Source organism: Aeromonas sp. 601039, from assembly GCF_049174415.1.
GTDB classification, from domain to species: domain Bacteria; phylum Pseudomonadota; class Gammaproteobacteria; order Enterobacterales; family Aeromonadaceae; genus Aeromonas; species Aeromonas veronii_A.
Window position 1 is genome coordinate 115,343 of the sequence record NZ_JAAKTL010000003.1, and the last position, 57,671, is coordinate 173,013.

Below are 57,671 nucleotides of genomic sequence, written 5' to 3' on the forward strand. Positions count from 1 at the left end.
ATGGAGGAGTAACCCAGCATCCGTTTGACGTTGGTCTGCACCAGGGCCAGCAGGTTGCCGACCAGGATGGATATGACCGCCATGGCTGCCAGCAGCCAGTGGATCATGGGATCGCTCGCCGCCGGTACCGCCAGATAGAAGCGCAGCAGCACGGCAAAGACCGCCACCTTGCTGACGGTGGCGAGGAAGGTGGCGACCGGTGCCGGGGCTCCTTCGTAGACATCCGGGGTCCAGAGGTGGAAGGGGGCCAGGGAGAGTTTAAAGGCAAAGCCGACCAGCATTAACCCCAAACCCCCCATCAGCAGCGGATGGTGAGCCGGGCTCTCGGCCAGGGACTGCCCCAGGGCAGCAAAGCTCAGGCTGCCTGCCTGCGCGTAGAGCAGCGCCATGCCAAACAGCAGGAAGGCGGTAGCGGCGGCAGAGAGCACCATGTATTTCACCGCCGCTTCCAGCGAGTGGCGCTCGCGGTAGGCGTAACCCACCAGACCGAACATCGGCAGGGTCAGCATCTCGATCCCGATAAAGAGAGAGGCGAGGTGACGGGAGCAGGCCAGCACCAGACCACCAGCGGTGGCGATCAGCAGCAGCAGGAAGAACTCTTCCCGGTTGTCCGGGTAGGTTTTCAGCCAAGATTGACCGAAGGTACAGGTAGCCAGCGCGCCGATGAGTACCAGTCCCATGTAGAAGACGGCGTAACTGTCCACTTGCAGCAGCGGGGTGACCCCCTGATCCCCTTGCGCCATCACGATGGGCAGTGAGAACAGTGCCAGGTTGAGGCCAACAATGGTCACGGTAAAGGCGGTGGTGACACAGCGGCGCCAGGCGATGGCCAGCATCAGGGCCGCCATGGCCCCGGTGGTCAACAGCAGGGGAAGCAGTGCCAGCAGTTGGGAAGCGGAGAAAGTCATTGCAGGGCTCCAGCAGTCGGCAGCAGATACCAGTGCAGCACGTTGATAAGGCTGCTGCTGGCGGTGTCAATCACGGGTTGGGGATAGAGGCCAAGCAGAACCAGCAGGCCCGCGATCACCATCATCATGGTCAGCTCGCGGCGATCCAGCCCCTTGAGCATGCTCTCATCCTTGGCGGGGCCAAAGCAGGCGCGCTGCAACATGATGAGGGAGTAGACAGAGGCCAGTACCAGACCGAAGGTGGCGACTGCCGTGATGACAGGGGCAACCTGGAAGCTGCCGACCAGGATCAGGAACTCGCCGACAAAGTTGCCGGTGCCCGGCATGCCAAGCGACGCCACCGAGAAGAAGAGCATCACGCCGGGCAGATAGCGCAGGCGTCCCCACAGGCCGCCCATCTGGCGCAGATCCCGGGTGTGCAACCGCTCGTAGAGCTGACCGCAGAGGATAAAGAGGCCGGCAGCGGAGAGACCGTGGGCGATCATCTGCACCACGGCGCCCTGCAGGGCCAGCTCGCTACCCGAGTAGATGGCGATCATCACAAAACCCATGTGGGAGATGCTGGTGTAGGCCACCAGCCGCTTGATGTCGGTTTGGGCGAACGCCACGATGGCGCCATAGACGATGCCGATAAGGCCCAGCACCATGGCGTAGGGGGCAAATTCGGCGGAGGCTTCTGGGAACAGCGGCAGGGCGAAGCGCAGCAGACCGTAGGCGGCGGTTTTGAGCAAAATACCGGCTAGATCCACCGAACCTGCGGTCGGCGCCTGACTGTGGGCATCCGGCAGCCAGCCGTGCAGCGGCACCAGCGGCATCTTGACCGCGAAGGCGATGAAGAAGCCCAGCATCAGTAGCCACTGTACACCCTTGCTCATCGGGGTATTGAGCAGATCCAGATAGTTGAAGGTGAATACACCGGTAGCATGCTGGTGGGTCAGCACCAGCCCGATGATGGCCACCAGCATGATAAGGCCCGAAACCTGGGTGTAGATGAAGAACTTGGTTGCGGCGTTGATCCGTGATTTGCCGTCAGTGACTGAATGGCCCCAGAGCGCAATCAGGAAGTACATGGGGACCAGCATCATCTCCCAGAAGAAGAAGAAGAGGAACAGGTCCAGCGCCATAAAGACGCCGAGTACGCCACCCAGGATCCAGAGCAGGTTGAGGTGGAAGAAGCCGATGCGTTGCACGATCTCTTTCCACGAACAGAGGATGGCCAGCACCCCGATAAAGCAGGTGAGCATCACCATCAAGAGCGACAAGCCATCTACCGCCAGATGCAAAGAGATGCCGAAGCGGGGGACCCACGGCAGGCGCCACTCGGCGGCCCAGGCGGAGGCAGCACCGGTGACGCCCGCGCTGTCGAGACCCGTGGTGGCAAGGGAGAAGTCACCACTTAGCCAGATGGCACAGGAGAGCAGCAGGCTGGCGCTCATGGAGAGCAGGGCTACCCAGCGGACAAACTGCCCGCCGAGACGCTCCATCTGCCAGCAGAGCAAGCCGCCGATAAAAGGAATTAGCAAGATCCAGAGTAAGGTCACGGTATCAGCTCTCGTTCAAGTTCATATGAGATTGCGCTCCCTGTTCCATCAGGGAGAGCAAACAGCCTGGCTGTATGATCGTCCGGTTGTTCATCGCGTTACCCCAGCAGCAACAGCGCCAGCACCAGCACGGCGCCGATCCCCATGGAGGCGGCATACCAGCGCAACTTGCCGGTCACGGTCCAGGCCAACAGCTGGTTGCCACGCAGGGCAAACCAGGCGGGCAGGCCCATCATCCAGTCCAGCGGATCCTGCCCGACCAGACGGGTCGCCTGCAGATAGGGTTTGACCCACAGCTGGTCATAGAGCCAGTCAAAGCCCCAGGCGTTGAACCAGAGGGTGCTGAGCAGGCGGCCCGGCGCACTGTTGGCAATGGAGGTGGCCAGACGGCGCTCACCAAGGAACAGAAACGCGGCCAGCGCGATGCCCGCAATGGCGATGATGCCGGAGGCAACCTCCAGTGCATGGCGCCCCTCTTCGATATGATCTCCCGGGCCTGCCGGCAGCACACCTGCCAGCGGCGGGGTGATCAGCGCGCCTATGCCGGTGGAGAGCACCAGCAATACCAGCAGCGGCAGGTGGTGAGCCAGACCGTGGCCCGCGTGGGCTTTGGTCTGCTCTTTGCCATGGAAGGCGATAAAGATCAGCCGGAAGGTGTAGAGCGAGGTGAGGAATGCCCCTACCAGACCTGCCCACAGCAGCGCGCTTTGGCCAGAGGCTTCTACTTGCCACAGGATGGCGTCCTTACTGTAGAAACCGGAAGTGACCAGCGGCAACGCTGCCAGCGCCGAGCCACCCACCAGGAAGCAGGCATAGACCAGCGGCAGACTCTTGCGCAGGCCACCCATCTTGAAGATGTTCTGCTCATGGTGGCAGGCAACGATAACGGCACCGGCGGAGAGGAACAGCAGCGCCTTGAAAAAGGCGTGGGTCATCAGGTGGAAGATGGCCCCTTCCCATGCGCCGACACCCAGTGCCAGAAACATGTAGCCAATCTGGCTCATGGTGGAGTAGGCGAGGATCCGCTTGATATCGGTCTGAACCAGCGCGGCAAAGCCTGCCAGCACCAGGGTGATGGCGCCAACCAGCCCGACCAGATGGAGGATCTCTGGCGCAAGCAGGAACAGGCCGTGGGTACGGGCAATCAGGTAGACACCGGCGGTCACCATGGTGGCGGCGTGGATCAGCGCGGAGACAGGGGTCGGGCCTGCCATCGCATCCGCCAGCCAGGTTTGCAGCGGCAGCTGTGCCGATTTGCCGACCGCGCCGCCCAGGAGCATCAGGCAGGCCAGCGACAGGGCAGGGGAGCCCTCGGCAAACAGGGTCGGTGCGCGCACCAGCAGCTCGTGAATATTGAGAGTGCCCAGTTCGCGATAAAGGATAAACAAGCCGATGGCGAGGAAGACATCACCCACCCGGGTCACGACAAATGCCTTGAGGGCCGCCGCTCCGTTCTTGCGATCCTTGTAGTAGAAGCCGATCAGCAGATAGCTGCACAGCCCTACCCCTTCCCAGCCGAGGTAGACAAACAGCAGGTCATCGGCCAGCACCAGAAACAGCATGCTGGCGATAAAGAGGTTGGTGTAGGTAAAGAAGCGGGAGTAACCCTCTTCTCCACGCATATACCAGGAGGCGAACAGGTGGATAAAGAAACCGACTCCGGTCACCACCCCCAGCATGGTCAGCGACAGGCCATCCAGTGCCAGCGAGAAGCTCGGGGTAAAGTTGCCCACCGCCATCCATTGCCACAGGCGCTGGACATAGACGCCCCCCTCGGGCGGGTTGCCCAGAAAGTCGATGCCCACCCACAGGGTAGTGAGGGCGGACAGGCCAATGGAGCCCACCCCGATCAGCGCCGAGGTACGCTCGCCAAACCGGCCGAGGGAGAAGGCCAGCACCAGCCATCCCAGCAGCGGAAATAGAAAAGTCAGATATAAGAGGCTCATCCGCGCATCTCGCTCACAGTGTCCACGTTCAGGGTGTGGTAACGACGATAGAGCAGCAGTAACAGGGCAAGGCCGATACTGGCCTCCGCTGCCGCCAGAGAAATCACCAGGATATACATGATCTGGCCATCGGCCTGGGCCCAGCGGCTACCCGCCACCACAAACGCCAGTGCCGAGGCATTCATCATGATCTCGATACTCATCAGGATGTAGAGCAGGTTGCGGCGGATCAGCAGACCGCACAAGCCGATGCAGAAGAGCATCGCGGCCAGCAGGAGGCCGTGCTCCATAGGGATTCCATTCATTGCTGACCTCCTTCTTGTGCAGAGCGGGATGCTGTGCGGGGGACGGAGAGCACTTCACCGCTCTTCTCTTCCCGACCCAGGTGATAGGCGGTTACCAGACCCGCCAGCAGCAGGATGGAGGCAAGCTCCACCGCCAGCACATAGGGGCCAAAGAGCTCGACACCCACCTGCTTGGCGGTCACCTCGGTCACGCCGATCAGGCCCCCGGTCACCCCGAGAATGCCGTGGGCCAGAAAGCCCAGCAGGATCAGCGAGAGCAGGGCTGGGCCCCCCCAGGTCATGGGGGTGAGCCACTTTTTCTCCTGTGCCTGGGCACTCCCCAGGTTCAGCATCATCACCACGAACACGAACAGCACCATGATGGCGCCGGCGTAGACGATCACCTGCAGGGCGCCCGCAAAGGCGGCACCCAGGCAGAAGAAGATCATGGCCACGGCGATGAGGGAGATGATGAGATTGAGCAGCGCATGCATGGGATTGCTGGTGCTGATCACCCGCAGCGTGCTGTAAATGGCCACCAGGGCCGAGGCATAAAATGCCAGTTCCATGATTGACTCCTCAGGGCAGCAGGCTCTTGACATCGATGGGCTTGGCTTCGTTTTCGGCATCCCCTTTCGGCTTGCCGTCGATGGCCATCCCGCTCATGCGATAGAAGTTGTAGTCCGGGTATTTGCCGGGCCCGCTGATCAGCAGATCTTCCTTCTCGTACACCAGATCCTGGCGGCGATACTCACCCATCTCGAAATCCGGTGTCAGCTGGATGGCGGTGGTGGGGCAAGCCTCTTCACACAGGCCGCAGAAGATGCAGCGAGAGAAGTTGATGCGAAAGAACTCCGGATACCAGCGGCCATCATCCCGCTCGGATTTTTGCAGCGAGATGCAGCCGACCGGGCAGGCAACTGCGCAGAGGTTGCAGGCTACGCAACGCTCGTCCCCGTCGGGGTCACGGGTCAGCACGATGCGACCGCGGTAGCGGGGGGCGGCATAGACTGCCTGCTCCGGATAGTTGAGGGTTTCACGGGGCCGCCAGGCATGGGAGAAGACCATGGCCAGACTGCGTAACTGGGTGCCGACACCCTGAATAATGCTTACAATTTTCATATTGAGTGCCTCACTGCGTACTTATCAGTACAACTGCCGCGGTGACCAGCATATTGATCAGAGTCAGCGGCAAGCAGACTTTCCAGCCAAACGACATCACCTGGTCAAAGCGCGGGCGAGGCAGGGAGGCCCGCAGCAGGATGAAGAACACCATGAAACAGGCGGTCTTCAGGGCAAACCAGATGAAGGGGGGCAGCCAGGGGCCGTGCCAGCCACCGAAGAAGAGGGTCACGATGAGCGAGGAGATCAGCACGATGCCGATATATTCGCCCACGAAGAAGAGACCCCACTTCATCCCCGCATACTCGATGTGATAGCCGTCGGCGAGCTCCTGCTCGGCTTCCGGCTGATCGAACGGGTGACGGTGGGTGACGGCGACACCGGCAAACAGGAAGGTGACAAAGCCCAAAATCTGGGGCACCACGTTCCACAAGTCTGCCTGTGCCTCGACGATATCCCGCAGGTTGAAACTGCCGGTCTGGATCACAATCCCCATCAGGGATAGCCCGAGAAACACCTCGTAGGAGAGGGTCTGGGCCGAGGCGCGCAAGCTGCCGAGCAATGAGTATTTGTTGTTGCTCGACCAGCCGGCGAACAGTACCGCATAGACCGCCAGCCCCGCGATGGCCAGGATGTAGAGCAGCCCCACATTGAGATCCGCCACGCCCCAGGTGGGGGTGATGGGCACCACCGCAAACGCCAGAATAAAGGCAGTGAAGGCGATGATGGGGGCCAGGATAAATATCCGGCGATCGGCGAAGGGCGGGATCCAGTCCTCCTTGAAGAACATCTTGATCATGTCGGCGGCCAGCTGGAGCAGACCAAACGGCCCCACCCGGTTGGGGCCATAGCGATCCTGCCACAGGGCCAGCAGGCGACGCTCGATGAAGCTCATGAAGGCGCCAGCCCCCACGATCCCCACCAGCACGATCAGTGCTTTGCCCACCTCCAGCAACAGATCGATCAGCGACTCGCTCATGCGATCACCTCCTGCAGGTTAGTGATTGAGGCTTGTTGCAGGGCCGTCGGCAGGCCATTCAACCCAAGGGGGAGCCCCACCAGACCGGCGCTCAGCTGCTCGCTCAGGCGCAGACGCAGTTGCCAGTGGCTACCGCCCCAGGAGAAGGAGACCTGACTGCCCCCGTGGAGGGCCAGACGCTGCGCATCAAGGGGATTGAGCACCAGCTCGGGTTCGTTCATCCGGGCCTGAATGACCGGGCTGCGAGCGGAGAGCTCCTCGCCGCCAAACAGCTGGGCATAATTGACCACTTGCAGCGCATCCTCTGCCTTGAAGGGGGAGGGGATGGTAGTAAACCAGCCAAGGGTATCTTCGCTTGCTTCCAGCAGACGGCGACCCGGATCGCCAGCACGCAGTTTGCCACCCACTTCATCCTGGAACTTGTTCCAGGCGGAGGGAGAGTTCCAGCCCGGCGCCCAGGCGAACGGTACTTGCGGCAGCGGCTGACGGGCTCCGGCATACCCTTCCATGGAGAAGTTGAAGGGGGAGTCGGGATCTTGCGCTACCCGCGGTTCGCTGACATTCTGATCCGCCAGCATGGAGGTGCGACCACTGTAGCGGTGTGGTTCACGGGCCAGCCGCATGCCACGGATCCGCAAGCCTGCGTTGGGCGCCGCTTCCAGCATGGTAGCGAGCAGCGGATTGCTGGTGGCGCAGTCATGATTGACCTGGTCGAAGTTCTGCCAGCGCAGCGGCTTGCGTTCTATCGCCCCTTGCAGCGCTGCCAGCCAGCGCCACCCTTCACGCACCTGAATATCGGCGTTGTAGAAGGCGGGCGCATAGACCTGGAAAAAGCGCTGGGCGCGTCCTTCCATATTGACCAAGGTGCCATCGGCTTCGGCAAAACTGGCCGCTGGCAGCACCAGATCAGCCTTGTTGGCGGTCGGGGTCGCCTGATGGTCGATGACCAGCAGGTATTGCAGCCGTGCCAGCGCAGCATCCACCCGGTTGCGCGGCGCGCGGCGGTAGAGATCGTTCTCCAGGGTGACCAGCGCCAACCCCTCTTCTGACTCGATACGCGCAAGGGCGGCTTCGAGCGACTTGTCTGACAAGGTTTGAGCGCCCTGCATGGCCAGACCCAGCGAGTTGGCCTCCTGGCCAACCAGCGCGATGCTGGCTTCCTGTCCACGGCCTTTCAGGGCGCGGGCAATGTTGCTGGCCGCCTCAAGCAGCGCCACCTCGCGGGCAGTGGAGCCTGCAATGATAAGCGGCTTCCTGGCGTTGCCGAGCAGTTCGGCCCAGCGAGCCGCTTGTGCCTGCTGTTCGGGGTCGAGATCGGCCACGGCCGGTGCTACTGGGTCGAGCAGATTGGCGATGGCAAAACCAAGGCGCGCCTGATCAGCATAGGGGGCGTGCAGCTTGTCGGCCGCCACATCATCAAGACGGGTGGTGTCGAGACTGGTGATGAGCAGCGGGTAGCGCTCGTTCTGACCCAGGGTCTGAACGGCGGCGACTTGCCACAGATCGACCTTCATCTTGCGAGCCAGCTCGCGAGCCTTGCCCTTGACCGCTTGGCGCAGCGCCAACGCGATACGGGCGGCGCTCATGGTGACATCTTCGCCGAGCAGCAGAATGGCATCAGCCTCTTCCATGTCCCGCAGGCTCGGAGTCGGCACGCCGCCCTGTTGCAGGATCTGCAGCATCTTCAGCTGACAGGCCCATTCGGCCTGCTCGACGCCTGCGTAGAAGTTGGCTTCACCCACCAACTCGCGCAGGGCAAAGTTGCTCTCCAGCGAGGCGCGGGGCGAGCCGATGCCGATGAGGTCGCGGGCCGTGCGCAGGGCATCGGCGGCTCGGTTGAGGGCGCCATCGACCGTGATGGTAAGCTGGTCGTTGCCATCTTTGAGCAGCGGTTGGCGCGGGCGGTCGGCCAGATTGACATAGCCATAGCCAAAGCGGCCACGGTCACAAAGGAAGTAGTGGTTGACGCTGCCGTGGAAGCGGTTTTCGATGCGGCGCAGTTCGCCATAACGCTCGCCCGGGCTGATGTTGCAACCCACGGAGCATTGCTGGCAGATGCTGGGGGCAAACTGCATGTCCCACTTGCGGTTGTAACGTTCGGAGTGGGTCTTGTCGGTGAAGACGCCGGTGGGGCAGACCTCCACCAGGTTGCCGGAAAATTCACTCTCCAGGGTGCCATCCTCGACCCGCCCGAAATAGACGTTGTCGTGGGCACCATAGACCCCGAGATCCTCGCCACCGGCATAATCCTTGTAGTAACGGACGCAGCGGTAGCAGGCGATGCAGCGGTTCATCTCGTGACCGATGAAGGGGCCCAGCTCCTGATTCTGGTGGGTGCGTTTGGTGAAGCGGTAGCGACGGCTGTTGTGGCCAGTCATCACCGTCATGTCCTGCAGGTGGCAGGCGCCGCCCTCTTCACACACCGGGCAGTCGTGAGGGTGGTTGGTCATCAGCCACTCCACCACGCTCTTGCGAAATTCTTTAGCCTCTTCATCCTCGATGGCGATGTAGCTGCCATCGGTGGCCGGGGTCATGCAAGACATGACCAGACGACCGCGTTTGTCATCGGCATTCTGATACTGTTTGACTGCACACTGGCGGCAGGCGCCAACGCTACCCAGCGCCGGATGCCAGCAGAAATAGGGGACGTCCAGACCCAGCGACAGACAGGCTTGCAGCAGGTTATCTGCTCCGTCTACCTCGTACTCTTTGCCGTCTACATAAATGGTTGCCATACAACTTCCCTGAAACCTGTTTTGTGAAATCTGTGGTGTCGTTACCAGCGCTCGCCCAGCAGATTGGGCTGGATCCCTTTGACCGGCTTGCGGTTATCACCGCTGCCTTTGATCCCGGCCTCGAATTCGGAGCGGAAATATTTGATGGCGCTGGCCAGCGGCTCGACGGCGCCCGGTGCGTGGGCGCAGAAGGTCTTGCCCGGGCCAAGGAAACCGCAGAGTTGTTCCAGAGTCGCCAGATCGCCGGATTGCCCTTCGCCACGTTCCAGTGCCCGTAGCAGCTTGACGCTCCAGGGCAGGCCATCGCGACAGGGCGTGCACCAGCCACACGACTCGCGGGCGAAGAACTCCTCCATGTTGCGCAGCAGGGAGACCATGCTGATGGAGTCATCCACCGCCATGGCGAGGCCAGTCCCCATCCGGGTACCGACCTTGCCGATACCGGCGGTATACATCTGGGCATCGAGGTGCTCCGGCAGCAGGAAGCCGGTGCCTGCGCCGCCCGGTTGCCAGGCTTTCAGGCGATAGCCGCTCTTCATGCCGCCGGCGTAATTTTCAAACAGCTCGCGGGCGGTGATGCCAAACGGCAGCTCCCAGACCCCGGGGTTGTTCACCTTGCCGGAGAAGCCCATCAGCTTGGTGCCGTGATCTTCCGAGCCCGGCAGCGCCAGCCCGTGATACCAGGCGACCCCGTTGCCGATAATGGCGGGGACGTTGCAGAGGGTCTCGACGTTGTTGACGCAGGTGGGTTTGCCCCAGACGCCGGAAACGGCGGGGAAGGGGGGTTTGGCGCGCGGGTTGGCACGGCGCCCTTCCAGCGAGTTGATCAACGCCGTCTCTTCACCACAGATGTAGCGGCCGGCGCCGGTGTGGACGAACAGCTCGAAGTCAAAACCGGATCCCAGAATGTTCTTGCCCAGCAGACCGGCGGCCTTGGCCTCTTCCACCGCACGGCGCAGGTGGATGGCGGCATCAACGTATTCGCCACGCAGGAAGATGTAGCCGCGATAGGCTTTGAGCGCCCGGGCACTGATGATCATCCCCTCGATCAGCAGATGGGGCAGTTGCTCCATCAGCAGGCGATCTTTCCAGGTGTTGGGCTCCATCTCGTCGGCGTTGCAGAGCAGGTAACGAATGTTCATGCTCTCGTCTTTGGGCATCAGCCCCCACTTCACGCCAGTGGGGAAGCCTGCACCGCCGCGCCCCTTGAGACCGGCATCCTTGACGGTACTGACAATCTCGTCCGGGCTCATCTGGCCGAGCGCCTTGCGCACCGCTTCATAGCCCTGTTTGGCCTGATACTCCTCCAGCCACACCGGCTGGCCGTCATCCCGCAGCCGCCAGGTGAGCGGGTGGGTCTCGGGGGCTCGCGGGGTGCGATTGGCGGTGCCAAGAGAGGCGAGGAGTTTGTTCTGCGGCAGGCTCATGGGTAAGCCTCCAGCGTTTTCAGCAAGGTCACCGGATCGAGGCCGCCATAGGTGTCGTCATCGATCATGATCGCTGGCCCCTTGTCGCAGTTGCCAAGGCAGCAGACCGGCAGCAGGGTGAAGCGGCCATCCGGGGTGGTTTGACCGGGGCCGAGGTTCATCACCTCCTTGAGACCGGCCAGCAGATCTTCATGGCCATTGATGTAGCAGACCATGCTGTCGCAGACGCGGATGATGTGACGCCCTACCGGCTGGCGGAAGATCTGGCTATAGAAGGTGGCAACCCCCTCCACGTCGCTGGCGGGAATGCCGAGCTCGGCCGCGATGGCGTGAATGGCGCCGTCGGGTACCCAGCCTCTGGCCTGCTGCACGATCTTGAGCGCTTCGATGCTGGCGGCGCGGGGATCTTCGTAGTGGTGTTTCTCGTGTTCGATGGCATCGCGTTCAGCCTGGCTCAGAACGAAGTCGTCCTGTTTGCTGCTGCATGCCCCTTGCCCCTGTGGGGTCTGATTATTGTGACACTGACATTGCTGGCTCATGACTTGACCTTTGGTGGCTTGTCCTTTTACTGCTCGTCCGGCGATCCCGATTCCCGGCCATGGCCGGGATGGCGGATCACTTAACGGTCCACATCCGACATAACAAAATCGATACTGCCCAGATAGACGATGAGGTCCGACACCATGCTGCCCTTGATCACCGAGGGGATCTGCTGCAGGTGAGCAAAGCTCGGGGTGCGGATCCGGGTCCGGTAGCTCATGGTGGAGCCGTCACTGGTCAGGTAGTAACTGTTGACCCCCTTGGTCGCCTCAATCATCTGGAACGACTCGGCAGCGGGCATCACCGGGCCCCAAGACACTTGCAGGAAGTGGTTGATCAGGGTCTCGATGTGCTGCAGGGTGCGCTCTTTGGGCGGCGGGGTGGTGAGGGGGTGATCCGCCTTGAAGGGGCCCTCCGGCATGTTCTTCATGCACTGTTCGATGATCGACATGCTCTGGCGGATCTCTTCGATCCGCACGGTGGCTCTGTCGTAGGCATCGCCATTGCTGCCGACCGGCACTTCAAAGTCGAACTGATCGTAACCGGAGTAGGGGCGCCACTTGCGTATGTCGAAGTTGAGGCCGGTGGCGCGCAATCCGGCCCCCGTGGTGCCCCAGGACAACGCCTGCTCGGTGGTGTAGGCAGAGACGCCTATGGTGCGACCGCGCAGAATGCTGTTGCGCATCGCCGCTTTTTCGTAATCCATCAGCCGCTTGGGCAGCCAGCTCAGCAGGTTGTCCTGCACCAGCCGTTGCCATCCCTTCGGCAGGTCGTGGGCCACACCGCCGATACGGAACCAGGCCGGGTGCATGCGGGCACCGGTGATCGCTTCGATGATGGTGTAGATCTTCTGCCGGTCGGTGAAGGTGAAGAAGACCGGGGTCATGGCCCCCACGTCCTGGATATAGGTTCCGAGGAACAAGAGGTGGCTCTGGATGCGAAACAGCTCCGCCATCATCACCCGGATCATGTCGACCCGCTGCGGCACCTTGATGCCGGCCAGCTTCTCGACCGCCAGCACATAGGGGAGGTTGTTCATCACCCCGCCCAGATACTCGACCCGGTCGGTATAGGGGATGTAGCTGTGCCAGGACTGGCGCTCACCCATCTTCTCGGCACCGCGATGGTGATAGCCGATGTCAGGCACGCAGTTGCGGATCTCCTCGCCATCGAGCTGCAACACCAACCGGAAGGCGCCGTGAGCAGAGGGGTGGTTGGGGCCGAGGTTCAAGAACATGTAGTCCTCGTTCTCGTTGCCGCGGGCCAGCCCCCACTCTTCCGGTTTGAACAGCAGGTTCTCCTGCTCCATGTCCTGTTTGGCGGCATCGAGCATGAAGGGATCGAATTCGGTGGCGCGCGCCGGGTAATCCTTGCGCAGCGGGTGACCCTGCCAGCTCTTGGGCATCATGATGCGGGTCAGATGGGGGTGGCCATCGAAGGTGATGCCCATCAGATCCCACACTTCCCGCTCGTACCAATTGGCATTGGGGAAGTGGTTGGTGATGGTGGGAAGATGCAGGTCACTTTCGGCCAGCGCCACTTTCAACATCACATCGGCGTTACGGTCGATGGAGATGAGGTGATAGAAGACGGTGAAATCGCTCTGGGGCAGACCGTCGCGATGGCTGCGCAGCCGCTCATCGGTGGCGCTGAGATCAAACAGCATCACAAACGGGGAGGGCACCTTGCGCAAAAAGCCCATCACATCCTGCAGCAGTTCGCGGGGGAGCCAGACCACCGGCACGCCGGTGCGTGTGGTCTGCACGGTGAAGTGCTCGGCCCCGAAGTGGGCAAACAGTTCGCCAATGACTTTGGCATCCTTGTGGTCGCTGGGCTGCCACTGGGCCATGGCGTAATTGCTGGGAAAATCACGAGTCAGTTTCATGGTCAGATCTCATCCGGCGTGCGCAGGTTGGTCACATTGATCCGTTCGCCGCGCTTGCGCTCTTTTTCGGCCTGCATCTGGGGACGGTAGATCCCCTGATCGCCCACCACCCAGGAGAGGGGGCGGCGCTCTTTGCCGATGGAGTCCTGCAGCAGCATCAGGGCTTGCAAAAAGGCTTCGGGACGGGGCGGGCAACCCGGAATGTAGACGTCGACCGGCAGGAACTTATCCACCCCCTGCACCACTGAATAGATGTCATACATGCCGCCGGAGTTGGCACAGGCCCCCATGGAGATCACCCACTTGGGTTCGAGCAGCTGTTCATACAGGCGCTGGATGACTGGCGCCATCTTGATGAAGGGGGTCCCTGCTATCACCATGAAATCGGCCTGACGGGGCGAAGCGCGGATAACTTCGGCGCCGAAGCGGGCCACATCGTGGGGGGAGGTGAAGGCGGTACACATCTCCACGTAGCAGCAGGAGATGCCGAAGTTGTAAGGCCAGAGGGAGTTTTTGCGGCCCCAGTTGACTGTGTCTTGCAGCACCTCCTCGAGGCGGCCCATCATGATGCCGCGCGTCGCTTCTTGCGCCAGTGGGTCATCGACGGTCTGGCGCTGCTCCTGGGGGTAGCGCTCAACGGGTGCATCCGGGTCAATCCGGGTCAGGGTGTACTTCATGGTGCAACCTCAAGGAAAGGGTCTGTGGTTCAATCACTGTTTTTGTTGTTCAGCTGCGGTTTGCGCGGTGACCAGTCCAGTGCGCCGATGCGCCAGAGGTAGATCAGGCCGATAAGCAGCAGTCCGATGAAAATGGTGGCTTCAATAAAGCCGACCCAGCCACTCTCCCGCACGGAGACAGACCAGGCAAACAGGTAGAGCGCCTCGACGTCGAAGATGACGAAGAACATGGCGACCAGATAGAACTTGGCGGAAAAACGCAGGCGGGCACTGCCGACCGAGTCGACACCAGATTCAAATGGCTTGTTCTTGGTGCGGCCGTAGGCACGACCGCCCAGCAGGGCGGCGAGGCCTATCATTACCAGACAGATGGTGATGGCACCGATGACATAAATGGCAAAAGCCCAATGTTGAGCAGAAATATCAGCAAACATAGAGGTTTTTCCTAACCAAATTAATCAAGTGACTTAACAATAATGTTACGCATTATGACACTTTCGCACTGATTTACATGTCATTTTTACGGGTTAATTATTAATCGGTTAACCGGTAATTAAATTTTGTTAAGAAGCGCACTTTTTTGTTGGTTATGGTGGGCGAGAAAAGCCTGGAAAGCGCAGAGAGTTGCTCCTCGCCATCACCTGAAAGGGGTATGTCGCGTGCGGAGCAGGATCAGATCGGTATCGCGGGCAGGGGGCACAGGCGGGAGAAGAGCGTGATGGCGGGTGAGGTAGGGGGGACGGCAAGAGCAATAAAAAGAGAGGCTTTCAAGCCTCTCCTGTCATCGCGTTCCGGTTTCGAGCGTGGGGCGGTCAGGGTTTATTGGCGACCAGCAAGACCTGATCCGGGTAGGCGCCAATGGAGCGAAGACCGATATCTCCCGAGGTGATATCCAGATACGCCCGCTGACCATTGGCGGAGGTTACCGTGCTGCTCATCAGATAGACATAGCCCTCATTGACCTCTTTACCGCCCCCCGCCATGGCGCGCGGGAAAATGGCTTCATTGAGAGAGGGCTGGTAGCAGGCATGCTCGACCAGGGTCGCCAGCTCCTTGATGTCGGGCAGGCGCCACTGGCTGATACCGCCGAAGTGATAGAGAGCATGGCTGCTGTCACTGCGGATCCGCTCCGCCACTTGCAACCCCTGCTGCCAGTAGTAAACGGTCGGTTCCCCCAGGCAACTGTTGCCACTCCATGTCTGCCCCAGTTTGCAGCGCATCCAGGTGAGGCCGGTGTGTTGATCCGTGACGGTGCCGTTGCCATGGTCAAGAAAACGGGCAGAGGGGGCGGTGCGATCCATGGTGTCATCACAAATGGCAGCACCGTGGGCCAGGGGGGCCAGCAGTGCTAGCATGGCGAACGAAAAGCGATAAAGGCTCATGATATTCCTCGGATTATTGGGAAGTGGCGACCAGTCGTACCTGCATCAGTTCGATATAGGTATCTTGCTGCACCAGCGCGGGATAGGTGGTGCCCGCATCGTCTCCCAGGAACAGGGCAGTGCGTTTGCTGATGGGGCCACCGGAGAAGCGCTGAGCTGTGTTGCTGGTGGCGCTCCAGAAGTAACCATGGAAGAAGCCTTCTTCCGAGGGGGCGATATCCGGGAAGTAACGAGTATCCACGATGATGCGCTGACCCAGCGGGTCCCTGGCCAAGCTGCCGTAGTGCATCAGTGACATCAGCTCACCCATGGTGGGTAGCCGCCACTGGCTGATGCCACAGCGCTGCTTGCCATTGAGCCACTGCTGATACGCGCGGGTGGTCAGCAGGGTGGTCAGCGCCTGGGCCCTGGCGAGGGCTGCCAGGTCCCCTTCGGCGGTGAGCTGTTCGATCCTGTTATGAATATGCTGGTAGGCCGCTTGCTGCTCGCCTGTGGTCGCCTTGAACTGCTCATCCTCATAGGCAAAGGGTCTGCTTTTCCAGTCAGGACTCAAGGGATCATCCGATTTGACCTCCCACACCAGACCGGTATTGAGATCCTTGACGCACTGCCAGCTCGGCGCGTTGTCGGGGAGAACATGACCGCGATCATCGAGTTTGCGATAGGCAAGCTGGGGACGAGTGCGATTCCAGCTGGCATCTTGTCCCGGATAGTCGGCGGGTTCCTGTTCCAGCAGCGGGTCGTTGCCATCGCTGAAGGTGGTGACGCCGGTGACGGTCAGCAGGTTGCGTGGCTGCTGCTGCACCAGCAGGGTCAGCAGCTCGCTTTGGGTCTCTTCGGCAAACTGGCCGTTGCGCTGCCACTCCTGAGCCAATTGCGCCAGCATCAGGCTGATGGCGCGATAGCTGGTGGTGAGCAACTGGGTCTCCTTGGCGTTGGCAAGGCGTGTGCGGGCCTGTTGCTGCAAACTGATCGCCACCTGTTGCAGCGCCTGATCAAACTGGCCGAGACCTGCGAGGGCCGCGCGGTCGCTGCCCGGTTGCAGCGGCGCGAGATCGGCCAGCAGCTGCGTCAGTGCGCGATCGGCGGCCACCCCTTCGGCAATGCGGCTCTGCAACAGGGTGCTGAGCAGGGTCGGTTGCAGCCGTTGTGGATCCCCTTTGGCGGCCGGATGTGCCAGCAGCAGGCCTCCGCTCCTCGGTACGAACAGCAGGGGCGAGTTGACGATGTTGGCCGAACGGCTGACCAGGGCCACAACTCCTTCGCCGCTGACGGCAGGGTCGGCAGGATCACATTGCCAGTTCTGATCCAGATCGGCGCACAGGGTACCGGCAGTCGGCAGGGCGACATCGACCCGGTAGTCCGGGATCGCCAGTGGTGCGTTATCTTCCCCGCCGCCACAGGCGCTGAGCAGGGCTGAGAGGGTTGCAATAACCAGTACGGATGGTTTCACTTCACATTCCTTGATTCGGTCACAGGTTCACGGGGGCGGTAACCCCCGTGGTACAGGATTCAACGGCGCGGGGTGCTCCGGCGCCAGAGGCGGGGCCAGAGGGCCAGCAACAGCAGCAGGGGTGAAGTCGTGCCGCCACCCCCTTCATCCTGCTCAAGGGGAATGATGCCGGTGTTGGGCAGGGCTTCATTCTTGTCGCAGCGGGCGCCGACTTGCTGGGCGACCCGCCAGTTGCGCAACTGACCGGTGTCACCGGCGATGGTGTCGTTGATCTCCAGCAGCCAGCGGCCAGCGAGCGGTTCGCCGTGCAGCTTGTCCAGCGATTCGAACGGTACCAGTTCACGGGGAAACTCCCCCTTGAGCCGGGTATGACTGGCGTAGCCCTTGTTCCACAGGCTGATCCGGGTGCCGTAAGGGGAGGTGAGCCAGATCTCCAGCTGCTCCAGCTTGCTGTGCTCCAGATCGAGGGCGACCACGAATCCGCTGTCGATGCGGGCCTTGCTCTCGGGCAGGGTGAGAGTGAAGCGGGACAGGCCGTGCCGTTCATCGCTCACCGCATCCTTGATCTGGCCACCCTGGCCGATGGCCCGTTGCCAGAGCGGTTCACCGATCGGCAGTTGCAGGTCAAGGCGGGTCTGGCGCTCGGTGGGGCTGGGCAGGGTGAGCTGGAACTGCAGCGGCAAGGTGACTGCCTCGCCACAGGTCAGGTTGCTCGCCGCTTCCAGCGGCAGGGTCCAGCGGGCGGTGCCATCGGCGTTGAGCTCTCCCTGCCAGTGGTCGTCACCCATGAGCCCCTTGCTCGGGAGCAGGCTGGCGTCAGCCACGGTCAGGGGGTGGCCGCTCTGGTTGGTTAGTTCAATGGCGAGGCTCTTTTTCTCCCCGGGCAGCAGGTAGCTGTCATCGGCAAGGCGGGCCGCAATGGGAGTGGGCAGCAGGGCGTGGTGGCGGAAGGCCTGCTCCAGCAGCTTGCCATAACTGCGATCCGGATAGAGGCGGTTGGCGGTATCCACGGTGACCCGCGCCAGCTGGGGCATCCGCACCTGCGGGCCGAGGCCGAAGTGGGATTCAATCAGCAGGGTATCGAACTCGTCACGGGCTACCTCGCCATATTGTTCAACGGCCTGGCGCAGCGCGGTGAAGAGCGGGGTGCCCCACAGCTGGTCGCCGTTGCTGCCGTTGATGGTGAGGTGAGCCGGATAGAGGAAGCCCGGATGATAGCGCGCCCGCAGATCATCGAGCTGACGGGGCGTCCGGCCGCTGATCCTAGCATCCCAGTTGAAGACCATGAAAGGCTCGAACTGGCGAGCCTCTGGACTGCGCTGGCGCCAGCTGGCGGCCAGATAGTCGCTAAAGCCCTCGCCGATGGCGCCCCAGTCACCCTCTTCTCCCATGTCGGGCAGGATATGGTGCTGCACCGCATGGCCAAACTCGTGCCAGATCACCATGGGATCTTCCGCATCGGGCACCCCTATCCGGCCAATTTCCAACCGGCGCAGGAAGGGGTCATAGAGAGAGTTGTCCTGCTCCCCGGCATCGGTATCGATGGCCAGGGGGCCGCCCATCAGCGTCGGGTAGCCAAGGGATTCCACATGGCGCTGGGCCAGATCCAGATGGTAGTAGCCATTGATATCGAGGAAGGCGGGCTGCTGGTGATCCAGCTGGAAGCCATCGGCATCAGGGCTGCTAAAGGGGGCAGTTTCCGGCGCCGTGCCATCCACGACCCGGGCGCGTGGGCCATTTAGCTGGTAGGTGTCATCCACCTTTTGTACCCTGAGTGGGACGGTGCGATAGGCCCGGTTGTCCAACACCAGATCGTGGCGCCACAGCAAATTGCCATCTTGCAGCTGGGTGCGTGGGTCGAGGGCAAAGATGCGGGCCTGCACCGTGGCCGCTTCCCCTGCCAGCGGTGCCGCTTCGGCACGGGTGTTGGCCTCTTGCAGCGTGCGCCCCAGCAGGGCGCTGCCATCGCAGGTGACAAACAGTTGCCAGTGGCTGCTCTTGCTGTTGCCCGGCTGGCTTTCCACCGCCAGCAGACGCCAGGCCGCAGTCAGGGTGTCGCCATCCTGCCAGTACCAGGGCTGGGCTTCGTCACTGCCAGCGAATTGCCACACCGTACTATCCAGCGTGGCGGTATAGGCATCCACCCCGGCGCGGCTTGCTTCATCACATGGCGTCGCCTGTGCCTGCATCAGCCGGGTATTGTGATAAAGGCGCCACGGGCGACCCTGCTCATCGAGACTGACGGCGGCCATCAGGCCGGCGATCGGTGCGCCATTGAGCTGCTGGCGATAATGCAGATAGTGGCCCAGCTTGCCTTGGCGCTGATAGGCTGGGGCATCACTCAGGGTGACGCCGAGCTGCTGTTCGAGCCAGAGGCGGGGATCGGCCGGGGCGTCCTGTTCGACAAAACGCAGTTCGGTGGCCTGAGTGGAAAAGCCAGCCAGCCCCAGCAAGAGGGCGGGCAACAGGGGTTTCATAGTGGTACTCCCAATCAGCGGCAGGGTCATTGGTTGATCCCCGCCAGATTCAACAAGAAGGCAAATTCACGAGCCCGATCGCCGCCACCGGCGCGGTGGCCTCCCTCCAGTTCGGTCAGCAGCAGGTAGGGGCCGGAGCCCGTGCTGTGCTCCCGCAGGCGGGCCAGCCACTTGACCGGCTCCCAGTAGGGCACCTGGCTGTCGTGCAGGGCGGTAGTGACCAGCAGGGGCGGGTAGGGGGCGCGCTGCAGGTTGTCGTAGGGGCTGATGCGGCGCATCGCCTGATACTCTGCGGGCTTGGCTGGGTTGCCCCACTCCTGATACTCCTGACGGGTCAAGGGGAGGGCGGGATCACTCATGGTGCCGAGCATATCGACGAAGGGAACCTGCAACACGGCGCCGCTAAAGAGTGTCGGTTGCTGGTTGAGGGCCGCAGCAACCAGCGTGCCCCCCGCGCTGCCCCCCATGGCAAACAGGGGCAGGGGAGCAGAGTCGGGCGACCAGTGGCGCAGGGCGTGACCGGCTGCGATAAAGTCGCTGATGCCGTTCTGCTTGTGGATGCCCCGCCCGTCGCGGGTCCACTGCTCCCCCAGCATGCCGCCGCCGCGCACATGGGCGATGGCGTAGACAAAACCCCGATCCAGCAGGCTCAACAGCTCTTTCTGGTAGTAGGGGCGCATCGGCGTGCCATAGGCGCCATAGCCGTAGAGCAGCACGGCGCGGGGGGCCAGATCCTTGCGCCACACCAGCGAGACAGGCACCCGGGTGCCATCGGCAGAGGTGATCCAGCGCCGCTCGCTCTGATAGGGCCATGCTTTATTGCCTGCGGTGTGCTGGTCGTTGATCCACTGGCCGCTGGTCAAATCCAGCCAGCGCTGGCCGGGGGGCTGGCTCAAGCCCTGACTGCGCACCAGAATGCGGTCGCTGGCCGGGTCATGTTCTCCTTGCAGCCAGCCGGTTCCTGCGCCACTGGCCAGCGGCAGGCGCTGGCGTTCATAGCCGTTGCGATCGAGCAGGGCGAGCCAATCCTCCCCCTGCTGGCGAAACTGCACCACCAGATGGCGATCAAACAGTCGCCACTTCTCGGGATCGCCGAGATCCTCCTCTTTGGCGGGCCACAGGCGCTGCCACTCACCGAGCGGCGTGCTGGCTGAATAGAGGGCAAACGCTCCCTCTCGGTTGCTCTTGATCACCCAGCCGGATTGGCTGTCCAGATAGTATTCCACCCCGCGCTGGCGGGGTTTGACCCGCTGCGGCTTGCCCGAGTCGAGCAGGTATTGCTCCGAGCTATCGTGGTTGTTGCCCTGCAACACCAGATGCTGGCCATCCGTGGTGCGATAGAGGCTGAGCAGCCAGGCGGGATCCTGCTCCTCATAGAGAGTCTGCTCCTGGCCATCCTGCCAGCCGCGCAGCTGCCAGGGGCGCAGGGTGTGGCGCTCGTTGGCGATGGTGTAGAGGGTGCGACCATCTTGTGACCAGGCGAGATCAGCGCTGCGCTGTGCCAAACTGGCCAGCGCCTTGCCGCTTTGGAGATTGAGCAGGGTGACCTGATAGTCGAGATCGCCGCGCCTGTCTTCGGCGATGGCCAGTGTGCGGTTATCCGGGCTCAGGGCCCAGCCGCCCGCTTCGTAATAGCCCTCACCCGCTCTGGCGGGAAGCCGTTGCTGCACCTTGCCCCCGTGGCGTTGCCAGAGTGAGCCATCCGGGCGCAGCTGCCATGCCTGATCGCCGCGCACAAGCCAGTTGTCTGGCACAGATTCCCCCGCCGGATGGCGGGTAAACTCGGCGCGCAAGGTTGCTTCCAGCGGCTGCTGCGCGGCGAGCTGCTGCTCGCTCCAGCGATTTTGTTGCTTGAGCAGGGCGAGAATGGCCGGGTTGCTACGGCTCTCGTCCCGCAACCAGAAGTAGGGATCCTGGCGTACGGGATTGCCTGAAATCAGGTGCGATTGGGACGGGATCGGCGGTGGCAGGGCCTCTTGCGCCCACGCCAACGGGGCGGCCAACAGGGCCGCCATGATTGCATGATGCTTCATCACATCCCCACGAAACGGTAGCTGAGGCTGGCTGACAGGTAGCGGCCGCTCTGGCTGTAGAGGGAGGTGTCGCTGCCAGCCGGGAGTCCGGCCACATCCTGATAGCGGACGTAGCGGGTATCGAGCAGGTTGCCAATGGTGGCATTGACCTTGAGTGCCTCGGTGATCTGCCAGTCGCCGGTGAGATCCAGGCTGAACCAGCCTGCGCTGCTCTGGCAGGCACCGTTGTAGCCAGTCTGCGCATTGGCGCACTGGGGCACCTTGGTCATGGCGGCGGCATAGTTGCCACTGAGCTCAACCCCCCAGTCGAGCTGTTGCCAGCGCAGGGTGGTGTTGCCTTCCAGCGGTGTCTGCGTGCGCAGCGGCTCACCGCGGTGATCCTTGCCATCCATCCAGGCCAGATTGGTCGAAAGCTCCCACTCGTCGCTCAGCCAGAGGCTGGCGGCCAGCTCGGCGCCCCAGGTTTCTGCTTTGGCAACGTTGCGATATTGGCGCAGGAAGACACCGTCATCGAGGCGAAAACCGGTCTGGCGCCAGTCGATGAAGTTGTAGTAGCGGTTGTAGAAAACGGCCGGTTTGACGCTCCAGTTGTCGCTTTGGCCATTCACTCCCCACTCCAGACCGTGGCTGGTCTCCTCCTTGAGGTTGGGGTTGGCAATGATCTCGAACGGCGGCATGGCAAAGTAGTGAGGAATGTTGCCGTAAACCTGATCGTAAGCGGGGGCGCGGAAGCCGTTGGCATAGCTGAGCCAGCTGCGCCATGTTTCGTTGAAGCGGTAACTGGCCGCCACACTGGGGGAGATGTGGTCGCTGTGGTTCTCGGCCAGATTGCTGTCCGGTGCGCGCAGGCGCTGGCGGTCAAAGCGCAGGGTCGGCGTAAACTGCCAGCTGCCCAGATCGATCACATCGCTCAGCCAAATGCCATCGCGGCGGGTCTCGGCCTTGCTGAAGGGGGCTTTCTGTCCCTGGGTGGTGATGCCATCTTCCAGGGTCAGATTGCTGACCGGTCGCTCGTGGTTGGCCTGCTCCACTTCCACACCGTAGCTGAAGGTGTGATCCAGCGAGCCGGTGCTCAGCTTGCTCTGCAGCTCCAGCTCACTGCCAACGCGCAGCTCCTCGAACGTGGAGAGGGTGCGCTGGCTGCGATATCTGGGATAGCCGCTCAGGGCATCGTTGCGCAGCAGCTGGCGCTGGTTGGCTTCGTTGCGTGACTGGTTGCCAAACAGGCTCCAGTTGAGGGTATCGACCATGCCCAGATCGTTGGCTTCCCAACTGAACTTGCCGCCCTGGGTGCGCTGATCGCCATCTTCCTGAAAACCGATCACGTCCCAGCTGCCATCGGGTTGGGGCACCGCTTTGGGCCCCATCTGGCGTTTGGCGTGATCCTCGTAGTAGTCCAGCTCCAGCCGCAGAGCGTGATGGGCATTGAGGGGGAGGCGGCTGCTGGTGGAGGCACTCATGCCATCCAAATCAGCCGGAATGCGGTTCTCCTCAAAGTTGGCGGTTTCGTTGCCACGCCAGCCGGAGAGGCGCAACAGATGTTCGCTCTCCAGTGCCCGCACCGCGCCGGTCATGCTGAGCTTCTTCTTGTTGCTGTCGCCACCGTAGAGGGTTTTGGCCGCCAGATAGCTATCTTGCTGTTGCAGATAATCTTCCGGCTGCTTGGTATTCATCACCACGGTGCCGCCGATGGCATCGGAGCCATGCAGGGAGGAGCCGGCCCCCTTGGCCACCTCAATCTGCTTGATGTCATCAAGGTCGAAGTTGAAGCGACCCACCTTGTCATTGATGTTGTCGGCGCCAAAGCCGTCGCTGACGCGCACTCCATCCTTGATCAGCAGGATACGGTTGCCACCGATGCCGCGCACGCTGATGTTTTGCGGTCGCCCGGCAGAGCCGGTGACCGAGACTCCGGGGATCTTGCGAAACACATGAGTCAGCTCGCTGGCGACCTGACGGTCCAGCTCTTCCTGGGTGATGACGGTGATGGAGCCGGAGACATCGGAGAGTTTCTGTTGTACCCGTTGCCCGGTCACAATGATGGTGTCGTCGCTGCGCGCCTTCTCCACAGGGGAAAGATCGGCCGCGCCAGCGGAGGCACACAGGAGTGCCGGCCATACCTGAAGCAGTTTGTTCATAATGATAATTGTTTTTATTTAAGCCTGAGGGGCGGCATTATTGCAGAGGCCTGACCACTTGACAATAAATGGCAATCATTATCATTAAGATCTTATGATGTTGATATTATTGAGCTATTTGTTTTTAAAAAGAGGCTCCCACGCGAGGCAGGAGCGGGGGGATCAGGGCTTGAGCAGTTGCAGCGACTCTTCTGCGGCCTTGCCTTGAGAGAGGGTGATATCGACCCGGCGATTCGCCTGGCGATGTTCGGGGGTGTCATTGGCAAAGCGGGGTTGAGTGTCGGCAACCCCCTGAGCGATGACTCGTCTGGCATCCAGCTGGGGGTTGGTCAGCATGGTCTGCACGATGGAAGAGGCCCGCAGCACCGAGAGCTCCCAGTTGTTGCGATAAAGCTCCACCGGTGCCTGGGAGTTGTCGGTATGGCCGGTGACCACTACCTGACCCGGGATATTGGCCAGAATGCCGGCGATCTTGTTGACCAGCGGGATGAACTGGGGCTGCAGGAACGCCGAATCGGCGGGGAACAGCGCTTTCTCGCCGATACGGATCACCAGCTGACTGCCAAGCTGCTCGACCTCCAGATCCTTCGATTCGATCTGGGCCTTGAGCTGTTGCTCAAGCTTCTGCTTGGTCACCTGCACCCACTCCTGCTCCTTGGTCTTATGGGGCCAGGATTCGGTGGCGCTCGGCTTTTCCGAGGAACCTATGGTCTCGTTGAAGGGATCCGATGCCGCCATGGGGGCATCTTTCTCCAGCACAGTCTCTTCTTTCGGGCTGCTTGGCGTGGTCTTCGATTCCGGTTCAAGAATCCCTGTGCCCCCCTGCATCAAGGGTGAGCCGGCAGGCGGGGAGATGAGGCCGATTTTACCCAGCGACTCGATAAAGCCCTGGATAAGCACCCGGGTTTCGGACTGCTTGGCCATGGCAAAGGAGTAGAGCACCACAAACAGGGCGAACAGCAATGTCATGAAGTCGGCATAGGAGACCAGCCAGCGTTCGTGGTTCTCCGGCGCTTCAGCCTTTTTCTTTTTCGCCACCATGGCCTCCCAGATAAGGTTCGAGGGTCACTTGCAGGCGTGCTTGGGACTCGCCATCCACGATGCAGAGAATGCCGGTCAGAGTCATCTCCTTGTAGTGGCGGATCTGGTGGGCAAACCCCTTGTAGCGGTTGCCGAACGGCAAGAAGATCAGGTTGGCGGCGGATACCCCGTAGATGGTGGCGATAAAGGCCACCGCGATGGCGCCACCCAGCTTGTCGGGGGCATCCAGCAGACCCATGGCGTGGATCAGGCCAAATACCGCGCCGACGATCCCCATGGTCGGGCAGTAGCCTCCCATGGCTTCATAGAATTTGACCGTCTGTTCGAGATCTTCCTGTTCAAATTCGATCTCGTTCTCCAGCACCTCGTGGATTTTGTTCTTCTCGTAGCCATCGACCATCATCTGCACCCCTTTCTTCAGGAAGGGATCCTTGATCTCCTCGATCATCCCTTCCAGCGCCAGCATGCCGCTGCGGCGGGCGTTGCCTGCCAGGGTCTCCAGCAACTGGGCCTGTTCATGCATATCGAGCTTGAGGGGGGAGAGCAGCCATTTGAAACGCTTCATGGTGCTGCCGACGACGGAGAAAGGGAACTGGGTCAGCGCAGCACCTATGGTGCCACCGATCACAATGAGGAATGCGGGCAGATCGAGCAGTGCACTGGGGTGCCCCCCCTCGATCATGTTGCCGCCAAGGATGGCGATCAACGCCAGCACCAAGCCAATCAAGCTCATTTTTTACACGTCCCTGTATGGTGATAATCGCTAGTGTAGCTAGTTAAGTATCAGTTTTTCAAAATGATATCCAATCGCTGAGCAATTAATCGGCGTGGTATGTGGCAACGGGTGTGGCGCACAACGCTGGGGGTGCTGAGTGCTGTTATGGCATCTGTGGCTAGAGACTGATCCCATAAGAGCAAGGAGCGAAACAAGCAGTGCGCAATCATCCAGATCCGGGAATCCATGTCGCCCAATAAAGAGCTTCTCCTCTCGGGACCATGTCCTAGTGATTAGGTGAACGTGCTTATAAAGAAGGCGACCTGATGGTCGCCTTCTTGTTGTGCATTGTGACGTGCAGAGTTCGCAGCCTAAGGGGCTATCAGAGCACCATGGCGGCAATCCAGCCGAAGATCACCAGCGGGATGTTGTAGTGAATAAAGGTGGGCACCACGCTGTCCCAGATATGGTCGTGCTGGCCATCGGCGTTGAGGCCGGATGTCGGGCCCAGGGTAGAGTCGGAGGCCGGTGACCCCGCATCCCCCAGCGCGCCAGCGGTACCGACCAGCGCGATGATCGCCATCGGTGAGAAGCCGAGCTGCAGACAGAGCGGCACATAGATGGTGGCGATGATGGGCACGGTGGAGAAGGAGGAGCCGATCCCCATGGTGATGAGCAGGCCCACCAGCAGCATCAGGAAGGCGGCGATGCCTTTGTGCTGGCCGATGCCGGAGGCGACCACCTGGACCAGAGAGTCGACCCCGTGAGTTGCCTTCATCACGGCGGCAAAACCGGCGGCGGAGATCATGATGAAGCCGATCAGCGACATCATCCGCACCCCCTGAGTGAAGGCATCCTGGCTTTCGCGAAACTTGATAACGCCGCCGCAGGTGAAGATGACAAAACCGGCCAGTGCACCCAGTACGATGCTGTTGGTCATCAGTTGCAGCCCCAGCGCCACGCCAATGGCCAGCAGGGCCACCCAGATATGAGTGAGGTTGAGCTCGACCGCTTCTGGCTCGGCATCCAGGATCTTGGCCAGATCGTACTGGCGTGGTTTGCGATAGCTGATGAATACCGCAATCAGCAGGCCCAGTACCATACCGGCGACCGGAATGGCCATCGCCAGCGGGATCTGGCTGGTGGTGATGGGCACGCCGTTATCGATCAGGTTCTTGGCCAGAATGTTGTTGAGGAAGATGCCGCCAAAGCCGACCGGTAGCACCATGTAGGTGGCGGTCAGACCAAAAGTGATGACACAGGCCACCTGACGACGGTCGATCTGCATCTGCGCCATCACATGCAGCAGCGGCGGGATCAGGATGGGAATAAAAGCGATGTGAACCGGGATCAGGTTCTGGGAGGAGATCGCCACGGCCAGCACGGAAGAGAGCAGCAGGGTTTTGACCCACATGATGCGGGTCGAGCTGGCATCCTTGCCCAACTGGTTGATCACCTTGCGGGCCAGCAGGTCAGTGATCCCGGAGCGGGAGATGGCAACCGCAAAGGCGCCCAGCATGGCGTAGGAGAGGGCAATCTCGGCGCCACCGCCCAAGCCACCGCTGAAGGTGGTGAGGGTATCGGTCAACGACAGCCCACCGACCAGGCCGCCAGCAATGGCCCCCAGCGCCAGCGAGACCACCACATTGATCCGCAGCAGACTGAGCACCAGCATCAGCCCGACTGCGATAACAACTGGATTCATTTGATTTCCTTATAGTTTGTTACTGCTGTCTGTCATGTGAAGGGGAGTTAGTTTGCGAAAAATGTGACAAATGTCGAGTAAAAAATCAGTCAAACCTCTCATATCGCAGCAGCATGTGGCACAAGGTTGCTCAACATGAGGGGTTTTGACCTGTTTGTCTCCGTTCATCCCGTGCGCAGCGGTTGATAGTGACATTGATGGCGATTTCCGGTGCGCCGTGCAATCAATCACTTCCCCAAAAAGCGAAGGCTGCCACTGGCAGCCTTCATTTGTTTATGTCTGCACGTCGTCATCGGCAGGGGCATCGGTTGTGTCATCATCCGGATGCGCTGGCGGCCAACCCCCCATGCTCTTCCAGCGGTTAACGATATGACAGAACAGTTCTGTGGTGCGTTCGGTGTCATAGAGGGCAGAGTGCGCCTCTTTATTGTCAAACGGGATACGGGCGCTCTGGCACGCCTTGGCCAGCACGGTCTGACCCAGCGCCAATCCGGAGAGAGCCGCGGTGTCGAAGGTGGCAAACGGGTGGAACGGATTGCGCTTGAGGCCAGCGCGCTCGGCGGCAGCCATCACGAAGCCGTGATCGAAGGTGGCGTTGTGGGCCACTATGATGGCGCGGCCGCAATCCTGCTCCTTCATCCCCTTGCGGATCCCCTTGAAGATCTCGGTCAGTGCCTCTTTTTCCGAGACAGCGCCACGCAACGGGTTGTAGGGGTCGATGCCGGTGAACTCCAGCGCAGCCTTTTCCAGGTTGGCCCCTTCGAAAGGCTCGACATGAAAGTGGAATACCTGATCGGGAACGAGCCAGCCCTGCTCATCCATTTTCAGGGTGTAAGCCGCGATTTCGAGCAGGGCATCGGTCTTGGCGTTGAACCCGGCTGTTTCAACATCGATGACGACGGGGTAAAAACCACGGAAACGGCCCTTGAGGGTATGAACTGCGTCGGTCATGGGATCTCGGTCGGGATAAAATGAGGCGGCATTATGGCAAAAAAGCACAGGCTTGTCCTCCCATCCCACGCAGTTGGCCGCGGCAAGATGGCGCGCGATTCAATATCTGTGCAGCCACCAGCGGGCGGCAATCAGCGCCGTGAGCGTACCCAGCAGGGCGCTGGCCAGCACATCCACCGGCCAGTGCATCCCCATCACCATGCGCGACAGACCAACCCCCAGCGCCCACAAAGGCAGCAGCCAGACGCCTGTGGGGGCGCGGGCCAGCCAGATAAGGCCGAAAAATTGGGCCAGGCTGATGGCGGCGATACTGTGGCCGGAGGGGAAGGCGTAGTTCACCTCGGCCTGCCAGTGGTGGCCGAGCCACTCAGGCAGGGCCAGCAACTGGCTGGCGGCATGAACCTGTTCACTGCGCACATCGATGCTACTGGCGTAGAAGTGCTTGATGGCCGGGATCAGCGACTGACTCTCCAGCCAGATCAGATAGGGTCTGGGCTCTTCGGTCAGGTGTTTGATCAGGCTCTTGAGCACCCAGTCGCTGGCGAGCAGGGCTGCCAGCGCGCATCCCAGCGCAATGAAGGGGGTCAGCTTCAGTTTGAGTTTGTAGCGGGTCAGCAACAGCAAGAGGGCGCCACTGACCCCGATCCCGGGAATATCGACCATGCGGGTGAGGGCGTATGACCACCATAGCCAGCCTGATTGCAGGGAGTCGATCAGAAAAGGCTGCCAAGGCAGGGTGGCGAGCAGCAGCAGGGGCAGGATCAGCAGGGCAGTGAATCCAAGCACCTGACTGCGGGTGAGTGAGGAGACAGAGAGCGACGAGAAATGTGGCGGCATGGTGGGTGTGGTCGATCGCGAAAAAGAGGGGCATTGTGCCACCGTGACATGCCCGGACAAAGCCGATCAGCACGTTTGTTACCTCTGCTTACACATTTGTGGCGACATCCTCGGTTTGAACGGCAGGAGAGAGTGGCCACCGAACAATGTGGTCCCCTTTCGCGCCTGATTGCATCACAGGCTGAAATCTCGGGCGGCTTTGCGCTAGAATGGCGCCCCCGTGGCGGTTGTGACCAAAGAGAGCCCGATGAAGATAGTCGTTGATGAGAATATGCCCCATGCCGTGGAACTGTTTGCCGAATTTGGCGAGGTGATCGCCTTGCCCGGACGGCAGATGCAGGCCCGCGATCTGCTGGATGCCGATGTGCTGCTGGTGCGTTCGGTCACCCGCGTCAACGGCGATTTGCTGGCGACCAGCCCCAAACTCGGGTTTGTCGGCACCGCCACCATAGGCACCGACCATGTGGACAAGGAGCTGCTGGCAAGCCGCAATATTCCCTTCTCCAGCGCCCCCGGTTGCAACAAGTATTCGGTGGGGGATTATGTGCTCTCAGCCCTGCTGGTGCTGGCGGAGCGTTACGAACTCGAGCTCTCGGCCATGACTCTGGCGGTGATTGGCGCGGGCAATACCGGCGAGTGCGTGGCTGGCAAGGCCCAAGCGCTTGGCATGAGGGTACTGCGCTGCGATCCGCCCAGGGCGCGTAATACCCCCGATGCGGGCTTTGTCGATTATCAGACCGCTCTTGGTGCCGATATCGTCAGCTTCCATGTGCCCATTACCCGTGAAGGGCCGGATGCCACCTACCATCTGCTCGATGCCGAACAGATTGCCGCGCGTCCTGCCGGGCAGATCCTGATCAACGCCTCCCGTGGCGAGGTGTGGGATAACCGGGCCCTGCTGGCGCGCCAGTTGAGCGATAAGCCGTTGCGACTGGTGATGGATGTGTGGGAGAACGAGCCCGAGCCACTGGCTGCGCTGGTGCCCCATACCGAGATTGCCACCCCCCATATCGCCGGTTACAGCCTGGAGGGGAAGGCCCGCGGTACCTGGATGCTCTATCAGGCGCTCTGCCAGCAGTTGGGACGCCAGCCTCGTCAGGATTTGAGTCGGCTGTTGCCTGCCCCCGATGTGCAGGCGGTGATGCCGGGCCGCGCACCGGATCAGGCGCTGATCAAGCAGCTGGTGCATCTGGTCTATGATGTGCGCCGCGATGATGCCCGTTTCCGGGCCCGACTCGGCTTGCCCGGCAGCTTTGACGAGCAGCGCAAACACTATCCAGAGCGCCGTGAACTATCCTCCCTGCAGGTTGAGGGGGCGTTTGCCGACCAGGTGCTGGGCGAGCTGGGATTTGCGCTGTCACGCCCCTGAGTTGGGGACTAGGAGTTGGAAGATAACCGGAAGGGGTGAGCCGTACTGGCTACCTCGAACCCATTTTTTACTGAGCTGGCGCAGATGCTACTGCGCCAGCTCAGCCATATCAGGCAGCGTCATCTCGCCGTGCGGGAGCCTGCCGACCATGGTGCCACCCGGCGCCATTGCAGCATTATCAGAGGAGAACAGAATGAGCCAGCAGTTTAACGTAGCGGTATTGGGTGCCAGCGGCGCCGTGGGTCAGGCGATGATCGAGATCCTGGAAGAGCGCGAATTTCCGGTAGCGACCCTCTATCCGCTGGCTTCCAGCCGCAGCGCCGGTGATACAGTGCGCTTTGGCGGCAAGAACCTCGAGATCCTCGATGTGGAGGAGTTTGACTGGAGCCAGGTGCAGATCGCACTCTTCTCCGCCGGTGCCGAGGTATCTGCCAAGTGGGCGCCGATTGCTGCCGAGCACGGTTGTATCGTCATCGACAACACCTCCTGCTTCCGTTACGACGAAGATATCCCGCTGGTGATCCCGGAAGTGAACCCGGATGCGCTGGCCGATTTTCGCAATCGCAACATCATCGCCAATCCCAACTGCTCCACCATCCAGATGCTGGTGGCCCTGAAGCCGCTGCACGACGAAGTGGGCATTGCCCGCATCAATGTGGCCACCTATCAATCCGTGTCAGGCTCCGGCAAAGAGGGGGTCAGCGAGCTGGCGGGTCAGACCGCTCATCTGCTCAACGGTCGTCCGGTGGAACCGACCCTCTATCCACAACAGATCGCCTTTAACCTGATCCCGCAGATCGACAGCTTCACCGACAACGGCTACACCCGTGAAGAGATGAAGATGGTATGGGAAACCCAGAAGATCCTCGGCGATGCCAGCATTGCCGTGAACCCCACCTGCGTGCGGGTGCCGGTCTTCTACGGCCACGCCGAGGCGGTACACGTCGAGCTGCACCAGCCGCTCGATGCCGAACAGGTCAAGGACCTGCTGCGCAGTGCGCCGGGTGTGACCCTGTTTGATGACGAAGGGGACTATCCGACCCCGGTGCGTGACGCAACCGGCAAGGATGAGGTGCTGGTGGGTCGGGTGCGCCAGGATATTTCTCACCCGAGTGGTATCAATATGTGGATCGTGGCCGATAACGTTCGTAAGGGCGCGGCAACCAACAGTGTACAGATTGCCGAGCTGCTGGTTCGCGACTATCTGTAAGGCTGGATATCTGCCACAGATGGGCAGCAGGGAGTGCTGCCCATCCGGACTGTGATAAATCGGGGGTGTGACCCATGCCGCACTCCGCTACATCAAGATTCTGTTGCGATATCAACTGATTAAGTTTTTTCCTACACTCAGAGTCAAGTCGGGTGCTAAATGTGTCGGACTACTGGCTTGCGACGCGAGCCTGATTTATATTGAACCGACTGTTTTGGGGTAACTATCCAGATTTTTCAATGTGATAGGGCCGTCATACGAAGGAACGAATATGGGACATTCCCGCATAACATTGGCAACGCTACTCGCATTGGGTCTGCTGGGCTCCGTCCAGGCTGAAGACGCTGCGCGGGAGCCTTTTTTTGTCGAGCTAAAAGGCCCTGACGAGCCCGCACCTCCAGCCGTCAATTCCCAGCCGCTGGCGCAACCGGTCGCCAGACCCGTGGCGCAACCGGTACGTGCAACCGCCCAGCCGGTGGTACGTCAGGTCACGGCCAATGCCGGTAGTTATGGCCCTGTTCGTCCAACCGATACTCTCTGGAGTCTGGCGAGCAAATACCGTCCCTCCAGTAGTGTCAGCGTCTACCAGACCATGGTGGCGATCTACGAGAAAAACCCCCGCAGTTTTGCCGATGGCAATATCAACCACATTCTGGTGGGGTCACGCATCCTGCTGCCGACCGCGGCCGAGGCGAGCGTCATCACCGATGCTCAGGCCCGCGCCAAGTTCCGTAGCGACAACGCCAGCTGGAAGGGGTTAAGCCCCAAATATCTGGCTGACAAGCAGGCCCATGGCGCCAAACCGGCGGCCAAGCCCGTGAAGGTTGAGACTGCCAAAGCCGAACCGGTGAAAACCGCGCAAGCTCCCTTGCCTGCGGCAAAAGCGGCACCCATTCCTGCTCCTGTCGTAGCACCGCAACCGTCTGCTGAAACCAAAGAAGTGGCCAAGGCGAGCGAGCCTGCGCCAAAAGAGGCGGTGGCCCCAGTCCCGGCGACGAGCGCCGCAGCAAGCACCACACCGGCGCCTCTGCCTTCCGATCTGGAAAAACCGGTGGGCAAACCGGCCACCGAGATGGCGCTGGCGCTGGAAGATGCCAATGCCCAGCTCGGTCAGGTGACCGAGATGAACCACAGGCTCAAACTGCGCTTGCAATCTCTCACCGAAGAGGTCGAGACCCTCAAGGCCCAGTTGCAGGATCAGACCGCGCTGCAAAAAGAGCTCGCCGAGCTGAAGGCCAGACCTGTCCCCCCCGTGGTGGCAGAGCCTGAACCCAAGCAGCACTGGCTGATGGAGCTGCTCTCCTCACCGCTCAACCTTGCCATGATCATCCTGCTGCCGGTGCTGCTGGTATTGGCGCTGGTGACTCTGTGGCTGCGGGCCCGTGCCCGTCGCGAGCTGGAGGAGCAGGAGAAGAGCCTCTCCGAGTCCACCGCCATGATGATGGATCAGGAGCAGAGCGAGTTTGACGATCTGCTGAGTGTCGATGTGACCGACAACGAGCCGGTACGCCCGGTGCCGGATCTCAATACCCCTGATGGCTTTATGCCGGTCGAGCCAGATGAACCGGCTAAAAAGCCGGATGTTGATCTGGTTTTCAGCGACGATGGCGAGATCGATCTGCAAGGTTTCGAGCCGGAGCGAATGGCTGCCCAGTCAGCCAGTCGTGACCCGGATCTGGTGCCGGATCTCGATCTCTCGCTGGATGAGCCTGTCGCGTTGGCCAATGAACCCGACATGGATCTGGCCAGCGAGTTCAATCCCAAGTCCAGGGATGCTGATGAGCTCATGAGCGAAGAGGAGCTGCAGGCAGCCCTGTTTGCCGAGCTGGATGCGGATCTTTCGGCTGATCTGGAACCGGAGTTGAGTGCAAGCAGCAAGAGTACGGCTGCTGATGATCTGGCCAGTTTTGATCTGGGTGATTTTGAAAATGAGCTGGATAAACCGGCTGCGGGCGAGGGCAATAATGCCATCGACTTGAGCGTGGATGGTTCGGCTGATGATATGTTGGCCGAGTTGGGGCTTGAGCCAACCAAAGGCAAGGAGACCGAGCTCGATCTTGAGTGGGATCCCAACGAACTGGCGCTCTCCGATTTCGAGGATGCCTTTACCGAAGTGGAGTCTCATCCGGCAGAATTGCAGCCAAGGGAACAGGCCCAGGCAAGCGGTTACGTCGAGATCGACAAGCTGCTGGCCGATGCGGATGCCACCGCGCCGGAGCAGGAGCCCTATCAGGGTCTCTCGCTGGACGTGGGGCTCGATGGTTTCCCCGAGGTGTTGCCTGAATCCACCGGCTTTGATGTGGATGCCGATGACGGCGGTGTGGGGGCCAAGCTGGATCTGGCCCGCGCTTACCTCGAGATCGACGACAAGGATAGCGCCCGCGAGCTGCTGCAAGAAGCGGCAGAGCAGGGCACCGAGCATCAGCGTGCCGAGGCAGAAAAACTGCTCAAGCGGTTGGGGTAAAATTGTCCCTGTCGCGGGATCAGCAAGAAGGGGGCAGCCATTGGCTGCCCCCTTCTTCATGGCAATTTGCACAGGGTGAATTCTCCGCCCATGCAAGCCAATCAGGCGGTTTGTGGGACTTTTCGAGTTGAGCGCGTATAATCCGCCCCGTTTCTTTCACTGCGTTTCACAACAAGACAAGTTTATCCATGCGAATTGCCCTAGGTATTGAATATGACGGCAGCCGGTATTTCGGTTGGCAGCGTCAGCGTGAAGTGATCAGCGTGCAGGAGGAGTTGGAGAAGGCCATCAGCCGGATCGCCAACCACCCTGTCTCCATCCAGTGTGCCGGGCGCACCGATGCCGGCGTCCATGCGACCGGCCAGGTGATCCACTTCGATACCGAGGCGAACCGTGCCGAAGGGGCCTGGACCCTGGGGCTCAACTCCAACCTGCCGCCGGATATCGCCGTGCGCTGGGTCAAGGAGGTGGACGAAACGTTCCACGCCCGCTTCAGCGCCACCGCCCGTCGCTACCGTTACGTCATCTACAACCACAACTTCCGTCCGGCGATCCTCGGCAGTGGCGTCAGTCACTACCACGAGACCATCGATGCCGAGTTGATGCACCAGGCGGGCCAGAGCCTGCTGGGGGAGCACGACTTCAGCACCTTCCGTGCCGTCGCCTGCCAATCCAACACCCCGTGGCGCAATGTGACCCATCTGTGCGTCAGCCGCTCCGGCCCCTACATCGTGCTCGACATCAAGGCCAACGCCTTCCTGCACCACATGGTGCGCAACATCACCGGCTCCCTGCTGCTGGTGGGGCAGGGGCTCAAACCGGTGGAGTGGATTGCCGAGGTGCTGGCGGCCAAGGATCGCAATCTGGCCGGGCCGACCGCCAAGGCCGGTGGCCTCTATCTGGTCGACGTGGATTACCCGGCCGAGTTTGCTCTGCCGCAGTTGCCGCTCGGCCCGCTGTGGCTGCCGGACTCGGCACCGGGTACGACCAGTTTTTAGTAACTGCGCCCGAAAAATTGTGGTTTAATGACCCGTCATTTGTTGCCATCGAGCTATTAAGTCATTGAACAATCTAGGCTCGATGCGTTTTGTCAGGCACAAAAGCATTAAGGAATTCCATGAGCTGGCTTGAGAAGATTCTTCCCAAGAGCAAGATCACTGCACCCCGTCGTCACAACATTCCGGAAGGGGTGTGGACCAAGTGCAGTGCTTGTGAACAGGTGCTCTACCGGGCAGAGTTGGAGCGCAACCTCGAAGTGTGCCCCAAGTGTGATCATCATATGCGCATCAGCGCTCGCGCCCGTCTCGAGAGTTTCCTCGACGAGCAGGGTCGTACCGAGATCGGTGCCGAGCTGGAGCCGCAGGATGTACTGAAATTCAAGGATTCCAAGCGCTACAAGGATCGTTTGTCTGCCGCCCAGAAAGCGACAGGAGAAAAAGATGCGCTGGTGGTGATGAAAGGGACCCTCAAAGGGGTGCCGGTTGTCGCCTGTTCCTTTGAGTTCTCCTTTATCGGTGGCTCCATGTCCTCCGTGGTCGGTGCCCGCTTCGTGCGCGCTGTCGAGGAGTGCATCAAGGAGGGCCGCGGTCTGGTCTGTTTCTCCACTTCTGGTGGTGCCCGCATGCAGGAAGCCCTCTTCTCCCTGATGCAGATGGCCAAGACCAGCGCGGCGCTAGACCGACTCTCCAAGGCTGGCCTGCCCTTTATCTCTGTGCTGACCGACCCCACCATGGGGGGCGTTTCCGCCAGTCTGGCGATGCTGGGTGACATCAACGTGGGCGAGCCCAAGGCGCTGATCGGTTTTGCCGGCCCGCGCGTTATCGAGCAGACCGTACGCGAGAAACTGCCGGAAGGCTTCCAGCGCTCCGAATTCCTGCTGGAGAAGGGGGCCATCGACCTGATTATCGATCGTCGCGACATGCGTAACCGTCTGGCCAGCCTGCTCGCCAAAATGCTGAATACTCACGTCATCGAAGAGTGAAGATGAGTTCAAACATGCAACAATCCCAAAGCCGGTCGCTTGTCGACTGGCTTTCTTATTTGGAGCAGATCCATCCGGTCAATATCGACATGGGTCTGGATCGGGTCGGTGCCGTTGCCCGGCGTATGGGGCTGACCCAACTGCCGTTTAAGGTGATCACGGTGGCGGGTACCAACGGCAAGGGCTCCAGCTGTGCCATGGCGGCCAGCATTCTGATGGCCGCAGGCTATAAGGTCGGCGTTTACTCCTCGCCCCATCTGCTGCGCTTTACCGAGCGGGTGCGGATCAACGGGGCCGAACTGGCCGACAGCGATCACTGCGCCGCTTTTGCCGAGGTGGAAGCGGCTCGCGGCGAGATTGCCCTCACTTTCTTCGAGTTCGCGACACTGGCTGGGCTGTGGCTGTTTCGCCGCGCCGCGCCCGATGTGCTGCTGCTGGAGGTGGGGCTGGGTGGTCGGCTCGACGCCACCAATGTGGTGGAGTCCGATGTGGCGATGATCACCTCCATTGCCCTCGATCACTGCGACTGGCTGGGTGATACCCGTGAAGCCGTGGCGGTGGAGAAGGCTGGGGTCTATCGCGCCGGCAAACCCGCCATCAGCGGTGAGCCCAATCCACCTGCGACTATCGCGAGCGAAGCACAGCGTCTTGGCGCCAACCTGCGTCAGGTCGGTCTCGATTTTCGTGGCGATGAGCACGAGAGCGGTTGGGATTATCACGGCCTCAACCAGTGGCGGGATCTGCCAAAACCGGCGCTGCCGCTGATGAACGCGGTGACCGTGCTGGCGGCGCTGGAATCCCTCGGCTTGCCGCTGCCGGAGTCCGCCATTCGTGACGGGCTTGCCAATGCCCGGCTGGCTGGCCGGATGCAGCAGTTGCAAAGTGCGCCGCTGGTGATCGTCGATGTGGCCCATAACCCCCATTCGGCAGCCTATCTGGCCGCGCAATTGCGCAAGATGCCCTGCACGGGTGTGCGCCGTGCCGTGGTCGGCATGCTCAAAGACAAGGACATGACGGGGTCACTTGCTGAGCTCGACGGTCTGATCGGCGAGTGGTATCTGGCCAGCCTCACCGGCCCGCGCGCCGCCACCGCTGCGCAACTGGCTGCGGCGTTGGGAGAGGGCAAGGGGCCTGCCAGGGAGTTTGATAATGTCAGCGCCGCTTATCAGGCAGCGTTGGCCGCATCGAGTCCGGACGATATGGTCATTGTGTTTGGTTCGTTTTACACTGTCGCCGACATTCTGGCGGGTGTCGCCGTCTAGGCCACACCCCGGCTCCCCAGCCCTTTGGCGGGGAGCCAAATCGCATATTGAGTTACGTAAAGGTAGGATTCAACTTGGCCTCGAAGTTTCAAAACCGTCTGGTGGGCACCGTCATCCTGGTGGCCCTGGTTGTTATTTTCCTGCCGGACTTGCTGGATGGTCACAAGCTGGCACAAAAGGAGGAGGCCTTTGCCAAGATCCCGCTGCGCCCCGAGCTGGAGCCTGCCAAGCCTGCGCTGCAGGTCTCGGCAGCCAGCAGCCTGCCCGCCGATCATCTGGCCAGCCAGCAACAGGCCTCTGCGGCCCAGCAGTGGCAAGTGGAAGAGGTGGCTGACCCCATGACCCTCGCCGGTCAGGGCAACGGCGCGCAGCTGGCGACAACCCCTGCCGCACCGGTCCAGTCGCAACAGAATGCCCAACCCAAGCCACAGCCCAAGCCAGAAGTGGTGGCCAAAAAACCGGTCGAACCGCCCAAGCCAGCACCCAAGCCGACGCCAGTCAAACCGGTTGAAGTGGCCAAGGCACCTGCGCCAGCCAAACCACAGGCGGGTCAGATCAAGTCCCTCGATGATCTGATTGAAAGCAAGATGAATCAGTCGACCACACCTGCACCCGCGGCCGCGCAGGGTAGCTGGATCCTCCAGCTTGGTGCCTTCAAGAACGTCGACAGCGTCAACGCGCTGGTGAGCAAGCTGCGGGCGGCGGGCTACTCTGCCCACACCTCGCCGCGCACACCGGTGCAGGGTCAGCTCAACCGTGTCTTTATCGGGCCGGATGTCTCCAAGGCCAAACTGCAGGGGATGCAGGGACGGATCTCCCAGATGACCGGCCTCAGTGGCTCGGTGGTCTCCTACAACCCGTAATGGCGTTGCCGTTTGCAATGGCCCTCTGAAACAAACACCGCGCCCCGTGCGCGGTGTTTTTTATCTGACCGTCGTGATTTTTAATGACGGCGTCGTACAGGCCACCACCCGGTTGGGATTTGCTGTCAGTTGGGGTAGTCTGGGGCCTTCTGCTACTCACAGGAGTTCAAGATGATCCTCTCGACGACCCCCACGCTGGAAGGCAAAACCATTCGTGAATACCGCGGCATCGTGGTTGGCGAAGCCATTCTCGGCGCCAACATTTTCAAGGATCTCTTTGCCGGGATCCGCGACATCATCGGCGGCCGCTCCGGCGCCTATGAAAAAGAGCTGGCCCGTGCCCGCGACATCGCCTTCGATGAGCTGAAAGAGCGCGCTGCCGCCCTTGGCGCCAATGCGGTGGTCGGTATCGATATCGACTACGAAGTGGTGGGGCAAAACGGCAGCATGCTGATGGTCAGCATCAGTGGTACTGCCGTGCTGGTGTGATGCGCCACGCAAGGGTTGCCGACAACTGCCGTCGCAGGCAGGGTCACGGATAAAGTGGATAACTGCTGGCTGCCCAAGGGCCGACAACCCGGTTGTCGGCCCTTCTCGTTTATTGATCAATTTCTGTCGTTGCCATACCAGTCGAGCTGGTCGGCCAGAGTGACCACCGAGCCGATGATGATGAGGCTCGGGCTCTTCACCTGACGGGCCAGTTCGGCCAACTGCTGCAGCTCGCCGCGCACCACCCGCTGACTGAGCTGGGTGCCTTGCTCCACCAGCGCCACCGGGGTATGACCGGGCATGCCGTGGGTTTGCAGCTCATCCTGAATGCGGGCGGCGTGGGCCAGCCCCATGTAGAAGACCAGAGTCTGGCGGCGGGCCGCCAGCGCCGACCACTCCTGGGCGATATTGCCCTCCTTGTCGTGGCCGGTGATGAACTGCACCCGCTGGGCATGATCGCGGTGGGTGAGGGGAATGCCGCTGTAGGCGGCGCAGCCCGACGCAGCCGTAATGCCCGGTACTACCGAGAAGGGGATGCCCGCCTCGGCCAGGGTTTCCAGCTCCTCGCCACCCCGGCCAAAGATAAAGGGATCGCCCCCCTTGAGCCGCACCACCTGTTTGCCGAGGCGGGCCTGCTCCAGCAATAGCTGGTTGATCGCCTGCTGGGGCACACAGTGGCGGCCCGCCTCCTTGCCAACAAAGATCCGCTCGGCATCCCGGCGCACAAGTGCCAGCACCTCCTGCGACACCAGCCGGTCATAGACCACTACATCCGCCTGCTGCAACTGCTGCAGACCGCTTAGGGTAAGCAGTCCCGCATCGCCAGGGCCGGCGCCCACCAGGGTTACGCTTCCCTTGCTCTGCAGTGGCTCATTCAATAGCTCTGCGACGCTCTGCTCGGCAGCTTGCTGCTGGCCGCGGGCCAGCTGGCATGCCAGTCGCTCATGGCTAAAGAGTCGCTCCCAGAAGCGGCGGCGGGCCAGCTTGTCCGGAATGAGTTTGACCCGCTCGCGCAGCTTGCCCGCCAGCGCAGCGAGCTGGCCGAGGTGTTGCGGCAGCATGGCTTCAAGTTTTTCCCGCAGCTGGCGGCTTAGAACCGGCGCCGCACCTGCGCTGGAGATGGCCACCATCAGCGGCGAGCGGTCGATGATCGCGGGCATGATGGCGCTGCAGTGGGCCGGGGAGTCCACCACATTGCAGAAGATCTGGCGCAGGTTCGCTTCGTTGAAGACCTGCTGGTTGACCTCTTGCTGGTTGGTGGCGGCGATCACCAACCACTTGCCATCGAGCAGTTCGGGATGAAAGCTGGCGGCGCAGACGGTCAGGCGACCCTGCTCGGCCCAGCTCATCAGCTGGGGTTCCAGATGCGGGGCATTGATGGTGATCTTCGCCTTGGCATCGAGCAGCAGACGCGCCTTGCGCACCGCCACCTCACCGCCGCCGACGATCAGGACCGGCTTGTTTTGCAGCTGACAGAAGAGAGGGAGAAAGTCCATAACAGGCTCCGGATGCTGGCCCGCTCGCAATGCCGCGCCGGGCGAGATAGCAGGGCGCGCCGTGACGCACCCCGGATGGTCGGGTGAAAGATCCCCCGACGGGAATAAAAAAGGGGAAGGGTGATCTACGCCCGGGCCAACGACAGATCCCCACCGGTGTCGGCCACTTGATCACGCTTCCCCAAACGAGGTTTTTCCTATTGCACTGCTTTGACGTACATGTTGGCGACGTACTGGTCTTCGGCCCAGAAGATGCGGTCAGCGACCATGGCTTCCGGGTTGAGGGTGACGCCGCGCAGCACCCGCTCCTTGAACTTGTGATAACCGGCCCGGTCGATAAGGTGACCCATGTGCAGGTAGATGGGCTTGCCATCCAGCATCTCGGCCTCGAACTCGAACAGGTTCTTGATCACCGCGTGCAGCACCTCTTCGGTCACCCAGTTGAGGAACAGCTTGCCGGTACGAGGGGTCTTCTTGCTGGTGCGTCCCCCCAGCTTGACCATGTAGAGCTGCTTGGGATCCCGCTGCCAGGCCAGGGTCGGGCAGGCCAGCACACACTCGCCACAGCCGATGCACTTGCTCTCCTCTTTGACCGCCTTGCCATGCTTGATGGCGAGGCAATCCACCGCGTGGTGGCTGCACGCCTTGACGCAGGCGCCGCAGCCGATGCAGCGTTCGGCATTGAAGTGGATCTTGGCGATGCCGAGGATGCCGAAGTCGGCCATGTTGGCCTTGGCGCAGTCGTTGGGGCAGCCGGCGATCACCATCTTGAGGTGATAGGGGTTGGGGTAGAGGTGCTTCTCCATCCGCTGAGCCAGCCCGGTGCAGTCGATATTGCCCTTCTGGCAGATGGTGTTGCCCTGACAGGCGACGATGTTGCGCCCGCCGATGCTCTGGTAACCGGCTGTGGTGTCCTCAACCTCGATGCCGCAGGTCTCCACCTCGATCTCCTTGATAAAGGGCTCGAGGGCGGCGTTGACCTTGTCCATGTCCTGATACTTGATGCCGGGCATCGCCAGCTTCTGGCGGGTGGTGAGGTGGATCAGGCCGTTGCCGTACTGTTCGGCGATCTGCTGGGCCACTGCCAGCAGGTGGGCGGGCATGATCCCGCCGGGAATGCGTACGCTGATCATCGCTTCGCCGCGCACCTTGGAGAGGCGGTATTCGTTCTTGGCGCGGGCCTTGATGATGTCGATATCGAGACTCATGGTATTCTCCCTCAGTCGATCAGATGCTGGGCCTGGTCAAAACGAAAGACTGGTCCATCCACGCAGATATAGGTGTCGCCCATCCGGCAGTGGCCACACTTGCCCACGGCGCAGGCCATGCGGCGTTCGTAGTCGACCCAGATGCGATCCTTGGGGATGCCGCGCTCAAGCAGGGCGAGCACCACGAAACGGATCATGATGGGAGGGCCGACCACGATGGCTTGGATATCCTCGCTATCCGAGATATCCAGCTGGTCGATGTAGTCGGTGACCCGGCCGATGCGAAACTGCTCGCTCTCCTCACCCTCATCCAGGGTGACGATGAGATTCTGGCGCTCGGCCCAGAGCGGCATCTCGTGGCGATAGAGCACCGCCTGCTCGTTCTTGAAGCCGAGGATCATGTCGAGGGATTTCACCTCTTCCGGGTGTTTGCTGAAGCGACGCAGCAGCCCCTTGACCGGGGCGACGCCGGTGCCGCCCGCCACCACGATGAGGTGCTGGTTGCGATAGGCCTCCAGCGGGTAGCCGTTGCCATGGACGCCGCGCATCCACACCTTGTCGCCCACATCGAGGGCAAACAGCGCATCGGTGACCTTGCCGACTTTGCGGATCAGCAGATCCACATAGCCATCGCCATGGTCGGAGACCGAGATGGGCGCTTCGCCCACGGTGGGCAGGGAGATTTCGACAAACTGGCCGTAGTGGACATCAAAGTCGCGGGAGACCCGAAAGTTCCACTCCAGCTCAGTGTGGCGCTCGATGGCCAGAATGGTGTAGGCCTTGGGCAGCAGGCGGTTTTCGACCACGTCCTGCTGCGGTTCTGCTGTTGCGGCTTGCTGGCACTGGCACATATCAGTTCGCCCCCTGCGCGTTGTCGGCTGCGATGGTCTGTTCGACCACATCGGTCATCTTGTTGATGATGTTGCTAAAGGAGATGTAGTGAGGGCAGCGATCGTCGCAGCGGCCGCAGCCGACGCACATGTGCTCCTCCCCCTGACGGGCCTTGTAGTCGTTGACCTTGTGCAGGGCGCGATAACGCAGGCGCTCGCCATGCTTTGCGCGAAAACCGTGGCCACCGGCCATGTCGCTGAAGCCATCCACCATGCAGCTGGCCCACTGGCGACGGCGCTCGCCCTGCTGGGGGTTCTCCGCATAGGTGAGGTCATGCACGCTGTAGCAGCTGCAGGTCGGGCAGGAGGTGGTGCAGCGGCCGCAACCGATGCAGCGGCTGTCGTACTCGGCCCAGACCGGATGGGTGGTGAGGATCTGGCGGATCCGCTGGGGGTCGTCACAGACGCTGTCCGGGGTGTGTACCTTGACCGGGTTGCTCTGGACAAATTCCGGGGTGAAGTCATCGGATTCACCCAGTTCGGCAAAGTAGCCGAGCAGCTCGGGATCCTTCACCTCGATGCGGGCACCCTCATCGCTCAGACGAATGGCGGCGGCGTAGTCTTGGGTCTCGTTGCTGCCCATGGAGACGCAGAAGCAGTTCTCGAAGCTCTCGCGGCACTCCAGCAGCACCAGCTTGAGCTTGCTGCGCAGCCGGGCGTAGTAGACGTCACTGTTCTGGCCATTTTTCAGGTAGACCTGATCCAGCCTGCGCAGGGCGTGGATATCACAGCTGCGCAAGAACAGCAGGGTGGGCTTGGCCTCCACCTTGGATTCGCGCAGCTCCAGATTGTCGAAGTGGAACAGGGTCTGGGTGATGGGGAGCACCACCTCTTTCGGGGAGAAGTGGGACTTCTCCTGCCACACCAGATCGGCCGGATGGCGGATGCTGTGGTAGGTGACGTTGTCGGTGTCGGAGAAGCGGCCACCCCGATATTCGGCCGCGGGCGCCATGATCCGGTAATCGGGCAGCAGCCGCTCGAACAGCTGCGCCAGCGCGGGATGGGTGAGAAGAAACGACATAAATAAACACCTTGTATGAGGGTGAGATGCCCTGGCATAGGGATGAGGAGCGGGCCGGTCAGGATGTCTGGCATCGGTTCTGGCCGCGCTTGCCTCGCCACGGTCTGTTTTTATGACTCATGTTGCTCAACTGACCCGATTGTTATTGTGTTGGCGGCGCGTGCGTCGCGGCAGGTCGGGTCATGCCTGTAAAACCCTTATCAATTGAGCAGGGCGGCCTGATAGCCTGCGCACTTGCCCATCACGTATCCCATCTCCAGCTTGTTGATATCGCGGGTGAAACGGGAGACGGGGAAGTAGTCGGCCGGGGCGATCACCTCGATCTGGCAGTCCTCCGGCGGATTGGCGATAAAATCGAGCGCCTCGTTGTAGCTGCGATCCCGCTGCTCCAGCGCCTGTGCCAGCGCGGGGCGGGTCTTGAGCAGAGTGCGGATCATCCAGGGGAAAGGCATCGGCTTGAGCCGATAGCCAAGGGGCTCGGAGAGGATCACCGTCAGGTGACGGGCACCGCGGCGGTAGGCCTCGATCACCGGGATGGAGTCGGCCACCCCGCCATCTGTCATCGGTACCCCGTGCACCTCCGGGTATTCGTGGGAGGCGAGGGGAATGGCGCAGCTGGCGGGCAGCACCTCGTTCATGTTTTCCGGCTTGACCCGGATGTACTCCGCCTTGCCGGTCAGGGTATTGGTCACCACCGCATAGAAGGGGATGCCGGTCTCCCGGTAGGCGTGAATGTCGAGGGGATACTTGCGGCAGCTGGTGTTCCACAGCCAGTGGATATCCACCAGATTGCCCCCCTTGGCAAAGCGCAGGGGATCCATAAACTGCTGGCTGCACGCCAGTTTGGTCAGGATCTCGTGGCTGCGGCCATGCTGGCTGGCGAGATAAGCCAGCAAGTTGGTGGCCCCCGCCGAGACGCCGATGGCGAAGTCAAAGGGGCGATAGTCATGCTCGATAAACGCATCCAGTACGCCGCTGGCAAATATGCCGCGCATGGCGCCGCCTTCTACAACCAATGCGCTGGGGGATGCGTTTTTGTTCATGACAGGCACCTCATTGATAAGTCAGAGAGAAAAAGTGGGAAAGAGAACGTTCGGGCTGTCAGGCCGACCATTCTGACAACCAACCGGGGGTGGCCATCGCAATGAGGTCATTCTAGGAAGGGGATAGTGTTTAGAATATCTGTTAATAATGAATCAAGTGTTTTGTATTTCTAAACGATGGTGATAAACCCGTTGTGATCAAAGGGGTTGTGTAGGAGTCTCAACGACTCTGTGATGGCTGGATATTGGCAAGGATGAGTGTGTCATGACGTTATTGGTTCCCCCGCTGCTCCGACGTGGCGATACCATCGCTTTTTTCTCCCCCTCCAGCGCGGCGACCGCCTGGGCTCCCAACCGTTTTGCCCGCGCCAGAGCCTTTCTTGAAGGGCAGGGCTTTAGGCTCAAGGCGGGCAGCCTCACCGGCCAGCAGGATCACTGGCGATCCGGCTCCATCGCCGCACGGGCCGAAGAGCTCAACGCCCTTATTCGCGACCCCGAAGTACGCTGCATCATGTCGGTGATTGGCGGCAGCAACTCCAACTCTCTGCTCCATTACCTCGATTTTGATGCGCTGAGGCGCGATCCCAAGATCATCGTTGGCTACTCCGATGTGACGGCACTGCTGCTCGGCATCCATGCCCAAACTGGCCTGGTTACCTTTTATGGCCCGGCGCTGGTGGCCTCCTTTGGCGAGTTGCCGCCGCTGGTGGATGAGACGCTGGCCAGTTTTTTACAGATTGCATTGGCCGACGAAGTTGGTGTCCCCTGCACGCTGCCTACGCCAGCGCAGTGGAGCGATGAACGGCTGGATTGGGAGAACCAGACCCGGGCCAAGCAGTGCCAGCCCAATCGGCTGATCTCGGTGGGTTCTGGCCGGGTAGTGGGGCGACTGATGGGCGGCAACCTCAACACCATGGCGGGGATCTGGGGCTCTCCCTATATGCCAGCCATCGAGTGCGGCGACATTTTGCTGCTCGAGGACAGCCTGAAATCTGCCGAGACGCTGGAGCGCTCCTTTGCCCACCTCAAGCTATGCGGGGTGTTTGATCGGATCGGCGCGCTTATCCTCGGCAAGCACGAGCTGTTCAACGATCAGGGTAGCGGCAAGCGCCCCCTCGATATCCTGCTGGAGGTGGTGGGGGAGCCGAGCTTCTCCATTCTGGCGGAGTTTGACTGCGCCCATACCCACCCCATGCTGACGCTGCCGCTGGGCATCGAGGTAGCGCTCGATCTCGACCGCCAGCAGCTCACCTTGCTGGATCCCTGGTGGGATGACTGTTGAGGCTATGTTGCCGAGGGAGATGAAGCACACATGCTATGTGCTGAAGAGGATTGATGAATGCTCGACACCGCCCATCAAGGGTAGTTTGTGGCAACAAGCGCGACTCGGGAGCGCGCTTGTTGCCATTGGCTGGATTACCAGCGGTAGGTTTTCAGCAAGGCCTCCAGTTTTTGACACTGCTCGACCAGCTGGATACTGGCGAGGTTGGCGGCATGGGCCTGACCCAGAGTGTCATTGGACGTATTGCGAATGTCGCTGACCGCGTGATCCACTTCGCTGCAGACCCTGTCCTGCTCTTCTGCTGATTGTGCCATCTGGGCGTTGAGGTCATTGATGCTGGCGATGCGTCCAATGATGTTTTGCATGGCCGCCAGGGTTGCCTCTGTCTTGCTGATGCTCTCACCGGCTTTGCTTTTTGCATCCCCGATCACCACAACGGCGCTTTGGGCCTCGTTTTGCAGGGCGGCGATCATCTGGGAGATCTCCTCGCTGGCGGCGCGGCTACGGTTAGAGAGGGCCCGCACTTCATCGGCTACCACCGCAAAGCCACGGCCCTGCTCGCCGGCCCTGGCCGCTTCAATGGCGGCGTTGAGGGCCAGCAGGTTGGTCTGATCGGCAATCCCCTTGATCACCTCAAGCACACCGTCAACGGCGAGGCAGCGGCTATCGAGTTGCTGGATCACCTGATCCACCCGATCAATTTCTGCCGACATCTCGCCCATATCTATGATGGAGTGCTGGGCGAGGCGGCTGGTATTGGCGGCATCCTGATTGGTGAGGGCGGAGAGCTCGGCGCTCTTGCGGGCATGTTCGCGCACTTCGTGGGAGCTTGCCGCAAGCTCGCTTACAGCGGCGGCAACCTGAGTGGTCATCGACTCTTGCTGACGGGCCGAGTTTTCTGTCTGGGTCGCCACCTGACGGATCTGGCTCGACTCCTGATAGAGCTGATGGGTCGCCCCTTCTACTTCCTGCAGGCTGTGCCTGAAGCCCTGCACCATCTCATTGACGGCACGGGTCATCTGGCCCAGCTCATCCTGACTCTGGTTTAGCAGGGGGATAGCGAGGTTACGCTCTTTGGCCATCTGGAGCATGGTACGTTGCAGTTGCCGCAGCGGGTGTTTTACATAGCGTTGCAATACCCACCACAGCAGGCCGAAACCGAGGCTGAAGACAAGGGCCAGACTGCCGCTCAGGATCAGGTTGTTGTGGCGGATCTCGCCGAAGGTATGGCTGAGATCGTAACTGATCCGCACCGCTCCCATGACAGTGCCTTCAGGTACTTGATGGCAGGTGGTGCACTGGGTTCCGCGATACTCCTTGTAGGCTTTGAACGGCTTGATCAGGGTGAGCTGGTTACCCTGTTGCTGCAGGATGGTTTCCCCCTGATTGATGGCGCGTTCGTCGAAGCTGTCCTGGGCTTTCTGGTCCGGGAAACCCAGGCCAAACAGGTTGCTGACGGCCGGGGCTCGAACCAGACGAGCCTCGACAATGCCCGCTTCACTCTTGAGTTTGGTCTGCACTATCTGCCGGTTGGCCATGCCACCTGTCATCATCAGCACGTTGACCTGATCCATATAGGTGTTGGCCATGCTCTCAACCTTCTCCTCTGCCAGCCGGATGGCGAGATCCCGTTGCAGCCAGGCAGAGAGCTCGAAGCTGAGGCCAAAGGTGGTGCTGATGACCAGCGCAAGAGGGAGAAAGATTTTCCAGTTCAGGGAGAGGTTATGCATAGTCGGGGCGTTCCATGCGTTGTTGTGTTTTATCTGTTCCAGCTTCATCTGAGCGTAGGCGAGGAGAGCAAGAATGATGGTTCTCTATCGGCACACCATAACCGCTCTTTAGTAAATAATCTGTTAAGCAGATCGGTAATGCTGGTTGCCAAAATGACTTCGACGAGCTGCACGGCTCTGCGGGTTGATCCAGAACAAAATGCTGGTAACGATAATCGTTATCATTGTCATTATTTGCTAAATAGTGACCACCATGAATCTGACCCCTTCCATGACCGGTATCTCCTCGCCGGATCCCCTCAAGTTTGCCTTTAGCGCCAAGACCTCGGCCCACGCCAGTCGGGGAGGGATGCGCCCCTTCCCGCTGGATGAGGCTGGCTGGCAGAGCTGGTGGCAGCGAGAGAGTGAAGCTGAGGAGCGCGCCCTCTACATCCATATTCCGTTTTGCCGCAAGCGCTGCAGCTTCTGCAATTTCTTTGAAAATGGCGCCAACCCGGCGCGGATCAACCGCTATGTCAACGCTCTGTGCGCCTCCCTTGCGCAGGCGGCTGACACCCCGCTGGCGCAGAGCCTGCCATTTTCAGCCGTCTATGTGGGGGGCGGTACGCCGACCGACATGAGCGCCGACGAGCTGGCCATGCTGGCCGCCGTGATCCGCCGTTTTCCGTTGTCGGCCGATGCCGAGGTGACGCTGGAGGGGCGGCTCAACGGCTTTGATGATGAGAAATGGCAGGTGGCGCTGGCCGGGGGCTTCAACCGCTTCTCATTCGGGGTGCAGAGCTTTGATACCCGGGTGCGTCAGCAGGCGGCCCGTTTCGATGACAGGGAGACGCTGCTGACCCGTCTGGGTGAGCTGACCCGGGATGATGCGGCTGTGATCGTGGCGGATCTCATCTTTGGTCTGCCCGGTCAGGATGATGCCGTGTGGCAGCAGGATATCCGCGATGTGATGGCGAGCGGTGTACACGGGGTCGATCTCTACCAGCTCATCGCCATGCAGGGCACCAATCTGGAGCGGGCGCAGGAGAAGGGCACCCTGGATTGGCTCGCCGATGGCCAGCAGCGGGCGGCCATGTATGCCTATGGCGGGGCGCAACTGGAAGCCCACGGCTGGGAGCGTCTCTCTTGCAGTCACTGGCGGCGCAGTCCGGCCGAGCAGAGTCGTTATAACCAGATGGCCAAGCGCGGTGCGGAGATCCTCCCCTTTGGCGCCGGTGCGGGGGGCAGCATTCTTGGCCACGGCTTGATGTATGGACGGGATCTGGCCCCCTGGCACGACGCGCTGGCCAGTGGCAAGCGGGCGCCCGGGATGGTGATGGGGCGCAATCCCAATGCAAGGATGGACGGTCTGCTGCGCGGTGCCCTCGACAGTGGCGTGCTGGCGCTGGATCGTCTGCCGGTCTCCTTGCGTGCTCATCTGATGCCGCTCTTCTCGGCCTGGCAGCAGCATGGCTTGGCCGAGATAAGCCATGAGCGACTGCAACTCACCCTTGCCGGACGCTTCTGGAACGTCAATATGCAGGCTGGCTTGTTCGAGTTCCTGCAGCTCAATCCGCTCGATGGTTCAGCGCCGCCCAGCCATGGTACCGCCGCGGTGCGCCATTCGCTGGTCTGAGCCCGAGTGGAGCATTTGCACGGCTCCGTGTGATCCACAACGAAAGAGGGAGCCTTGCAGGCTCCCTCTTTTGGCTTGGCAGTTAGCGTCGCGCGAGCTTACTCGTCGCTGCTCTCCTGATAGCTGTCGCGCATTGCTTTGGGCAAGCGGCGCATTGGCGCAAAGCCGATATCCTCGCCCACCACTTCCCGCTTGCGGGACTTGTTTTGAGGAGACTGGGCGGGCTTCTTGGAGGCATCATCCTTGGCTTTGCCCTTGCTCGCGGCTGGCTTGCCCTTGGCATTGCTGCTCTTGGCGTTGGCATGACCGCGAGCCCGGGGCGGGTTCTGCACCGGCTTGCTGCCCGGCAGAGTCTGGCGACTCGGCTTGCCGCTTGGCTCATACCCTTCCAGGATCTCCACGGTCAGGGATTGGCCGATCAGGGCTTCGATAGCCTTGAGCTGACCCAGCTCGTCCTGGCTGACCAGCGAGATTGCCTCGCCGCCACGACCGGCGCGGCCGGTACGGCCGATACGGTGGATGTAATCCTCCGCCATCTGGGGCAGTTCGAAGTTGATCACGTAGGGCAGTTGATCGATATCCAGACCGCGGGCGGCGATATCGGTTGCCACCAATACCCGAACGTCGCCACTGCGAAAATCGGCCAGCGCCCGGTTGCGGGCTCCCTGGCTCTTGTCACCGTGGATTGCCACGGTATTGAGGCCATCTTTTTGCATCTGCTGGGCGAGGCGGTCGGCGATCTGCTTGGTTCGAACAAAGACCAGCACCCGCTGCCAGTTGCCACAGCCAATCATGTGGGAGAGCAGCTCGCGGCGGCGTTCCCGATCCACCTGAATGATGCGTTGGGTCACCTGCTCGGCAGCAGTATTGCTGGGGTCCACCTCGATCAGGGTGGGGTCGTTCAGCAGGTCATCGGCCAGCGCCTTGATGTCGTTTGAGAAGGTGGCAGAGAAGAGCAGGGTTTGCCGCTCTGCAGGCAGCGCCTTCATGATGCGGCGGATGTCGACGATAAAGCCCATGTCGAGCATGCGATCCGCTTCATCCAGTACCAACACTTCCAGTTGGCTCAGGGTCAGGGCGCCCTGGGTCAGCAGATCCAGCAGACGGCCCGGGGTGGCGACCAGAATGTCCACCCCCAGCTTGATGGCGTCCAGATTGGGCTTGATGCTGACACCGCCATAGGCGATCAGAGTCTTGAACGGCAGGTGGTGGGCATACTTTATGATGCTCTCGCCCACCTGTGCCGCCAGTTCGCGGGTCGGGGTGAGCACCAGGGCGCGCACCTGACGTCGGCCGCGGCCATGGTTGGCCAGCAGACGCTGCAACATCGGCAGGGTGAAACCGGCCGTTTTGCCTGTGCCTGTCTGGGCACCGCCGAGCACATCCTGACCAGCCAGAATAGCCGGAATGGCTTGCTGCTGGATGGGGGTTGGCTGTTCGTAACCCAGCTCCTTGACGGCCCGCAGGATGTGCGGGGACAGACCCAGTTCGTTGAATGACATGTTCGAGAGAAACTCCTGAGATGAGCCTTTGGCTCAACGGGTGGTCAGCGCGTTGGGGCCAGCCACGATATGGAAATGATAACGGGGCCGTAATATAGCAAAAGAGCGGCCGCTGCGCAGTAGCTGTTGTACCGGCCGCTCTTTTGTATCGCGAAAAGCAATCAGAGCAGGTCGCGGATGGGCGTGACCAGACTCTCCGGCTTGGTGGTGGGAGCAAAGCGGTCAACCACCTTGCCATCACGGTCGATCAGGAACTTGGTGAAGTTCCACTTGACGTTTTCGAGCCCCAGCAGCCCCGGTTTCTCTTTCTTGAGCCACTGGTAGAGGGGGTGGGCCTGTTCACCGTTGACATCGCACTTGGCCATGATGGGGAAGCTGACCGGATAATCGAGAGAGCAGAAGCGAGCGATCTCGTCCGCATCCCCCGGCTCCTGATTGCCGAACTGGTTGCAGGGGAAGCCCAGGATCACCAACCCCTCTGGCCCCAGCTCGCGATAGAGGGCTTCCAGCCCCTCGTATTGAGGAGTAAAGCCACATCGGCTAGCCACATTGACCACCAGTACCACCTTGCCCGCCAGTTGAGTCAGCGGGTAGGGGCTTCCATCCAGTTGTTGCAAAATAAGGTCGGGCAGAGGCATAAGCAGATCCTTCTCGTGGTTATCCGTGGGGTGTCAGGTCGGTTGTGGCGATGAGCGCCGGCCTAACGACATGATGGTGATGTGGCTACGGTATCGGTTGGCTCTTTTAACGGCAAGGTGAGAGCAAGGATCCGTCCCCTTGATTGCAAGGGCCATCACAGTTTCGACAGCCAATACGATCCTTGGCAGAGCGGGATCACAACTGTCGACAAAAACGCGGGGCGGCGGGCAGCAACTCGCGTATTGATGTTGGGACTTCTCAAGAGAAGCAAACCGGTTTGTGACTTTGCCGGTAAGTCGCTACAAAGCGCCCTCTTTCTACTCATTGTGAGCCAATCTTGGACTATCAAGCTGCCATGGATGCCATTTACACCCGGGGATGGGTGATAGTGGATGATTTTTTGACCGCCACCGAGGTGGATGCCCTCAAAGCCTGTTTGCCAAGCGAATGGCAACCGGCCGGGATCGGCCGTGACGCCCTGCACCAGGGCAATCCCGACATTCGCCGTGACCAGATCCACTGGCTGGAGCCCTCCCTCGGTGCGCCGGTGGCTGACTACCTCGCCCGGATGGAGTCCCTGCGTCTTGCCGCCAACCGGATGCTGATGCTGGGATTGTTCGACTACGAGGCCCACTTCGCCCGCTATCGCAGCGGGGATTTTTACGCCACCCATCGGGATGCCTTTGCCGGTCGCTCCAACCGCCGTCTTACCACCGTGTTTTACCTCAACAACGACTGGCTGCCCGAAGCGGGTGGAGTGCTGCGCATGTATGACGACAAGGAGCAGTTTCTGATGGATGTCAGCCCCAAGGGGGGGCGGCTGGTCATGTTTCTCTCCGAGGAGTTTCCCCACGAGGTACTGCCTGCCAATCGCGAGCGCTACAGTATTGCCGGCTGGTTTCGGGTCAATGGCAACGGCATGGGAAGGGTCGATCCCCCGCGCTGAGGGGCAATGTGTCCCGATTTTGACACAGGGGAGACTTTTCACTGCAAGAAGTGGGGTCATGGGTCTCCCATCAGCTGACAAGGGTTGATCTCCCTTGCTACACTGGCGCGCACTTATGTTCGTATCTGGCTTCGTCCGGTTTTTATGGTGGTTGGCTTATCAAATGGTCATGACGAGGCCGCTTTTCCCAAGGGATCACATCTAATGAAGAACATGCATGTCTTGCTGCTGTGCGGCGGCGGTGGCTCAGAGCACGAAGTTTCTCTGCGCAGCGCCAATTTCCTCGAGCAACAACTGGGCCTTCTGCCCGGTGTCGAAGTGACCCGCGTCGAGATGTTCGCCGATCGCTGGCTCAGTGCCGATGGCCGCGAGTGCAAGCTGGGGCTCGACAAGCTGCTTTCGTTTGACAGCGTGGCCCGTCCGGTGGATTACGTGGTGCCCTGCATCCACGGCTACCCGGGTGAGACCGGCGATCTGCAATCCTTCCTCGAACTGGCCGGATTGCCTTATCTCGGTTGCGATGCCGAGGCGAGCAAGATCTGCTTCAACAAGATCAGCACCAAGCTGTGGCTCTCCGCTATCGGTATTCCCAACACCCCGTACCTGTTCCTGACCGAGCAAAATGAGGCGGCGCTCGCCGAGGCCAAAGCTGCGCTGGCCAAGTGGGGCAAGGTCTTTATCAAGGCGGCCTCCCAGGGCTCTTCCGTTGGCTGCTACTCCGCCAGCAACGAAGCGGATCTGGTAAAAGGCATTGCCGATGCCTTCGGTTACTCCGAACAGGTACTGATCGAGAAAGCGGTCAAGCCGCGCGAGCTGGAAGTGGCGGTTTACCAGTATGGTGACGAGCTGGTGGCGACTTATCCGGGCGAGATCTGCGTGCCGCAGGACAAGTTCTACACCTATGAAGAGAAGTACAGCAGCGCCAGCCATACCGAGACCGCACTGCGTGCCGAGGGGCTGACCCAGGCGCAGGCTGATGCTATTCACGAGTATGCCCTCAAGGCATTCCGTCAGCTGAAGCTGACCCACCTCTCGCGCATCGACTTCTTCCTGACCGACGAGGGCGAGATCCTGCTCAACGAAATCAACACCTTCCCGGGCATGACCTCTATCTCCATGTTCCCGAAACTGCTGGAGCATCACGGTCACCGCTTCGCCGACTACCTTGAGCAGATCCTGCGCAAGGCCAGCTAAGCCGGTCGCTCTTGCTGACGGATGTTGATACCGTTCCAATAAAAATCCCCGCCAATTGGCGGGGATTTTTTATGTCTTTATCAAGCGGGGCAGGCCAGCTTGAAGGGATAAACAGGCGGGGATGACTCTTCCCCGCCTGTTGCTACCTGTGGGTGTTACCGGCGGTTAGCCGCGAGCCACCCGAAAGCGCACGCTGCGGGAGTGGCACGGCGCCAGCTCGCCAAACTCGCCAGCGGCCAGTTCAAGGGGCAGGGGCTGTTCGTCCATCCGCACCGCTTGCCAGTCGCTCAGGGTGTGCTGGCTGGCCACCTTGCCACCCTCCAGCACCGCTTGCTCGCTCGGGTTGTAGACCCGGATCACCAGCGCCTCTTCATCCTCGGCTTTTTTCAGGGCGCTCAGCACGGGGCCGGAGGGATCCATGGTGAGCAGACTGAAGTGGTGCGGGGTGGTGAAGCTCGCCTTGTTGAGCTTCATGGCATCGAACGGGATCTTGTTGTAACAGCGCACCGGGGTGAGGTAGCTGCGCGCCGCCTGCATCACGTTGGCACTGATGTGATCACCGGCAAACGCCAGCAGGCTGAAACGGCAGCTGAGCTTGCCGCGCACCTGGGAGTCCGGGGTCGGCAGCTTGATGCCGGAGGGGCGACCCGGGCGCAGCAGCAGCTCCTCTTTGCCGAGTACGCCTACCCCGCGTAGCAGGGTGAGCGCTAGGGTGTCGCACTGCTCGCCGATCACTTCAAACTCGCGCAGGCCGTCGCTCAGCACCGCCAGACCCTGCTTGCCATCTTGCAGGGCGACGAAGTTCATCAGCTGCCAGACCGGAATGGGGGCCTCTTTCCACCCTTCTGCCTCCCAGTTCGCCATGGCGCTGTCGCGGGTGGGGCGGGTGATGCAGCCAAACTGGTTGTCGGAGACCACGGTGTCGCTCGGGAAGGGGGTGGGGATCAGCACCCGCACTCTGTGATCATCGGCCTGATTGTCGAGCTCCAGCTCGATATCGATACGCGGGCTCTGATGCGCCAGGGTGATGCGGCAGGTGACATCGAGGTGGCCGCTGCACTGGCGGTTGGCACGCTCGGCGAGGTTGGCAGGCAAGGCCATACGCAGTTTGAGGGTCGCAATGCTCTGCCACGCTTGATGGGTGACCTCGCGGGTCACCGCAAACTCGGTGGAGTAGCGCAGCCACTCGTCCCGCGACGGCGAGTAGTCATACTCGTCGCCATCATCGGAGCCCTCTTCCAGCGTGAGCACCTGATCAAAGCGAGTGCCGCGCAGCTTGTCCAGGATCTGCAAGGTGCCGTTGTCGTTGAGGGCGATGCGGTAAAAATCGTTCTCCAGCAGCTCGCCGCTGGCCGTCACCGGCTGCTCCACTCCCGGCTGATTGCCCTCGATATGGAGAGTGCAGTAGCCCATGGCCGGCAGCGGATGGCAGAGTTGGATATCGTACTCCATAAAGGGGTCGTAGTTGCCGTAGTGAACGATCTGTCTGTCCACCAGTCCCGGGTCAATCTCGCGTCTGGCGCGGATGAAGTAGGGGAGCGGCTGGCCTGCCTCGTCGCGCAGGGCAAAGGATTGGGCGCGAATGCGGATACTGGTGTTGACCACCTCCTGACGGGGGAAGGGCATCAGGTTGAACAGGCAGAGCTTGTCAGCCACCTGTACCCCGTCTTCACAGAGCGCCACCGGCATGTTGTCGACAATCTTGCGCATGTAGAAGCGGATCAGGTTCTCGGCCATGTCGTCGGCCAGAATGAAGCGGGTCATCACCTCCTGATGCACCTTGTCGCTGCAGCAGCAGCCGATGCTGTCGTGGGCGTGGTTCTTCATGATCTCCTTCCACATCTTCTCAAGCAGCCCATGGTGGTACTCGAAGCCGAGTGCCCAGGCGATGCTTGCCAGCGGCTCGAGGATGTTGACGATCTTGTTCTCGATGGCGGCGTGGGCCAGCTTGATGTCCATCCGGGTGGAGGAGATGGTGCGGTGTACCCGCATGTATTTGCCGTCGTTGAACTCCCCCTTGAGGGTGGCCAGCTGGTCGCGGCATTCTTCAATGCGCTCGAATACCTGCTCGAAGCGGCTCATGTGGAATTCACGCTGGGGGTAGATCTCCCGCAGCTTGTCGATGATGGCGAAGATGTTCTGTTGCAGAGGCATCTGATCGTGGCCGTTGGGCAGCAGGATATCCTGGGTCACCGAGGCCTTCTCCAGCACCTCGAAGTAGGATTCGAGCCGCTTGCGCAGCCCCGCCTCATCTTCCGGCAGGTACTTGCCGATGGCGTAGCCAAGCGGTAGCACCTGGGCGGTCACCTCGCTGCCATCGTTGCTCTGCCAGAGGAACTCGGTCTTGTCGGTACCGTGGCGCTCTGAGCAGCCGCGCCAGAACATGGCTCGATCGATCCCGAAGCCGTTGAAGATGTGGGGCAACTGGGAAGACATGCCGAACGAGTCGGGCAGGTAACCGATCTTCATCGGCTCGCCAAGGCTAAGGCAATCGCGCATCCCGTAGAGCAGGTTGCGCAGGATGGACTCGCCGCTCACCTGCATGGTGTCGGTCTGGGTGTACCAGGGGCCGATGATGAGTTTGCCCGCTTCCACCAGTGCCTTCACCCGGGCCTTGTTCTCGGGCTGGATGGCGAAGTAATCCTCCAGCACCGCAGTCTGGCCGTCGAGCACATAGAACTTGTAGTCTGGGTCGGATTCAAGCCGCGCCAGGATCTCCGCCATATTGTTGACCAGCAGGATGCGGGACTCCTCGGTGGTGAAGTACCACTCCCGATCCCAGTGCATGTGCGGCGTGATGTGAACTCGTGAAACTGTCATGACAATGATCCTTTGCTGACGCACGGCGGCCCTTGCCTGCCGTGCGGAAAAATAGTCTGTTGAAAAAACGGTGGTGAAGATGAGCCTTACTCTGCGGCGACCACCTGATAGGTGCCGCGCTGCATGGCGTGACGGCGCCAGCCGATCAGCACCACAGTGGAGATAAGGGTGCCCACCAGCGCTGCACCGAGCCAGACGGCGGCAGCCATCAGGGCGCCGTGGCCACCATCGTGGAGCAGGAAGAGGGAGAAGATGCCGGCCCCCGGAGTAGAGAGACCAATCCCCATGGCACCCACCATGGCGCCGGTGACCACCGAGCCTGCGAGGAAGGAGCCGATCACCCGGATCGGATCTTCGATGGCCATCGGAATGGCGCCCTCGGTGATCCCCGCCAGCCCCAGCAGCCAGGTCGATTTGCCGGTCTCGATCTCGAAGGTCTGGAACAGGCGCGGCGCCAGCAGGGTGGAGGCTGTGACGGTAAAGGCCGAGACCATCTTGACCGCGCCGAAGATGGCGTAGGGGCCGTAGACCCCGTTGGCCATGGCGCCGAGGCAGAAGGCGTAGGCCGCCTTGTTGACCGGACCACCCAAGTCAAACGAGCACATAAAGCCGAGCAGGGCGCCCAGTACCAGCGCATTGGTGCCGGAGAGGCCGTTGAGCCACTCGGTGAGGCTGTTGTTGAGCCAGGCTACCGGCTGGCCGATGACAAACAGCATCAGGCTGCCTGCCACCAGGGTGCCGATCACCGGATAGAGGTAAAAGGTGAGAAAGCCGTTGAAGTTGGGGCTAAGGCGTACATGCTGCTTGACCCAGCGCATCAGGTAACCGGCGATCAGGCCACCGACCACGCCGCCGAGGAAGCCGGAGCCAATCATGTTGGCGGCCAGTCCCGCCGCAAAGCCCGGGCCCAGCGCCGGTTTGTCTGCCAGCGAATAGGCGGTATAGGCCGCCAGCACCGGTACCATCAGGGTGCCCAGCATGCCGCCGCCCAGCTTGCGGTACATCCAGAGCCAGGAGTTCTCGGTATCAAACAGATGCTGCAGGCCGAAGATCTGGGCCAGCAGCACAGAGACGGCGAGTACGGTACCGCCCGCCACGATCAGCGGCACGGCAAAGGAGATACCGCTCAGCAGCGCCTGCTTGAGCTCGGTCTTGAGGCCCACCTTCTTGCCGGTTGGCGCGTCGCTCTGGCTGAGGTTTGGTTTCGGGGCTGTGCGACCACTCTTGGCCGCTTCCAGCGCCTCATTCAGGATCCGCTCGGCATGGCGGATTGGCTCGGCCACCGGTGTCTCGATCCGGGGGATACCGGCGAAACGCTCCTGCTCCTTGATGGCCACCTCGGCGGCGAAGATGCAGGCTACCGCAGCATCGAGCGCTTCTTGCGGCAGGCGATCCTCAATGCCGTTGGCACCCTGCTTTTCGACCAGTACCCGAATGCCCAGCTTGCGCCCCGCTTTTTCCAGATACTCGGCAGCCATATAGGTGTGGGCGATCCCCGCCGGGCAGGCAGTGACACAGACCACAGTAGGTTGATTTGTATCTAACTTGTCTTCTTTTGCTGGTTGTTTGCCGCTATCCCCTTCGCCATCGAGCAGCGCCATCAGCTGCTCGGCACTTTGGGCCGCCAGCACCGCCTCGCGGGTATAGTCATCAACCAAAGCGGTAGTGAGGGTGGTGAGCAACTGCATATGGGTAGAGCCCGCCTGATCGGTCGGGATCGCCAGCATGAAGATCAGGTTGACCGGCTCGGGGCCGTCGATCCCCTCCCAGCCCAGCTCCTCGCTCAGGGTAGCGACGGCAAAGGCCGCTTCGCGCACCGCATCGCACTTGCCGTGGGGCACCGCCAGCCCTTCGCCAAGGGCGGTGGGGCC

Annotated in this window: 45 protein-coding genes (2 of these 45 running past the window's edge); 12 read left to right on the forward strand and 33 right to left on the reverse strand. The window is 61.1% G+C overall.

Going from position 1 to position 57,671, the window contains the following annotated elements; genetic code table 11:
* The 23 genes from nuoN to G5195_RS04135 form a co-directional block, all read right to left on the reverse strand.
* On the reverse strand, positions 1-908 hold the 5' portion of the coding sequence (nuoN, locus tag G5195_RS04025; protein ID WP_266133871.1) for an NADH-quinone oxidoreductase subunit NuoN. The gene continues 556 nt to the left of window position 1, outside the view; only the first 908 of its 1,464 coding nucleotides appear in the window; it begins with the start codon at positions 906-908; its stop codon lies off the left edge, out of view.
* Entirely contained in the window at positions 905-2,449 is a 1,545-nt protein-coding gene (gene nuoM / locus G5195_RS04030; RefSeq protein WP_266133872.1) for an NADH-quinone oxidoreductase subunit M, read from the reverse strand. The genes nuoN and nuoM overlap by 4 nt, the downstream gene beginning before the upstream one ends.
* A 98-nt stretch (positions 2,450-2,547) precedes the next feature.
* Entirely contained in the window at positions 2,548-4,395 is a 1,848-nt protein-coding gene (gene nuoL / locus G5195_RS04035) for an NADH-quinone oxidoreductase subunit L (protein ID WP_421235877.1), read from the reverse strand.
* The gene (gene nuoK, locus G5195_RS04040) at positions 4,392-4,700 is read right to left on the reverse strand and encodes an NADH-quinone oxidoreductase subunit NuoK (RefSeq protein ID WP_101530736.1); all 309 of its coding nucleotides are present in this window, start codon (positions 4,698-4,700) and stop codon (positions 4,392-4,394) included. Before nuoK ends, nuoL begins: the two co-directional genes overlap by 4 nt.
* Positions 4,697-5,248: an NADH-quinone oxidoreductase subunit J gene (nuoJ, locus tag G5195_RS04045; protein WP_005359828.1), complete on the reverse strand. Its 552-nt coding sequence runs from the start codon at positions 5,246-5,248 to the stop codon at positions 4,697-4,699. The genes nuoK and nuoJ overlap by 4 nt, the downstream gene beginning before the upstream one ends.
* Positions 5,249-5,258: 10 nt before the next feature.
* Positions 5,259-5,801 carry an NADH-quinone oxidoreductase subunit NuoI gene (gene nuoI / locus G5195_RS04050; RefSeq protein WP_005351100.1) on the reverse strand — a complete coding sequence of 181 codons (543 nt, stop codon included), beginning with the start codon at positions 5,799-5,801 and terminating at the stop codon, positions 5,259-5,261.
* 10 nt (positions 5,802-5,811) lie between these two features.
* Positions 5,812-6,780, reverse strand: coding sequence for an NADH-quinone oxidoreductase subunit NuoH (gene nuoH / locus G5195_RS04055; protein WP_005337244.1), 969 nt, complete (start codon positions 6,778-6,780; stop codon positions 5,812-5,814).
* Positions 6,777-9,515, reverse strand: coding sequence for an NADH-quinone oxidoreductase subunit NuoG (gene nuoG / locus G5195_RS04060; RefSeq protein WP_111899615.1), 2,739 nt, complete (start codon positions 9,513-9,515; stop codon positions 6,777-6,779). Before nuoG ends, nuoH begins: the two co-directional genes overlap by 4 nt.
* Positions 9,516-9,556: 41 nt before the next feature.
* Positions 9,557-10,942 carry an NADH-quinone oxidoreductase subunit NuoF gene (nuoF, locus tag G5195_RS04065; RefSeq protein WP_227340743.1) on the reverse strand — a complete coding sequence of 462 codons (1,386 nt, stop codon included), beginning with the start codon at positions 10,940-10,942 and terminating at the stop codon, positions 9,557-9,559.
* Positions 10,939-11,481 carry an NADH-quinone oxidoreductase subunit NuoE gene (nuoE, locus tag G5195_RS04070; protein ID WP_005337236.1) on the reverse strand — a complete coding sequence of 181 codons (543 nt, stop codon included), beginning with the start codon at positions 11,479-11,481 and terminating at the stop codon, positions 10,939-10,941. Before nuoE ends, nuoF begins: the two co-directional genes overlap by 4 nt.
* Before the next feature lie 80 nt (positions 11,482-11,561).
* On the reverse strand, positions 11,562-13,367 hold the full coding sequence (nuoC, locus tag G5195_RS04075; protein WP_005337234.1) for an NADH-quinone oxidoreductase subunit C/D: 1,806 nt from the start codon (positions 13,365-13,367) through the stop codon (positions 11,562-11,564).
* A 2-nt stretch (positions 13,368-13,369) separates the two neighbouring features.
* Complete coding sequence (locus tag G5195_RS04080; protein ID WP_005344917.1) at positions 13,370-14,044, reverse strand: NuoB/complex I 20 kDa subunit family protein; 675 nt, start codon at positions 14,042-14,044, stop codon at positions 13,370-13,372.
* 29 nt (positions 14,045-14,073) lie between these two features.
* Entirely contained in the window at positions 14,074-14,478 is a 405-nt protein-coding gene (locus G5195_RS04085; protein WP_005344919.1) for an NADH-quinone oxidoreductase subunit A, read from the reverse strand.
* A gap of 378 nt (positions 14,479-14,856) precedes the next feature.
* A complete protein-coding gene (locus G5195_RS04090) occupies positions 14,857-15,426 on the reverse strand; it encodes a DUF1566 domain-containing protein (RefSeq protein WP_236365284.1) in 570 nt (189 codons plus the stop codon).
* Between the two features lie 13 nt (positions 15,427-15,439).
* Complete coding sequence (locus tag G5195_RS04095) at positions 15,440-16,879, reverse strand: DUF1566 domain-containing protein (protein WP_421235878.1); 1,440 nt, start codon at positions 16,877-16,879, stop codon at positions 15,440-15,442.
* A gap of 59 nt (positions 16,880-16,938) precedes the next feature.
* Positions 16,939-19,386 (reverse strand): proprotein convertase P-domain-containing protein, encoded by a 2,448-nt coding sequence (locus G5195_RS04100; RefSeq protein WP_421235879.1) that lies wholly within the window; start codon positions 19,384-19,386, stop codon positions 16,939-16,941.
* Positions 19,383-21,389 carry a prolyl oligopeptidase family serine peptidase gene (locus G5195_RS04105; RefSeq protein WP_421235880.1) on the reverse strand — a complete coding sequence of 669 codons (2,007 nt, stop codon included), beginning with the start codon at positions 21,387-21,389 and terminating at the stop codon, positions 19,383-19,385. The genes G5195_RS04100 and G5195_RS04105 overlap by 4 nt, the downstream gene beginning before the upstream one ends.
* Positions 21,389-23,527 carry a TonB-dependent hemoglobin/transferrin/lactoferrin family receptor gene (locus G5195_RS04110; RefSeq protein WP_421221524.1) on the reverse strand — a complete coding sequence of 713 codons (2,139 nt, stop codon included), beginning with the start codon at positions 23,525-23,527 and terminating at the stop codon, positions 21,389-21,391. Before G5195_RS04110 ends, G5195_RS04105 begins: the two co-directional genes overlap by 1 nt.
* A 162-nt stretch (positions 23,528-23,689) precedes the next feature.
* The gene (locus G5195_RS04115) at positions 23,690-24,568 is read right to left on the reverse strand and encodes a flagellar motor protein MotB (protein WP_216978580.1); all 879 of its coding nucleotides are present in this window, start codon (positions 24,566-24,568) and stop codon (positions 23,690-23,692) included.
* The gene (locus G5195_RS04120; RefSeq protein WP_216978581.1) at positions 24,543-25,301 is read right to left on the reverse strand and encodes a flagellar motor protein; all 759 of its coding nucleotides are present in this window, start codon (positions 25,299-25,301) and stop codon (positions 24,543-24,545) included. Before G5195_RS04120 ends, G5195_RS04115 begins: the two co-directional genes overlap by 26 nt.
* A gap of 364 nt (positions 25,302-25,665) precedes the next feature.
* The gene (locus G5195_RS04125; RefSeq protein WP_005361308.1) at positions 25,666-26,988 is read right to left on the reverse strand and encodes a Na+/H+ antiporter family protein; all 1,323 of its coding nucleotides are present in this window, start codon (positions 26,986-26,988) and stop codon (positions 25,666-25,668) included.
* A 273-nt stretch (positions 26,989-27,261) separates the two neighbouring features.
* Entirely contained in the window at positions 27,262-27,939 is a 678-nt protein-coding gene (rnt, locus tag G5195_RS04130; RefSeq protein WP_204383042.1) for a ribonuclease T, read from the reverse strand.
* A 99-nt stretch (positions 27,940-28,038) separates the two neighbouring features.
* A complete protein-coding gene (locus tag G5195_RS04135; protein ID WP_421172205.1) occupies positions 28,039-28,776 on the reverse strand; it encodes a phosphatase PAP2 family protein in 738 nt (245 codons plus the stop codon).
* A gap of 247 nt (positions 28,777-29,023) precedes the next feature.
* Here G5195_RS04135 and G5195_RS04140 point away from each other — a divergent pair, with 247 nt between their 5' ends.
* The 8 genes from G5195_RS04140 (at position 29,024) to G5195_RS04175 (ending at position 38,414) form a co-directional block, all read left to right on the forward strand.
* On the forward strand, positions 29,024-30,145 hold the full coding sequence (locus tag G5195_RS04140) for a 4-phosphoerythronate dehydrogenase (protein ID WP_421221525.1): 1,122 nt from the start codon (positions 29,024-29,026) through the stop codon (positions 30,143-30,145).
* Positions 30,146-30,338: 193 nt separating this feature from the next.
* Positions 30,339-31,355, forward strand: a complete 1,017-nt coding sequence (locus G5195_RS04145; protein ID WP_040066449.1) for an aspartate-semialdehyde dehydrogenase — start codon at positions 30,339-30,341, stop codon at positions 31,353-31,355.
* Between the two features lie 271 nt (positions 31,356-31,626).
* Positions 31,627-33,819, forward strand: a complete 2,193-nt coding sequence (locus G5195_RS04150; protein ID WP_421235881.1) for a FimV/HubP family polar landmark protein — start codon at positions 31,627-31,629, stop codon at positions 33,817-33,819.
* A 188-nt stretch (positions 33,820-34,007) separates the two neighbouring features.
* A complete protein-coding gene (gene truA, locus G5195_RS04155) occupies positions 34,008-34,817 on the forward strand; it encodes a tRNA pseudouridine(38-40) synthase TruA (protein ID WP_216953903.1) in 810 nt (269 codons plus the stop codon).
* A 119-nt stretch (positions 34,818-34,936) separates the two neighbouring features.
* On the forward strand, positions 34,937-35,800 hold the full coding sequence (accD, locus tag G5195_RS04160) for an acetyl-CoA carboxylase, carboxyltransferase subunit beta (RefSeq protein WP_005344944.1): 864 nt from the start codon (positions 34,937-34,939) through the stop codon (positions 35,798-35,800).
* Between the two features lie 2 nt (positions 35,801-35,802).
* The gene (folC, locus tag G5195_RS04165) at positions 35,803-37,062 is read left to right on the forward strand and encodes a bifunctional tetrahydrofolate synthase/dihydrofolate synthase (RefSeq protein WP_421235882.1); all 1,260 of its coding nucleotides are present in this window, start codon (positions 35,803-35,805) and stop codon (positions 37,060-37,062) included.
* A 74-nt stretch (positions 37,063-37,136) separates the two neighbouring features.
* Positions 37,137-37,925, forward strand: a complete 789-nt coding sequence (dedD, locus tag G5195_RS04170; RefSeq protein ID WP_421235883.1) for a cell division protein DedD — start codon at positions 37,137-37,139, stop codon at positions 37,923-37,925.
* Positions 37,926-38,096: 171 nt separating this feature from the next.
* Complete coding sequence (locus G5195_RS04175) at positions 38,097-38,414, forward strand: heavy metal-binding domain-containing protein (protein ID WP_216953896.1); 318 nt, start codon at positions 38,097-38,099, stop codon at positions 38,412-38,414.
* 116 nt (positions 38,415-38,530) lie between these two features.
* Here G5195_RS04175 and cysG read toward each other — a convergent pair whose 3' ends face one another.
* The 5 genes from cysG to G5195_RS04200 all read right to left on the reverse strand — a co-directional run bounded on the left by cysG (position 38,531) and on the right by G5195_RS04200 (position 44,072).
* Positions 38,531-39,910 (reverse strand): siroheme synthase CysG, encoded by a 1,380-nt coding sequence (gene cysG, locus G5195_RS04180; protein ID WP_227340732.1) that lies wholly within the window; start codon positions 39,908-39,910, stop codon positions 38,531-38,533.
* Positions 39,911-40,107: 197 nt separating this feature from the next.
* Positions 40,108-41,118 (reverse strand): sulfite reductase subunit C, encoded by a 1,011-nt coding sequence (asrC, locus tag G5195_RS04185; protein WP_227340731.1) that lies wholly within the window; start codon positions 41,116-41,118, stop codon positions 40,108-40,110.
* Between the two features lie 11 nt (positions 41,119-41,129).
* The gene (gene asrB, locus G5195_RS04190) at positions 41,130-41,969 is read right to left on the reverse strand and encodes an anaerobic sulfite reductase subunit AsrB (protein ID WP_421235884.1); all 840 of its coding nucleotides are present in this window, start codon (positions 41,967-41,969) and stop codon (positions 41,130-41,132) included.
* Between the two features lies 1 nt (position 41,970).
* Complete coding sequence (gene asrA, locus G5195_RS04195) at positions 41,971-43,029, reverse strand: anaerobic sulfite reductase subunit AsrA (RefSeq protein ID WP_421221528.1); 1,059 nt, start codon at positions 43,027-43,029, stop codon at positions 41,971-41,973.
* Positions 43,030-43,229: 200 nt separating this feature from the next.
* Entirely contained in the window at positions 43,230-44,072 is an 843-nt protein-coding gene (locus G5195_RS04200; protein ID WP_005333746.1) for a patatin-like phospholipase family protein, read from the reverse strand.
* 265 nt (positions 44,073-44,337) lie between these two features.
* On the opposite strand from G5195_RS04200, the gene G5195_RS04205 reads away from it, so the two are divergent.
* Positions 44,338-45,354, forward strand: coding sequence for a S66 family peptidase (locus G5195_RS04205; RefSeq protein WP_421221529.1), 1,017 nt, complete (start codon positions 44,338-44,340; stop codon positions 45,352-45,354).
* Positions 45,355-45,488: 134 nt separating this feature from the next.
* On the opposite strand, the gene G5195_RS04210 is transcribed toward G5195_RS04205, so the two are convergent.
* On the reverse strand, positions 45,489-47,084 hold the full coding sequence (locus G5195_RS04210) for a methyl-accepting chemotaxis protein (RefSeq protein WP_216953864.1): 1,596 nt from the start codon (positions 47,082-47,084) through the stop codon (positions 45,489-45,491).
* A gap of 253 nt (positions 47,085-47,337) precedes the next feature.
* Between G5195_RS04210 and hutW the strand changes: the two genes are divergently transcribed.
* The gene (gene hutW / locus G5195_RS04215) at positions 47,338-48,699 is read left to right on the forward strand and encodes a heme anaerobic degradation radical SAM methyltransferase ChuW/HutW (RefSeq protein WP_421221530.1); all 1,362 of its coding nucleotides are present in this window, start codon (positions 47,338-47,340) and stop codon (positions 48,697-48,699) included.
* A 98-nt stretch (positions 48,700-48,797) separates the two neighbouring features.
* Here the strand turns inward: hutW and G5195_RS04220 are convergent, their stop codons facing one another.
* Together G5195_RS04220 and G5195_RS04225 are read right to left on the reverse strand one after the other, a co-directional pair.
* A complete protein-coding gene (locus tag G5195_RS04220; RefSeq protein ID WP_421235885.1) occupies positions 48,798-50,201 on the reverse strand; it encodes a DEAD/DEAH box helicase in 1,404 nt (467 codons plus the stop codon).
* A gap of 161 nt (positions 50,202-50,362) precedes the next feature.
* Entirely contained in the window at positions 50,363-50,839 is a 477-nt protein-coding gene (locus G5195_RS04225) for a glutathione peroxidase (RefSeq protein WP_040066373.1), read from the reverse strand.
* Positions 50,840-51,177: 338 nt separating this feature from the next.
* Between G5195_RS04225 and G5195_RS04230 the strand changes: the two genes are divergently transcribed.
* Both G5195_RS04230 and G5195_RS04235 read left to right on the forward strand, forming a co-directional pair.
* Positions 51,178-51,786 (forward strand): 2OG-Fe(II) oxygenase, encoded by a 609-nt coding sequence (locus G5195_RS04230; RefSeq protein WP_040066372.1) that lies wholly within the window; start codon positions 51,178-51,180, stop codon positions 51,784-51,786.
* A gap of 204 nt (positions 51,787-51,990) precedes the next feature.
* Entirely contained in the window at positions 51,991-52,980 is a 990-nt protein-coding gene (locus G5195_RS04235) for a D-alanine--D-alanine ligase (RefSeq protein WP_064338123.1), read from the forward strand.
* 165 nt (positions 52,981-53,145) lie between these two features.
* On the opposite strand, the gene mngB is transcribed toward G5195_RS04235, so the two are convergent.
* Both mngB and mngA read right to left on the reverse strand, forming a co-directional pair.
* A complete protein-coding gene (gene mngB, locus G5195_RS04240) occupies positions 53,146-55,800 on the reverse strand; it encodes a mannosylglycerate hydrolase (protein WP_421221532.1) in 2,655 nt (884 codons plus the stop codon).
* Between the two features lie 86 nt (positions 55,801-55,886).
* Positions 55,887-57,671: the 3' portion of a PTS 2-O-a-mannosyl-D-glycerate transporter subunit IIABC gene (gene mngA / locus G5195_RS04245; protein WP_421221533.1), read on the reverse strand. It continues 162 nt past the right edge of the window; 1,785 of the gene's 1,947 nt are visible here — the last part of the coding sequence; the start codon falls outside the window, past its right edge — the gene reads right to left on this strand; its stop codon occupies positions 55,887-55,889.

Excerpts from the sequence above, each read along its gene's own strand:
- nuoL (WP_421235877.1), bottom strand. The coding sequence starts at position 4,395 with ATGAGCCTCTTATATCTGACTTTTCTATTTCCGCTGCTGGGATGGCTG.
- nuoK (WP_101530736.1), bottom strand. The coding sequence starts at position 4,700 with ATGAATGGAATCCCTATGGAGCACGGCCTCCTGCTGGCCGCGATGCTC.
- nuoJ (WP_005359828.1), bottom strand. The coding sequence starts at position 5,248 with ATGGAACTGGCATTTTATGCCTCGGCCCTGGTGGCCATTTACAGCACG.
- nuoI (WP_005351100.1), bottom strand. The coding sequence starts at position 5,801 with ATGAAAATTGTAAGCATTATTCAGGGTGTCGGCACCCAGTTACGCAGT.
- nuoH (WP_005337244.1), bottom strand. The coding sequence starts at position 6,780 with ATGAGCGAGTCGCTGATCGATCTGTTGCTGGAGGTGGGCAAAGCACTG.
- nuoG (WP_111899615.1), bottom strand. The coding sequence starts at position 9,515 with ATGGCAACCATTTATGTAGACGGCAAAGAGTACGAGGTAGACGGAGCA.
- nuoF (WP_227340743.1), bottom strand. The coding sequence starts at position 10,942 with ATGAGCCTGCCGCAGAACAAACTCCTCGCCTCTCTTGGCACCGCCAAT.
- nuoE (WP_005337236.1), bottom strand. The coding sequence starts at position 11,481 with ATGAGCCAGCAATGTCAGTGTCACAATAATCAGACCCCACAGGGGCAA.
- nuoC (WP_005337234.1), bottom strand. The coding sequence starts at position 13,367 with ATGAAACTGACTCGTGATTTTCCCAGCAATTACGCCATGGCCCAGTGG.
- G5195_RS04080 (WP_005344917.1), bottom strand. The coding sequence starts at position 14,044 with ATGAAGTACACCCTGACCCGGATTGACCCGGATGCACCCGTTGAGCGC.
- G5195_RS04085 (WP_005344919.1), bottom strand. The coding sequence starts at position 14,478 with ATGTTTGCTGATATTTCTGCTCAACATTGGGCTTTTGCCATTTATGTC.
- G5195_RS04090 (WP_236365284.1), bottom strand. The coding sequence starts at position 15,426 with ATGAGCCTTTATCGCTTTTCGTTCGCCATGCTAGCACTGCTGGCCCCC.
- G5195_RS04100 (WP_421235879.1), bottom strand. The coding sequence starts at position 19,386 with ATGACCCTGCCGCTGATTGGGAGTACCACTATGAAACCCCTGTTGCCC.
- G5195_RS04105 (WP_421235880.1), bottom strand. The coding sequence starts at position 21,389 with ATGAAGCATCATGCAATCATGGCGGCCCTGTTGGCCGCCCCGTTGGCG.
- G5195_RS04110 (WP_421221524.1), bottom strand. The coding sequence starts at position 23,527 with ATGAACAAACTGCTTCAGGTATGGCCGGCACTCCTGTGTGCCTCCGCT.
- G5195_RS04115 (WP_216978580.1), bottom strand. The coding sequence starts at position 24,568 with ATGGTGGCGAAAAAGAAAAAGGCTGAAGCGCCGGAGAACCACGAACGC.
- G5195_RS04120 (WP_216978581.1), bottom strand. The coding sequence starts at position 25,301 with ATGAGCTTGATTGGCTTGGTGCTGGCGTTGATCGCCATCCTTGGCGGC.
- G5195_RS04125 (WP_005361308.1), bottom strand. The coding sequence starts at position 26,988 with ATGAATCCAGTTGTTATCGCAGTCGGGCTGATGCTGGTGCTCAGTCTG.
- rnt (WP_204383042.1), bottom strand. The coding sequence starts at position 27,939 with ATGACCGACGCAGTTCATACCCTCAAGGGCCGTTTCCGTGGTTTTTAC.
- G5195_RS04135 (WP_421172205.1), bottom strand. The coding sequence starts at position 28,776 with ATGCCGCCACATTTCTCGTCGCTCTCTGTCTCCTCACTCACCCGCAGT.
- G5195_RS04140 (WP_421221525.1), top strand. The coding sequence starts at position 29,024 with ATGAAGATAGTCGTTGATGAGAATATGCCCCATGCCGTGGAACTGTTT.
- G5195_RS04145 (WP_040066449.1), top strand. The coding sequence starts at position 30,339 with ATGAGCCAGCAGTTTAACGTAGCGGTATTGGGTGCCAGCGGCGCCGTG.
- G5195_RS04150 (WP_421235881.1), top strand. The coding sequence starts at position 31,627 with ATGGGACATTCCCGCATAACATTGGCAACGCTACTCGCATTGGGTCTG.
- truA (WP_216953903.1), top strand. The coding sequence starts at position 34,008 with ATGCGAATTGCCCTAGGTATTGAATATGACGGCAGCCGGTATTTCGGT.
- accD (WP_005344944.1), top strand. The coding sequence starts at position 34,937 with ATGAGCTGGCTTGAGAAGATTCTTCCCAAGAGCAAGATCACTGCACCC.
- folC (WP_421235882.1), top strand. The coding sequence starts at position 35,803 with ATGAGTTCAAACATGCAACAATCCCAAAGCCGGTCGCTTGTCGACTGG.
- G5195_RS04175 (WP_216953896.1), top strand. The coding sequence starts at position 38,097 with ATGATCCTCTCGACGACCCCCACGCTGGAAGGCAAAACCATTCGTGAA.
- cysG (WP_227340732.1), bottom strand. The coding sequence starts at position 39,910 with ATGGACTTTCTCCCTCTCTTCTGTCAGCTGCAAAACAAGCCGGTCCTG.
- asrC (WP_227340731.1), bottom strand. The coding sequence starts at position 41,118 with ATGAGTCTCGATATCGACATCATCAAGGCCCGCGCCAAGAACGAATAC.
- asrB (WP_421235884.1), bottom strand. The coding sequence starts at position 41,969 with ATGTGCCAGTGCCAGCAAGCCGCAACAGCAGAACCGCAGCAGGACGTG.
- asrA (WP_421221528.1), bottom strand. The coding sequence starts at position 43,029 with ATGTCGTTTCTTCTCACCCATCCCGCGCTGGCGCAGCTGTTCGAGCGG.
- G5195_RS04200 (WP_005333746.1), bottom strand. The coding sequence starts at position 44,072 with ATGAACAAAAACGCATCCCCCAGCGCATTGGTTGTAGAAGGCGGCGCC.
- G5195_RS04205 (WP_421221529.1), top strand. The coding sequence starts at position 44,338 with ATGACGTTATTGGTTCCCCCGCTGCTCCGACGTGGCGATACCATCGCT.
- G5195_RS04210 (WP_216953864.1), bottom strand. The coding sequence starts at position 47,084 with ATGCATAACCTCTCCCTGAACTGGAAAATCTTTCTCCCTCTTGCGCTG.
- hutW (WP_421221530.1), top strand. The coding sequence starts at position 47,338 with ATGAATCTGACCCCTTCCATGACCGGTATCTCCTCGCCGGATCCCCTC.
- G5195_RS04220 (WP_421235885.1), bottom strand. The coding sequence starts at position 50,201 with ATGTCATTCAACGAACTGGGTCTGTCCCCGCACATCCTGCGGGCCGTC.
- G5195_RS04225 (WP_040066373.1), bottom strand. The coding sequence starts at position 50,839 with ATGCCTCTGCCCGACCTTATTTTGCAACAACTGGATGGAAGCCCCTAC.
- G5195_RS04235 (WP_064338123.1), top strand. The coding sequence starts at position 51,991 with ATGAAGAACATGCATGTCTTGCTGCTGTGCGGCGGCGGTGGCTCAGAG.
- mngB (WP_421221532.1), bottom strand. The coding sequence starts at position 55,800 with ATGACAGTTTCACGAGTTCACATCACGCCGCACATGCACTGGGATCGG.